This is a genomic window from uncultured Planococcus sp. (genome assembly GCF_947501725.1).
GTDB classification, from domain to species: Bacteria; Bacillota; Bacilli; order Bacillales_A; family Planococcaceae; genus Planococcus; species Planococcus donghaensis_C.
The window spans coordinates 115343-173013 of sequence record NZ_CANMXD010000002.1; the positions used below are offsets into that span (position 1 = coordinate 115343).

At 47.2% G+C, this 57671-nt stretch carries 53 protein-coding genes (1 of these 53 cut by a window edge); 42 read left to right on the top strand and 11 right to left on the bottom strand.

Going from position 1 to position 57671, the window contains the following annotated elements; translation table 11 throughout:
- The 7 genes from Q0785_RS02900 to Q0785_RS02930 form a co-directional block, all read left to right on the top strand.
- Positions 1-942, top strand: the 3' portion of a protein-coding gene (locus Q0785_RS02900; RefSeq protein ID WP_223635161.1) for an alpha-glucosidase. Its footprint begins 699 nt before the window's first position; 942 of the gene's 1641 nt are visible here — the last part of the coding sequence; the start codon falls outside the window, past its left edge; it ends in the stop codon at positions 940-942.
- Between the two features lie 800 nt (positions 943-1742).
- Positions 1743-2189 carry a DUF4385 domain-containing protein gene (locus Q0785_RS02905; RefSeq protein WP_298825186.1) on the top strand — a complete coding sequence of 149 codons (447 nt, stop codon included), beginning with the start codon at positions 1743-1745 and terminating at the stop codon, positions 2187-2189.
- A gap of 67 nt (positions 2190-2256) precedes the next feature.
- A complete protein-coding gene (locus Q0785_RS02910) occupies positions 2257-3144 on the top strand; it encodes a TIGR01777 family oxidoreductase (RefSeq protein WP_298825189.1) in 888 nt (295 codons plus the stop codon).
- Positions 3145-3292: 148 nt separating this feature from the next.
- Positions 3293-3562: a hypothetical protein gene (locus tag Q0785_RS02915; protein WP_298825192.1), complete on the top strand. Its 270-nt coding sequence runs from the start codon at positions 3293-3295 to the stop codon at positions 3560-3562.
- A gap of 164 nt (positions 3563-3726) precedes the next feature.
- Positions 3727-4200, top strand: a complete 474-nt coding sequence (locus Q0785_RS02920) for a MarR family transcriptional regulator (RefSeq protein ID WP_298825195.1) — start codon at positions 3727-3729, stop codon at positions 4198-4200.
- Entirely contained in the window at positions 4197-5921 is a 1725-nt protein-coding gene (locus tag Q0785_RS02925) for an ABC transporter ATP-binding protein (RefSeq protein ID WP_298825197.1), read from the top strand. Before Q0785_RS02920 ends, Q0785_RS02925 begins: the two co-directional genes overlap by 4 nt.
- Positions 5918-7744 (top strand): ABC transporter ATP-binding protein, encoded by a 1827-nt coding sequence (locus Q0785_RS02930; RefSeq protein ID WP_298825200.1) that lies wholly within the window; start codon positions 5918-5920, stop codon positions 7742-7744. The genes Q0785_RS02925 and Q0785_RS02930 overlap by 4 nt, the downstream gene beginning before the upstream one ends.
- Before the next feature lie 45 nt (positions 7745-7789).
- Here the strand turns inward: Q0785_RS02930 and Q0785_RS02935 are convergent, their stop codons facing one another.
- A complete protein-coding gene (locus Q0785_RS02935) occupies positions 7790-8614 on the bottom strand; it encodes a type II CAAX endopeptidase family protein (protein WP_298825203.1) in 825 nt (274 codons plus the stop codon).
- A gap of 189 nt (positions 8615-8803) precedes the next feature.
- On the opposite strand from Q0785_RS02935, the gene Q0785_RS02940 reads away from it, so the two are divergent.
- Complete coding sequence (locus Q0785_RS02940; protein ID WP_298825206.1) at positions 8804-8977, top strand: hypothetical protein; 174 nt, start codon at positions 8804-8806, stop codon at positions 8975-8977.
- A 669-nt stretch (positions 8978-9646) separates the two neighbouring features.
- Positions 9647-11644 (top strand): penicillin-binding transpeptidase domain-containing protein, encoded by a 1998-nt coding sequence (locus Q0785_RS02945; protein ID WP_298825209.1) that lies wholly within the window; start codon positions 9647-9649, stop codon positions 11642-11644.
- 233 nt (positions 11645-11877) lie between these two features.
- Here the strand turns inward: Q0785_RS02945 and Q0785_RS02950 are convergent, their stop codons facing one another.
- Complete coding sequence (locus tag Q0785_RS02950) at positions 11878-12219, bottom strand: hypothetical protein (RefSeq protein ID WP_298825212.1); 342 nt, start codon at positions 12217-12219, stop codon at positions 11878-11880.
- A 539-nt stretch (positions 12220-12758) separates the two neighbouring features.
- On the opposite strand from Q0785_RS02950, the gene Q0785_RS02955 reads away from it, so the two are divergent.
- From Q0785_RS02955 to Q0785_RS02970, 4 genes are all read left to right on the top strand, one after another.
- Positions 12759-13145, top strand: coding sequence for a MerR family transcriptional regulator (locus tag Q0785_RS02955; protein ID WP_298825215.1), 387 nt, complete (start codon positions 12759-12761; stop codon positions 13143-13145).
- 38 nt (positions 13146-13183) lie between these two features.
- Positions 13184-14491: a hemolysin family protein gene (locus Q0785_RS02960; protein WP_298825217.1), complete on the top strand. Its 1308-nt coding sequence runs from the start codon at positions 13184-13186 to the stop codon at positions 14489-14491.
- A gap of 78 nt (positions 14492-14569) precedes the next feature.
- Positions 14570-15625, top strand: coding sequence for a hemolysin family protein (locus Q0785_RS02965; RefSeq protein ID WP_298825219.1), 1056 nt, complete (start codon positions 14570-14572; stop codon positions 15623-15625).
- Between the two features lie 108 nt (positions 15626-15733).
- Positions 15734-16222, top strand: coding sequence for a DUF4306 domain-containing protein (locus tag Q0785_RS02970; RefSeq protein ID WP_298825221.1), 489 nt, complete (start codon positions 15734-15736; stop codon positions 16220-16222).
- Positions 16223-16437: 215 nt separating this feature from the next.
- Here Q0785_RS02970 and Q0785_RS02975 read toward each other — a convergent pair whose 3' ends face one another.
- The 3 genes from Q0785_RS02975 to Q0785_RS02985 form a co-directional block, all read right to left on the bottom strand.
- Complete coding sequence (locus Q0785_RS02975; protein WP_298825223.1) at positions 16438-16608, bottom strand: hypothetical protein; 171 nt, start codon at positions 16606-16608, stop codon at positions 16438-16440.
- Between the two features lie 77 nt (positions 16609-16685).
- The gene (locus Q0785_RS02980) at positions 16686-16952 is read right to left on the bottom strand and encodes a hypothetical protein (RefSeq protein ID WP_298825226.1); all 267 of its coding nucleotides are present in this window, start codon (positions 16950-16952) and stop codon (positions 16686-16688) included.
- A 22-nt stretch (positions 16953-16974) separates the two neighbouring features.
- Positions 16975-17136, bottom strand: coding sequence for a hypothetical protein (locus Q0785_RS02985; protein WP_298825228.1), 162 nt, complete (start codon positions 17134-17136; stop codon positions 16975-16977).
- Between the two features lie 188 nt (positions 17137-17324).
- Here Q0785_RS02985 and Q0785_RS02990 point away from each other — a divergent pair, with 188 nt between their 5' ends.
- From Q0785_RS02990 to Q0785_RS03070, 17 genes are all read left to right on the top strand, one after another.
- A complete protein-coding gene (locus Q0785_RS02990) occupies positions 17325-17726 on the top strand; it encodes a hypothetical protein (RefSeq protein WP_298825231.1) in 402 nt (133 codons plus the stop codon).
- A gap of 115 nt (positions 17727-17841) precedes the next feature.
- Positions 17842-19347, top strand: coding sequence for a flotillin family protein (locus Q0785_RS02995; RefSeq protein ID WP_298825234.1), 1506 nt, complete (start codon positions 17842-17844; stop codon positions 19345-19347).
- Positions 19348-19656: 309 nt separating this feature from the next.
- Positions 19657-21219, top strand: a complete 1563-nt coding sequence (locus Q0785_RS03000; RefSeq protein ID WP_298825237.1) for a response regulator transcription factor — start codon at positions 19657-19659, stop codon at positions 21217-21219.
- Positions 21179-22987, top strand: coding sequence for a sensor histidine kinase (locus tag Q0785_RS03005; RefSeq protein WP_298825240.1), 1809 nt, complete (start codon positions 21179-21181; stop codon positions 22985-22987). Before Q0785_RS03000 ends, Q0785_RS03005 begins: the two co-directional genes overlap by 41 nt.
- 149 nt (positions 22988-23136) lie before the next feature.
- Positions 23137-24435, top strand: a complete 1299-nt coding sequence (locus Q0785_RS03010) for an extracellular solute-binding protein (protein WP_298825243.1) — start codon at positions 23137-23139, stop codon at positions 24433-24435.
- 111 nt (positions 24436-24546) lie between these two features.
- Positions 24547-25494 carry a sugar ABC transporter permease gene (locus Q0785_RS03015; RefSeq protein WP_298825247.1) on the top strand — a complete coding sequence of 316 codons (948 nt, stop codon included), beginning with the start codon at positions 24547-24549 and terminating at the stop codon, positions 25492-25494.
- A complete protein-coding gene (locus tag Q0785_RS03020; protein ID WP_298825250.1) occupies positions 25491-26318 on the top strand; it encodes a carbohydrate ABC transporter permease in 828 nt (275 codons plus the stop codon). Before Q0785_RS03015 ends, Q0785_RS03020 begins: the two co-directional genes overlap by 4 nt.
- Before the next feature lie 367 nt (positions 26319-26685).
- Positions 26686-28896 (top strand): alpha-galactosidase, encoded by a 2211-nt coding sequence (locus Q0785_RS03025; RefSeq protein WP_298825251.1) that lies wholly within the window; start codon positions 26686-26688, stop codon positions 28894-28896.
- Between the two features lie 415 nt (positions 28897-29311).
- A complete protein-coding gene (locus tag Q0785_RS03030) occupies positions 29312-31036 on the top strand; it encodes a glycoside hydrolase family 35 protein (protein WP_298825254.1) in 1725 nt (574 codons plus the stop codon).
- 31 nt (positions 31037-31067) lie between these two features.
- Positions 31068-33101, top strand: a complete 2034-nt coding sequence (locus Q0785_RS03035; RefSeq protein WP_298825257.1) for a beta-galactosidase — start codon at positions 31068-31070, stop codon at positions 33099-33101.
- A 385-nt stretch (positions 33102-33486) separates the two neighbouring features.
- Positions 33487-34029, top strand: a complete 543-nt coding sequence (locus Q0785_RS03040) for an XRE family transcriptional regulator (protein ID WP_290185457.1) — start codon at positions 33487-33489, stop codon at positions 34027-34029.
- 26 nt (positions 34030-34055) lie between these two features.
- Entirely contained in the window at positions 34056-36101 is a 2046-nt protein-coding gene (locus Q0785_RS03045; protein WP_298825264.1) for a hydantoinase/oxoprolinase family protein, read from the top strand.
- 1 nt (position 36102) lies between these two features.
- Positions 36103-37839: a hydantoinase B/oxoprolinase family protein gene (locus tag Q0785_RS03050; RefSeq protein ID WP_298825267.1), complete on the top strand. Its 1737-nt coding sequence runs from the start codon at positions 36103-36105 to the stop codon at positions 37837-37839.
- Between the two features lie 2 nt (positions 37840-37841).
- On the top strand, positions 37842-38171 hold the full coding sequence (locus tag Q0785_RS03055; protein ID WP_298825270.1) for a cupin domain-containing protein: 330 nt from the start codon (positions 37842-37844) through the stop codon (positions 38169-38171).
- Positions 38172-38207: 36 nt separating this feature from the next.
- A complete protein-coding gene (locus Q0785_RS03060) occupies positions 38208-39560 on the top strand; it encodes a cytosine permease (RefSeq protein ID WP_298825273.1) in 1353 nt (450 codons plus the stop codon).
- A gap of 186 nt (positions 39561-39746) precedes the next feature.
- Positions 39747-40328, top strand: a complete 582-nt coding sequence (locus Q0785_RS03065; RefSeq protein WP_298825275.1) for a hypothetical protein — start codon at positions 39747-39749, stop codon at positions 40326-40328.
- Between the two features lie 40 nt (positions 40329-40368).
- On the top strand, positions 40369-41229 hold the full coding sequence (locus Q0785_RS03070) for an RCC1 domain-containing protein (RefSeq protein WP_298825278.1): 861 nt from the start codon (positions 40369-40371) through the stop codon (positions 41227-41229).
- A gap of 171 nt (positions 41230-41400) precedes the next feature.
- On the opposite strand, the gene pdxA is transcribed toward Q0785_RS03070, so the two are convergent.
- The 4 genes from pdxA to Q0785_RS03090 form a co-directional block, all read right to left on the bottom strand.
- Entirely contained in the window at positions 41401-42399 is a 999-nt protein-coding gene (gene pdxA / locus Q0785_RS03075; RefSeq protein ID WP_298825281.1) for a 4-hydroxythreonine-4-phosphate dehydrogenase PdxA, read from the bottom strand.
- Positions 42386-43681: a four-carbon acid sugar kinase family protein gene (locus Q0785_RS03080; protein WP_298825284.1), complete on the bottom strand. Its 1296-nt coding sequence runs from the start codon at positions 43679-43681 to the stop codon at positions 42386-42388. Before Q0785_RS03080 ends, pdxA begins: the two co-directional genes overlap by 14 nt.
- Before the next feature lie 14 nt (positions 43682-43695).
- On the bottom strand, positions 43696-44688 hold the full coding sequence (locus Q0785_RS03085; RefSeq protein ID WP_298825287.1) for a 2-keto-3-deoxygluconate permease: 993 nt from the start codon (positions 44686-44688) through the stop codon (positions 43696-43698).
- 173 nt (positions 44689-44861) lie between these two features.
- Entirely contained in the window at positions 44862-46571 is a 1710-nt protein-coding gene (locus Q0785_RS03090; RefSeq protein ID WP_298825290.1) for a sigma-54-dependent transcriptional regulator, read from the bottom strand.
- Between the two features lie 338 nt (positions 46572-46909).
- Between Q0785_RS03090 and Q0785_RS03095 the strand changes: the two genes are divergently transcribed.
- From Q0785_RS03095 to Q0785_RS03125, 7 genes are all read left to right on the top strand, one after another.
- On the top strand, positions 46910-47527 hold the full coding sequence (locus Q0785_RS03095) for a TetR/AcrR family transcriptional regulator (RefSeq protein ID WP_298825293.1): 618 nt from the start codon (positions 46910-46912) through the stop codon (positions 47525-47527).
- Between the two features lie 119 nt (positions 47528-47646).
- Positions 47647-48708 carry a pyruvate dehydrogenase (acetyl-transferring) E1 component subunit alpha gene (gene pdhA / locus Q0785_RS03100; RefSeq protein ID WP_298825296.1) on the top strand — a complete coding sequence of 354 codons (1062 nt, stop codon included), beginning with the start codon at positions 47647-47649 and terminating at the stop codon, positions 48706-48708.
- Complete coding sequence (locus Q0785_RS03105; RefSeq protein ID WP_298825299.1) at positions 48705-49685, top strand: alpha-ketoacid dehydrogenase subunit beta; 981 nt, start codon at positions 48705-48707, stop codon at positions 49683-49685. The genes pdhA and Q0785_RS03105 overlap by 4 nt, the downstream gene beginning before the upstream one ends.
- 22 nt (positions 49686-49707) lie before the next feature.
- Positions 49708-50979, top strand: coding sequence for a dihydrolipoamide acetyltransferase family protein (locus Q0785_RS03110; protein WP_298825302.1), 1272 nt, complete (start codon positions 49708-49710; stop codon positions 50977-50979).
- 26 nt (positions 50980-51005) lie between these two features.
- Positions 51006-52046 (top strand): TRAP transporter substrate-binding protein, encoded by a 1041-nt coding sequence (locus tag Q0785_RS03115; RefSeq protein ID WP_298825305.1) that lies wholly within the window; start codon positions 51006-51008, stop codon positions 52044-52046.
- 32 nt (positions 52047-52078) lie between these two features.
- Positions 52079-52567 (top strand): TRAP transporter small permease, encoded by a 489-nt coding sequence (locus Q0785_RS03120; RefSeq protein WP_298825308.1) that lies wholly within the window; start codon positions 52079-52081, stop codon positions 52565-52567.
- The gene (locus Q0785_RS03125) at positions 52564-53862 is read left to right on the top strand and encodes a TRAP transporter large permease (RefSeq protein WP_298825311.1); all 1299 of its coding nucleotides are present in this window, start codon (positions 52564-52566) and stop codon (positions 53860-53862) included. The genes Q0785_RS03120 and Q0785_RS03125 overlap by 4 nt, the downstream gene beginning before the upstream one ends.
- Positions 53863-54214: 352 nt before the next feature.
- Here the strand turns inward: Q0785_RS03125 and Q0785_RS03130 are convergent, their stop codons facing one another.
- Complete coding sequence (locus tag Q0785_RS03130; RefSeq protein ID WP_298825316.1) at positions 54215-54457, bottom strand: hypothetical protein; 243 nt, start codon at positions 54455-54457, stop codon at positions 54215-54217.
- Between the two features lie 216 nt (positions 54458-54673).
- Entirely contained in the window at positions 54674-55039 is a 366-nt protein-coding gene (locus tag Q0785_RS03135; RefSeq protein ID WP_298825319.1) for a PH domain-containing protein, read from the bottom strand.
- Between the two features lie 278 nt (positions 55040-55317).
- Here Q0785_RS03135 and Q0785_RS03140 point away from each other — a divergent pair, with 278 nt between their 5' ends.
- From Q0785_RS03140 to Q0785_RS03160, 5 genes are all read left to right on the top strand, one after another.
- Complete coding sequence (locus Q0785_RS03140; protein WP_298825322.1) at positions 55318-55848, top strand: Ltp family lipoprotein; 531 nt, start codon at positions 55318-55320, stop codon at positions 55846-55848.
- 221 nt (positions 55849-56069) lie between these two features.
- The gene (locus Q0785_RS03145) at positions 56070-56735 is read left to right on the top strand and encodes a hypothetical protein (protein ID WP_298825325.1); all 666 of its coding nucleotides are present in this window, start codon (positions 56070-56072) and stop codon (positions 56733-56735) included.
- Between the two features lie 141 nt (positions 56736-56876).
- On the top strand, positions 56877-57077 hold the full coding sequence (locus tag Q0785_RS03150) for a hypothetical protein (RefSeq protein ID WP_298825326.1): 201 nt from the start codon (positions 56877-56879) through the stop codon (positions 57075-57077).
- A complete protein-coding gene (locus tag Q0785_RS03155) occupies positions 57070-57312 on the top strand; it encodes a hypothetical protein (protein WP_298825327.1) in 243 nt (80 codons plus the stop codon). The genes Q0785_RS03150 and Q0785_RS03155 overlap by 8 nt, the downstream gene beginning before the upstream one ends.
- A gap of 12 nt (positions 57313-57324) precedes the next feature.
- Positions 57325-57618: a hypothetical protein gene (locus tag Q0785_RS03160; protein WP_298825330.1), complete on the top strand. Its 294-nt coding sequence runs from the start codon at positions 57325-57327 to the stop codon at positions 57616-57618.
- The last annotated feature ends 53 nt before the right edge of the window (positions 57619-57671 follow it).

Here is a 57671-nt window from a genome sequence, read left to right on the forward strand (position 1 = left end):
TTATACGATGAAACCTTCAGCAAACACGACATCATGACAGTCGGTGAAGCGAACGGCGTTTCAGCGGATGAAATCCACGATTGGGTCAGTCCTGAGAATGGCAAGTTCAATATGATTTTCCAGTTTGAAGACATCGGCTTATGGAACACCGAAGTGCGCAATGGCGTCAACGTGCCGGAACTAAAAGCGGTCCTCAGCAAGTGGCAGGAGAAAGTGAACGGCAATGGCTGGAATGCTTTATTCATCGAAAACCATGACCGTCCGCGCATCGTGTCGACTTGGGGAAATGACCAATCGTACTGGCGTGAAAGTGCCACGGCACTCGGATGCATGTACTTCTTCATGCAAGGGACGCCGTTCATCTACCAGGGCCAGGAAATCGGCATGACGAATGCACCGTTTGAAGAACTCGATCATTTCGATGACGTCCATACGCATAATCTGTATTTCCATAAGAAGGAAAGCGGAATGGAGCATGATGCCATCATGACCGTTCTGCGCGCAACCAGCCGCGACCATTCCCGGACACCGATGCAATGGAACAGCAGCAACCACGCTGGCTTCTCAGATGTTTTGCCGTGGATGGGCGTCAATCCGAATTACGAATGGCTGAACGTCGAAGCACAGGAAAACGATCCGCATTCGGTACTGTCTTTTTACAAACAGATGATTTGGCTGCGCAAAAATATGGACGTATTCGTCTACGGCGACTACCAGCTGGTGGACATGAACCACGACTCCGTGTTTGCCTATACACGCGAAAATGAAGATGACAAGGTATTGGTCGTAACGAACCTTGCTCAGCATGCGGTCTTATGCGCAGTGGATCCAGAAGATTCCACACTGCTTCTGGCCAATCACCAAAGCATCGACCCCGCGCAATTGCTTCCATATGAAGCGCGTGTCTACAAAATCCCAAAAGATACAAACCTGAATGGATAAGACCAGGGGGCTGGAAAACGCCCCCGATAATAAAGACCAGAGGAAGCCGTGGAGGTTTTCTCTGGTTTTTTGTTTTTGGGGGGAGTTAGCTCTTTATAGGAGGATACGGGTTTTCTACCAAGGTAAATTGCTTTTCTACATGACGAGTCGAGCTTTCTACCGTGATCGTCGCTCTTTACAGGAGGTTGCCAGGTTTCTACCAGCACAACTTGCGGCGCTACATGACGAGTGGAGTGTTCTACATGAACAGTTCGCGTTTCTACAGTGACTGTTACTCTCTACAAGAGATTAGCGTGTTTCTACCAGCACAACTTGCATCCTTACATGACAAGTTGAGCTTTCTACATGAACAATCGGCGTTTCTACCGGGGTCGCCACTCTTTACAGGAGGATACCGGTTTTCTACCAGCACAACTCGCGCCGCTACTTGACGAGTGGAGCTTTCTACATGAACAGCCCGCGTTTCTACAGTGATTGTTACTCTCTACAAGAGATTAGCGTGTTTCTACCAGCACAACTTGCATCCTTACATGACAAGTTGAGCTTTCTACATGAACAATCGGCGTTTCTACCGGGGTCGCCACTCTCTACAGGAGGATACCGGTTTTCTACCCGCACAACTCGCGCCGCTACATGACGAGTCGAGCTTTCTACATGAACAATCCACGTCTCTACGGCAATCACCACTCTCCACACAAAAACGCAACGCTTCCTATCCACTAATCCCTCCCTATGGATTCACCCACCCCATTCAAGGGTATAACTCTAACAAAGCAATCAGTATAAAGGAGTCGATCACCGTGGCGTTTGATTATGATTTGGATTACGAAAACTTGGACTTGCGCAAGCAGCCGGAGCTGTACCGCGTGGGCAAGGGTGAGCAGGGCGTGCTGTTGGTGGAACCGTACAAGAGCGAAATTTTGCCTCATTGGCGCTTTAAGACGCCGGAGATTGCGCAGGAGTCGTGCGATAAGATTTCCGAGATGTTCGAAGAATACCGCAAGCAGGATGATTTTGTCGGGATGGATATGGCGCGCAAGTTCATCCAGATGGGCTATACGCGGGCACGCCGCTACACCAATTACAAAGGCGGCCGCAAATACAATGAAGACGGCAGCATCAAGGAGCGCGACATCGATCCGGTGAAGGCGGAGTCGGCGGCAATCTTCAAAAAGCGCTGGGACGAAATCCGGGAAGACGAGGATTACTTGAAGCGCAAAAAGAAACACCAAAAAGAATTTGGCTGAGCTGCATCTTTTATTCCACTAAAGCGTCAAGTAGCTTGAGAACAACTTACAGAAAATGGGTGATGGGATGAAGAAGATCGTATTGGCTGGAGGCACAGGATTTGTCGGACAGTATTTGGAACAGAAATTCACAGACCAGGGGTATCAGGTTGTCATTATTTCACGGCAGCCCGGCCATTTGAATTGGAGCAACCATACCGGAATCGTCAACGCGTTGGAAGGCGCTGAGATGGTGGTCAATTTGGCGGGGAAATCGGTAAACTGCCGGTATACTGAAGCGAATAAACGCGAAATTTTCGATTCGCGGATGGAGACGACGGAAGCATTGGGAACCGCGATTCTGGCTTGTGACAATCCGCCTCCGCTTTGGATTAATTCCAGTACGTCGACGATCTATCGCCATGCGGAAGACCGGCCGATGACCGAAGCGAATGGGGAATTCGGCAGCGGTTTTTCGGTGGAGGTCGGCAAGGCGTGGGAGCAGGCGTTTTTCTCGTTTAAGCTACCGAACACTCGTCAGGCAGCGCTGCGCCTGTCGATTGTCCTCGGCAAAGACGGCGGTGTCATGACGCCTTATGAAAATATGGTGCGTTTTGGACTAGGTGGAAAACAAGGGAATGGGCGCCAAATGTTCAGCTGGATCCATCTGGAAGACGTTTACCGCATCATCCTGTTTATCCGCGACCATGAAACCATCAGCGGCGTCCTCAATACGACATCGCCTGAACCGGTCACCAACCGCGAATTGATGAAGCAGCTGCGCCAGACAATGGACCGGAAAATTGGGTTGCCGGCAACAAAATGGATGCTGAATGTGGGTGCGGTGGTTATCGGAACAGAGCCGGAACTGATATTGAAAAGCCGTTGGATTTTGCCGGAGCGGCTGCAGCAAGCTGGATTCAAGTTCACTTATCCTACACTCGACAAAGCACTTCAAAACATCCTTCACGATTAAATCGAATAGATCGATAGCACCAGAAAATTCTGCGGAAGCCGAATTTTGCTGGTGTTTTTTCTTTTATTTCGTTAAATTGTCTTTATTTCGAGATAGTTAGGTTTAGGACGATTGCCTTAAGGAAATGCCAAAGGAAGGGGGTGGCAAATTGACCATAGACGAGAAATTGATGACTGGCATACTGAACCGGGACCAACAAGCCCTGGCGGATTTATACGACCGATATCACCGCATCATCTGGAATATAGCGCGCCAAACCGGTTCAGATCCATCCGTCTGTGAGCAGCTTGTCGCCCACGTGTTCCGCACGGTCTGGACCGAGCCGCAGAACTTCATGCAGAACCGCCAATTAGTGGCGCTGCTGATTGACTGCTGCCGTTCGCACCACACGGATGCCCAGATAAAAATATGCTTGTGAAAATGCTCCACATCTCAGCCGGCACGCTGGCAGGAGGTGTTTTTTATTGAAGAAAAAATTGCAGTGCATCAAAGTTGACGGACCCCGCCAATCGGAGTAGCTTAAAGGCAGTGCAAAAGATTGTTCCATTTGGAACGGTTCGAAAATGAAAGATGGTGGAACAGATGGATGAACAAAAAGAAATGGATGCCTCGATGCAATTGATGCTGTCCTTTGCCCATGTGCAGAAAAACATGGTGCGTTTCATTCAAAAGTCGGCTGCGGAAAAAGGACTGTCCATTCCGCAATATTCGATTTTGATGACGATCATCAACTGCAAGGAAATGACGCAGAAAAATATCGGGGAGAAGACTTTCCTGCCGAAAAGCACTTTGAGCCAGGCGGTGGATGGGCTGGTCAAAGAAGGCTTTCTCGATCGCCGGCAAGTCGAGGACAACCGCCGCGAAACCCTGCTGGCGCTGAATGAAAAAGGGCAGGCTTTGGTGGACGAACTGCATCTCCAGGAAGATGGCCTGCATCAGGTCTTCAAAGCGGCTAGTGAACAGTTTACGGATGTCCAGGTAGAAGAGCTGCTCGATGCCCACCGGAAAATTTCGGCTTATTTAGCGGATGTAGAATTAGAGGTGACTGCAAAATGATCAAAATCCTGAAAAACCTGAATCCTTATAAATGGGTCGTGGTGGCGGTTGTCTTATTGGTATTCGGCCAGTCGATGGCGGAGCTGTTCCTGCCGACCTTGATGGCGGACATCATCGATAACGGTGTTGTCAAAGGGAACATCCCCTATATCTGGGAAATCGGCGGCTGGATGCTGCTGGTTTCCGCGATCGGCGCCGTTGCAGCGGTTTTTGCCAGTTTTTATTCGGCTAAAGCAGCAATGGGCATGGGCCGTGACCTGCGGCACAAGGTCTTTAAGCATGTCGGCCAGTTTTCGCTTCAGGAATTCGATGAAGTGGGAACCGCCTCGCTGATCACCCGTACCACGAATGACATCACCCAGGTGCAGCAAGTCGTCATCATGATGCTGCGCATGGTCATCAGCGCACCGATCATGCTGGTCGGCGGCGTCATTATGGCGGTCTCAAAAGACGCCCAATTGTCTCTTGTCATCATCGGCGCTATGCCGGTATTGGCTATCGCAATTTTGCTGATTCTGAAATACGGCATGCCCTTATTCCAGGAAGTCCAAAAGCGGCTCGATGGCCTGAACTTGGTGGTGCGGGAAAACCTGACGGGCATCCGTGTCATCCGCGCTTTCAACCGCGAGCCGGAAGAAAAAGCGCGCCTTCAAAAAGCCAACCGTGAACTCGCAGATGTCTCCATCAAGGTCAATAAAGTCATGGCCTTCATGATGCCGGTGATGATGCTGGTCATGAATATGACCGTCGTCGCCGTCATCTGGTTCGGCGGCATCCGCATCAACAACGGTGCCATGCAGATCGGGGATTTGATGGCTTTCATCCAATACGTCATGATGATCATGTTCGCTTTGGTGATGGCATCCTTCATGTTCGTCATGGTTCCGCGCGCTGCGGTATCGGCGAAACGCATCAACGAAGTATTGGAAATGAAACCGGCCTTCACGGACGACGGCACCGCTAAAGCGGACCGCACGCGCGGCACGCTGGAGTTCGAGGACGTTACCTTCTATTATCCGGGAGCGGAAGAACCGGCGCTGTCGAATATCAGCTTTACGGCCAAACCGGGTGAAATCACCGCTTTGATCGGCGGGACGGGCTCCGGCAAGTCGACGCTGGTCAACTTGGTGCCGCGCTTTTACGACGTCAAGAGCGGGACGATCCGTGTCAACGGCGTCGATATCCGCGAAGCTTCACAACAGGAAATCCGTTCGAAAATCGGTTTTGTGCCACAGAAATCGATCTTGTTCACCGGAACGATCGCGGACAATATCCGCTTCGGCAAACAGGATGCGACGCAAGCGGAAATGGACCACGCGGCTAGTATTGCGCAAGCCACAGAGTTTATCGATCAAATCGAAGGCGGCTACGCGGCTGAAATCGAGCAGGGTGGCTCCAATCTTTCGGGCGGCCAGAAGCAGCGCCTGTCGATTGCGCGTGCTTTGATCCGCAAGCCGGATTTGTATATATTCGACGACAGCTTCTCGGCGCTCGATTTCAAGACAGATGCCAAGCTGCGCAAAGCTTTGAAAGATGAAACAAGAAACGCCACGGTGCTGCTGGTCGCTCAGCGCGTCAGCACCGTTGTGGACGCAGACCGCATCATCGTGTTGGAAAAAGGGAAAATGGTGGGTATAGGCACACACGAAGAACTCTTGAAATCCAATGAAGTCTACCGTGAAATCGCCTTATCCCAATTGTCAGAGGAGGAAATCGCATGAGCAAGATGGGACCTCCTCATGGCGGAGCGAATATGCCGGCAGAAAAAGCCAAGGATTTCAAAGGTACATTCCGCCGCCTTGTTTCTTATTTAAAACCGCGCCGTAAAAAATTGGCGGCGGTCTTCCTAGTCGCGATACTGAGTACCGTATTCGCCATCGTCGGACCGAAAATCATGGGGATGGCGATCACCGAATTGTTCGAAGGAGCTTACGGACAATTGCAGGGAGTTCCTGGCGGCGGCATCGATTTTGGTGTCATCGGCCAGATTCTCGCCATTCTCGCCGGGCTGTATCTGTTCAGCAGTTTGTTCAGCTACATCCAGCAATACATGATGTCGACAGTAGCGCAGGATACGGTCTATGACCTGCGCCAGGACGTCAATAAAAAACTTGAGAAACTGCCGCTGAGATATTTTGATGGCCGGCCAAACGGTGAAACCTTGAGCCGTATGACCAATGACATCGATACCATCGGCAGCACGCTGCAGCAAAGCTTGACGCAGTTCATCACCTCCATCGTCACCATTGTCGGGATTCTCGTGATGATGCTGACGATCAGTCCCTTGTTGACCTTAATCGCGGTTGTATCGTTGCCGCTGTCCCTGTTCGTCATCGGACCGATTTTGAAGAGATCCCAGAAATACTTCAGCAGCCAACAAAAAAATCTGGGCCGCCTGAATGGCCATGTCGAGGAAATGTACACGGGCCATCAGGTCGTCAAAGCGTTCGGCCATGAAGCCAAATCCAACGAACAATTCGATGCGGTCAATGAAGAGCTGTACGATGCTGGGCGCAAAGCCCAGTTCATCTCGGGGATCATCATGCCGATGATGACGTTGATCGGCAACTTAAGCTACGTGCTGATCAGTGTTGTAGGCGGCATCCTGGTGACGCAGCGTGCCATCTCCATCGGGGATATCCAGGCGTTCATCACCTATTCCAAGCAATTCACGCAGCCGATCACCCAAACAGCGAACATCGCCAACATCATCCAGTCGACAGTTGCCGCCGCTGAGCGGGTCTTCGAATTGCTGGACGAAGAAGAGGAAGTCAAGGAAGTGACCACTTCTGTCCTGGCACGTGCGAAAGGCGCGGTCGCTTTTGAAAATGTCGACTTCGGCTATGGGGACAATCTGTTGATCGAGAAAATGAACATCGACGTTCAGCCGGGGCAGACGGTTGCGATTGTCGGGCCGACCGGTGCCGGCAAAACGACTTTGATCAATCTGTTGATGCGCTTCTATGAATTGAACGGAGGTCGCATCACCGTTGACGGCTTTGATTCGCGTGAGATGTCCAGAAATGAACTGCGCCAGAACTTCGGTATGGTGCTGCAGGATACGTGGCTTTTCAATGGCACGATCCGCGACAATATCGCCTACGGAAAAACCGGTGCGAGTGAAGAGGAAATCCTCGCTGCGGCAGAAGCGGCGCACGCCGATCACTTCATCCGCACGTTGCCGGACGGCTACGATACCATCCTGAACCAGGAAGTCTCGAATATTTCACAAGGACAAAAGCAACTGTTGACCATCGCCCGAGCGATTCTTGCCGATCCGCCGATCATGATTTTGGATGAAGCGACTTCGAGCGTCGATACACGGACGGAAATCTTCATCCAACAGGCCATGAACCAGTTGATGGAAGGGCGCACAAGCTTTGTCATCGCGCATCGCCTGTCGACTATCAAAGACGCCGACCTGATCCTGGTCATGGATCAAGGGAAAGTCATCGAGCAGGGCACGCACCAACAACTTCTCGACAAAGACGGCTTCTATGCCGATCTGTACCACAGCCAGTTTTCAGTGGAAGTGGCTGTATAAAATGAAAAAGGTCCACCGGGCAGTGTTTGCGCGGTGGACCTTTTGCTATTCGTGGATGAATTTTTCTTCCGGCTTTTTGCGTGATTCCAAAGCGCGTGCCAGCCAGAAAATGGCACCGAGCATCAAAACGGCGCTGATGCCGAGGATGACCGCGTTCGGTGTTGCTTTCGTGTAGATATCCGCTAAATCGAAAATGGCGATCGATTCCGGCCAGGTCGGCGCCAGGAACATCGCAGCCGCCGCCAAGGAATTATTGATGATGTGCAACAGGATCGGAAGCAGCAGGTTGTTGGTCAGCAGATACAAAAGAGATGCGACGACGCCGAACAAGAACGCGCCGATGACATCGAGATGCAAGATGCCGAACAGCAGGCTCGAGATCAACACCCCGCCCCACACCGAGGTTTTGCCGATGAGCCGCTTCAGCAGCACGCCGCGGAACATGAACTCTTCGACGACCGGCGCCAAAATAGCGATGCTGAAAATCGTGAAGACGATATACCACGGTGTATCCGGGATCGGCAGCGTCTCCAGCATGAAATTGACCAGCCACGGCGCAATCGGCGCCAGCATAAATAGTTGGAACCAGAACATGGTAATCGAAAAGGCGATCGATACCACTACTAAGGAAATCAAAGCCGGCAGCCATTTCTTGACGCCGTTTAGAGACAGCACGCTCCAGACCGAGGTATTGTGCTTCCGGAAATAATAACCGAAATAAATTCCCGGCACCAAAACGTACAGCACCAATTGGCTGATGACATCAAAGGTAGTGTCGCTGACATCGAGGGCAATCAGGATAATCATGGTGGCAATCATCCCCAACACGGAAAACAAGATCAAATAGCGCGCCTTCATCTGCTCGAACATGGAGCACCGCCTTTCTTTTATTTTCATAAGAGGATCAGTTCAAATTATGTATATAGAGTATACGCCAATTCCTTCAGCAAGTTTCATTTTATTTGCGCCTATCTTTAGACAAAAGGGGGCGGCGCAAGGTATGCTTAAAGTAGTTTACCCGACCATTTAAGGGACGGGCAGAACGGAAGGATGATCTGAATGGCATTTCTAGACAAACTGAACCAATTGAAAGACAAGTCGATCGAAAAAGGCAAAGCGCATTGGGAAGAAAACAAAGACGACTACAAAGAAAAAGCCACCACCTACAAAGAAAAAGCCATGGTCATGAAAGACGACGTTGCGAATAAAATCAAAGAGAAAACAAAGAAATAATCGATGAGTTAGTTAGGCGAACGTCGCCTGGCTATTTTTTTGTGGAATTTTAAGTGTGTGCTACGGGGGAAATGTGAGGCTACATGAAGAATCGATGTTTCTACAAGCATTAGGTGGATCTCTACATGAAGTTTTGAGGTTTCTACATGAAGTTTTCGCGGTGCTACCGGAATAGTGCGAGGCTACATGAAGAATTGCTGTTTCTACAAGCATTAGGTGGATCTCTACATGAAGTTTTGAGGTTTCTACATGAAGATCTCACGCTGCTACCTGAACAGTGTGAGGCTACATGAAGAATTGCTGCTTCTACAAGCATTAGGTGGATCTCTACATGAAGTTTTGAGGTTGCTACATGAAGTTTTAGCGATTCAACCGGAATAGTGTGAGGCTACATGAAGAATTGCTGTTTCTACAAGCATTAGGTGGATCTCTACATGAAGTTTTGAGGTTTCTACATGAAGCTTCCGCGGTGCTACCTGAATAGTGCGAGGCTACATAAACAATCGATGTTTCTACAAGCACATAGCATATTTCTACCTGAACGCTTCGACTTTCTACATGACATTTCGCACTCCCTACGCGACATCCTTTCAAAACAGAAAATTCAGTCTTTATATTCTCCACTATTCAAGCCATAATAGAAGAAAGGAAAAGAGCGGAGGTCATGTGATGAGAAAGACCATCTTACCAGCCATCTTCTTTCTATTGATCCTACTATTGACGGCGTGCCAGGAGGAAGAGGCGCAACCGGCACCCGAACCGTCGCCGGAAGAAGAGCCAGCCGAAACGGTTGAATCGCCGGAAGCGCGGGTTGCGGAATTTATTGAGCTATGGAAAAGCGGAGACTTTCCAAGCATGCATACAAATTATTTGAATCAAGGTACGCAAAGGGTTTACGGTGAGGCGAATTTTGTGACTTGGCAACAAGAGCTTCACGAGCAGCTGGGAATCGACAATCTGGAGATTTCCTATACGCCGGTGGAAGGTGCGGAATGGACGAAAGAACAACCGGCGGATTTCCCGATTCAAATCGCGTTCGATACGGTCATCGGGCCGGTGGAATTCGAAAAGACGCTGACGCTGTTGTATGAGGCGCATGGGGAAGTGGAAGACTGGTTCGTTGAATGGGATCCTTCCTTCATTTTGCCGAACCTGGAAGCTGGTGATCAGGTGTCGACTCAAATTACCGAAGGGCCGCGCGGGGAAATCGTCGACCGGAATGGCCAAGCGATCGCTTCCAATAGCAGCGGCTATGAAGTCAGTGTCATCCCGGAAAACTTCGATACTTCCAAAAAGCAGCAGCTGGCGCAGTTGTTGGGGATGAGCGAGCAGGCCGTCGACGACAAGCTCAATCAACCATGGGTGCGGCCGCATTACGTCGTGCCGATTGCGCAGATCAAGGCGGATCAATCCACGCTGGATGAGCTGTTTACGATTCCTGGCACGACCCGCGTCGAAGTGGCGATGCGCAATTATCCGTATGGCCGGGCGCTGTCGCATATCAGCGGTTATATGGGGCCGATCACTGCTGAGCAGCTGGACGACTGGAGCGGCCAGGGCTATTCGACCGAAGCGCTGGTCGGCCGACAGGGCTTGGAGGAAATTCTGCAGGAACGGCTGCGCGGGGAAGCGGGCGGCCGCATCATCCTGGAGAAACAGCGGGAAAATGCCGTCATCACATCAGTTGAAAATGAACCGGTGCCAGGTGAAACCATTACGCTGACCATCGACGCTGAGCTGCAGCAGGCAATCTATGGTGCAATGAGGGAACAGGCGGGAACCAGTGCCGCCATCGATCCGTATACGGGAGAAACGCTGGCGCTGGTCAGCTCACCGGGTTTTGACCCGAATGAATTTATTCCAAACATCACCAATAGCCGCTTTCAAGAGCTTGCCAATGATCCGCTGCAGCCATTCTTCAATCGCTTTGCGGCCATTTATACACCAGGTCCGGTGATGCAGCCGATCACTGCGGCCATCGGATTGGAAAGCGGTACGTTAGATCCCGATGAAGGCCTCGAAATCACCGGCAAGTCGTGGCAGCGCTACCGTTCGTGGGGCGATTACCGGGTTACGCGGCCGCGCGATGACGTGCCGAACCCGATCGATTTGGACAAGGCGCTTGCCCATTCCGACAATATCTACTTTGCCCAGCAGGCACTCAACATGCAAAACGATGATTTCCGGACAGGCCTCGAAAACTTCGGATTTGGCGAAGAAATCGCCTTTCCGATCGAGGTGACACCGTCCCGCATTTCACAAAATGGCACATTCGGTTCCGAAGGCCAACTTGCCGGAACAGCTTCGGGACAAGGGCAGATGCAGGTCAACATTCTGCACATGGCGACTTTGTACAGCCCCATTTTGACCAGCGGCAAGCTCTACAAGCCGACCCTGTTCCTCGATGATGAGGACGAGCAATTATGGAATGAAAACTTGTTGGGTGCTCCGAATGCGGAGTTGCTGCAGGCGGGGTTAGGTAATGCCGGCAAAGAGCTCGGAGTAGAAATCGCCGGCAAAAGCGGCAGCGCGCGTGAAAGAAGCGAGCAGAACGGCTGGTTCGTCGGCTACAGCCTCGTGAACCCCGACATGATTGTCGCGATGATGGTCGAAGGGGAAGACGAGGTGGGTGAGTTGGTGGAGCAGGTGATCAAGGCGCGTGAATAGACAAGCAGCCAGGCGGATTGGAGCGCCTGGCTTTTTTGTGTTGTGGTGTGTGTCTCTACCCGGGTGTTCAGCGTTTTAACCCGGGTGTTCGGGGAGTCTACCCGGGTGTTTGCTGTCTTAACCCGGATGTTCAGCGGCGCAACCCGGGTGTTCGCAATCTATACCCGAGTATTCCAGCAATCCCCCATAAAAAAGCAAGCTGCCTCAAGGACAACTCGCTTCCATAACACCCATTATTCAAACCGCTGATTCTCCGGCGGTCCCAACTTATCGGTCAGAACCTCCAAAATATCATCAAAATATTTTCCTTCGTACCACATCTCCTTATACGAAGCGGAACGGATAATCGCTTTCGGCTCCACTTTCGTCACGTCAATCTGTGCCGTGTGGCTGGACCCCGTCTCCTCGATTTCCTTTTTCTTCTCCTGGATGAACGTCTCCATATCATCCGGCTCATAATGCTGGAACGTATCCACTACCTCATCAAAGAGCGGCATCGTGTCCTCCGGGCTTTCGAACAGCCAGGCATACCCCTCATTTTCATTAGCTAAGCGCAAAGTCAGTTGATATTCCAAAAACGCCATCTCCTTTTCCAAGCTATTTGCCGAACATGAAAATCGATTTTGCAAATAAACCCCGTGGCTAAAAGCAGTCATCCAGCAAGAAATTGCTGTATTAAGCTTATACCCGATTGTCCGGCCGACAGTCCTGGAAAATCAAAAAAACAGCTTGAATTTTGATCAGGAAATAGCGGATCGAGCCAATCAAAACGGAGGGACAGGAGGTTTGTTTTCGGAATAACCGGGTTTGTTTGCAGGAAGGCGCTATCCAAAACCCTGATTGGAAAAAGAAGAAAGAGTGCCCGAAGCACTCTTTCGCTAAAATCATTTCCAAACAATAAATGTCTAAATATTGTCAATTAGGTTGGGCGACTCATTATTTTTACCGGAAAGCGGCACGTGATACTGTATGCTTTTTGATGACTTATGCTATTATTTTTTATTACATAGAGAAACTGTTTTACCGCAGTGGATCAAAACGGATTTCAGCCACCAAGATGTTGATGGGGCTGGAAGGATTAAAAAGAGGAGGCGTCTGCATTGGGAAGGACTTAATGAAAATCGGAGAAGTTGCAAAAATGAGTGGAGTATCAACAAGAACCATCGATTACTATACAGTCTCAGGATTGCTTCAGAGTGAGCGTTCTGAAACCAACTACCGGCTTTATCCGGCTTCTGCTTTGCAGACGCTGGAACGGATCCAGCTGCTGAAGAAACAGCGTTTGTCGATTTTGGAAATCAAAGAAATCCTCGACGCGCCGGAAAGTCCGGAAACAAGTGAGCTGGTGGATGAAGTTTATGAAGAATTCGAATACCTGCAACAAAAAATCACGCGCTTGGAAGAGCAATTGAAAGATGCGCCAAGTTCCGTGAAGCTGCACATCAGCAAAGCGCTTGAGCATCAAGTGGCAGCCATTGCCGCCTTGGTCGCTTTGCTGTAACCAACTTTGGAGGTGAATCCCTTTTACAGGGAGAACACGTGGATATAGTTACCTTATTGAATTTAGCGTTATTAGTGATATTGATTGCCTTGACTGCCTTTTTTGTCGGATCGGAATTTGCGGTCGTTAAAATCCGCATGTCGCGGCTCGACCAATTGATTGCAGAAGGCAATAAAAAAGCAGTGATGGCAAAAAAAGTGGCCAGCGATTTGGACTATTACCTGTCCGCCTGTCAGCTTGGCATCACCGTAACGGCACTTGGGCTCGGGGCACTCGGGAAACCGACTGTCGAGCGGTTGATGTACCCGATCTTTGAATTTTTTGCAGTTTCCGATGCTATAGCATCTGCTGCTTCCTACGCGATTGCGTTCCTGCTAGTGACCTACCTTCACGTAGTGATCGGTGAAATGGCGCCCAAAACCTTAGCGATTCAATTCGCTGAAAAGATGTCCTTGCTTTTAGCGCCATCGCTTTACTGGTTCGGGCAAATCATGAAGCCATTCATCTGGGCATTGAATGGGGCAGCCCGCGTTCTGTTGAGGCTTTTCGGCGTTCAGCCGGCAGGACATGAACAGGCTTATTCAGAAGAAGAACTGAAAATCGTCATGGCCCAAAGCTATCAAGGCGGAGCTATCAATGAAACCGAGCTTTCCTACATGGAAAACGTCTTTTCATTCGATGAACGAGTGGCCAAAGACATCATGGTGCCGCGTACCGAATTGGTGACGCTGGATAAAGACATGCCGTTGAAAGAAATCATCGAGATTTTGGATGAGAACAATTATACACGCTATCCGGTAACGGAAGACGGCGACAAAGACCGCGTTCTCGGTTTTGTCAGTGCCAAGAAAATGCTGCCACATATCGTTGCAGGGCGGGACTGGCAACTGGAAGAATTCATCATCGAACTGCCGACCGTCTTTGAAGCGACCGGGCTGCAGAATGCACTGCTTCATATGCAGAATGCCCGCGTCCACATCGCTTTGGTGGCGGACGAATACGGCGGTACCGCCGGGATGATTACGATGGAAGATATTTTGGAAGAAATCGTCGGCGAAATCCGAGACGAATTTGACGCCGATGAAGTCCCGGAAATCAGCAAAATCAATGAAGACCAATACATGATCAATGGCCGTGTCCTGCTGAAGGATCTCGAGGATCGCTTTGGCTTGTCATTTGATGACAGTGAAGAAATCGATACCATCGGCGGTTGGATTCATTTCAAGAGCGTGGGGGAAGTTAAGCCAGGCGAAACAGTCATGGAAGGCCAGACTTTGTGGACCGTTATGGAAATGGATAATCAGCAGGTCAAGCAAGTCATGTTCCATAAACAGCCGAAAAATTAATGCAATAAGCTGGATTGGAAAATATCCAGTGCACCCTAAAAATATATGGAGGTGAATCCCTCAGTTGAGGGATACAACTTGGATGGACAAATAGTGATTAACTTAATACTTGTAGCGTTGCTGATCATCGCAACCGCATTTTTCGTCGGTGCCGAATTCGCCATTTTGAAAGTGCGGATGTCGCGGATCGACCAATTGATAGCAGAAGGCAATAAGAAAGCTGCACGGGCAAAAGAAGTAGCCAATCATTTGGACTACTACTTGTCCGCCTGCCAGCTGGGGATTACGGTGACCGCCTTGGCGCTTGGTGCGTTAGGGGAGCCGACAGTTGAACGTATGCTGCATCCGCTGTTCGAAGCCTTTGAAGTTCCGGCAGCATTATCAACTGTCCTTTCTTACGCCATTGCACTGAGTGTCGTAACATTCCTGCACGTGGTCATCGGAGAATTGGCGCCTAAAACTTTGGCGATCCAGTATGCCGAAAAAATGACCTTGCTGCTGGCACCGCCGCTGTACTGGTTCGGAAAAATCATGAACCCCTTCATTTGGCTGATGAATGGATCGGCACGCCAGTTCCTTCGTTTATTCAAAGTGGAGCCGGCCGGCCACGAAGAAGCCCATTCAGAAGAAGAACTGAAACTGATCATGGCGGAAAGCTACCAGAGCGGTGAGATTAATCAAACCGAATTGACCTATCTGAAAAACATTTTCGCTTTCGATGACCGCATCGTCCGTAATATCATGATTCCGCGGGAGAAAATAGTCACCGTCGATAACAACCTGAACCGTGATGAACTGTTCAAAGTCATCGACGCGCACGAATACACTCGCTACCCGGTCACCGAGGCTGGCAATAAAGACAAATTAATCGGCTTCATCAACACCAAAGAATTGTTGACGAGCATGGCGGCGGGACGTGTACAAGAGCCGGAATCGTTTATCCATGAAATGACAAGCTTCACTGAAACAACACCGATACAAAAGGTTCTAACAAAAATGCAGCAAAGCCGGACACATATGGCGGTTGTCACAACAAAAGACGGCACCATCTCCGGGCTTGTGACAATGGAAGACATCCTGGAGGAAATCGTCGGGGAAATCAGCGACGATTCATATGAAGTGGAACCAACCTGATTGGAATAAGGGAGGAGAGGGGCCTTAGGGTTTCTCTTCTTTTTTTGCGTTATATGGAAAATTATTGATATAGTAGATAGAAAAGAATCCATAGTAAGGAGCGATCAGATGCATAGTGAAACAGCAAGAAAATCAAAGCAACCCATCCTCTTCTTCGGCGCCTTGACCTTTTTCGCCGTCGCCACATTCTTCAGCCTGTACGAAGGTAGCCAGCTCGACGACATCTCCTGGGAATGGCCCCATTCCGCAGTCTTCACCAATTGGTTGAGCGGAGAAGTGACATCAGCAAATGATATCCTGACCATCGACTATCTCGTTTACGCAGCAAAATTCGAGCCCTTATTCCCGCTCATCATGTTCATATCCGGCATGATCCTGTTCCTGCAGCTGTCTTTCTGGATATTCAGAAGGAAAAAAATCGCCTTAAGCGTGGTTCTCCTACTATGCGCCATCGCGCTGCTCGTCCTCGCTACGGCATCAATGGCCTCGCCGACCGCCGGGCTCGCGCTATTTTCAATGATTTTCTTCGGAACCGGCATCCTTCTGGCGATTTTCAGCATCTTTTGGTTAATAAAAGCGAGGAAACTGCCGGCATAATTGGGTTGTTTGCGGAATAGGCTACGTTGTTTGCGGAATAAACGCGTTTGTTTGCGGAATAACCAGCGTTGTTTGCGGAATACGCGAGGTTGTTTGCGCTATACGCTGATTTGTTTGCAGCAAGCCCGAAAGCCCGGATGAATGGATGAAAAAAAGCTTCAGGCAAACACCATGCCCGAAGATTTTTTGTCGGTCCTTTCACTGAAGGGTAGTTGCTACAGGCTTTTTCCGCGCAGCTCCAATTGTTTTTGTTCCAACGCAATTTTGTCGCGTTGCAGTTGAATTTCAGCCAATTTGATCTGTGATTTTCGGTACATTTCAAAAGCGATGAGCAGGAGGAAGCCGGTGCCGAGAATGGCCATCAACAAGAATACTCCAATCTCCAAAGATATCCCTCCTTTAAAATTAAAATAGAATATATTTCCAACGGATGCAAAAAAGGGAGATCTCTCCCCCAACCCGTCTATCCATGAAGTGCCTGCTGCGCGCGGTGCGCATCTTTTTTCGCCACATAAAAATCATATTGGGCCGTGTTCGCCATCGCGTTGCGCATTTGTGGAGCGCCGGTATGCCCCTCGGTGCCGTATACATTGGCGTTCATTTTCAGCACCGCATCATAGGCGACGCCGTGCGCGCTGAACTTGCCGGCCGCTTTGTAATACATATCGACGCCAAAAGCCGTGTAAGCCAAATGCTTCTTTTCAAAAAACAGCCAACGGATCAGTCCCATACCACCGAACCCCTTTCAGAACTTACGGTCTGCGGCGCAGCTCCTCCGCAATCGCCTTGAGCTGTGCATTGCGTTCCTTCGCCAGCTTCAAGCCGGTGACCACTGCATAAACTGCAAAGCCAAGCACCACCAAGTAAAATAGAATCGTTAGTAATGGAATAAAGAAGAAAAAGTCACCCATCATACGAACACCTCCTCGTAATTATAATACGGCACAAGCTGAGAAATGTTTCAAAAAGATTCAGCAGGCAGCAACCCGGCAGCCCTCCTCGAAAGCTAAGCACACTAAACCCTTCATCCGAATTGGAACTTATTACCTCACGAAACGTATGGATAGGAAAGAACTTGCTTACCAAATAAAGGAGGGATTTCATGGACACCTTCAGCTGGTTTTTCATCGTCGTGGGAATCATCATAATCATCGTCATGACTAGTCCCTATTTCAACTGGTGGGGGAAAAGCCTGGTCGTCATCTATTACGGGATCATGTCGTTTGTATTTATCGGCATAACTCGCCGCATCAATGAAAAATACAGCGGCATCATTCCGGTTCCGGATGCTTACTGGGATGAAAATTCGCAATGGGCATCGACTGCATCGAACCTGATGCTCCTGCCGTTCATCGGCATTCTGGTTTATATCTACATCAATTGGCTTCTGAATGCCCACACCATAACCGCAAGAATCCTGATCACGTTGAGCATGCTGCCGGCAGCGCTGCTGGTGTTTTTCTTTTATTTCATCTTCAACTTCGGCTATGGCTACCGGCCGTGAAAAGGATGCCAATTTTTATTTATCTGTAAATAAATTTCCTTTATTTGAAACATTTTGATTAATCGTCCGTATTATTACTATAGGCCATCACCTAAACAGAAGGAGTGGAAGCACAATGGAATCATTAGGCATCATTACAGTCATTATTGCGTTGCTGATCATCGCCGCAATCGCAGGGGTCGCGTATTTTTTCTGGATGAAAATCCGTTACCGCACCGCCAAATCCAATGAGGCGCTGATCATCACCGGACCGAAACTCGGGGATCCGACAAAAGATACGAATATCTTCACGGACGACGAAGGGCGCTCGATGAAAATCATCCGGGGCGGCGGTTATTTGCTGAGACGCTTTCAGACCTCGACGCCTGTCAGCCTGACGTCTTTCCAGTTGAAACTGGCGACGCCGCGCGTCTACACGAACGCCGGTGTGCCGATTGTCGCGGATGCTGTAGCCATGGTCAAAGTGGCCGATACGCTGAACGGCATCGCGAATTACGCCGAGCAGTTTCTTGGCAAGGAACAGGAAGAAATCGAAACGGAAATCATCGAGGTGCTGGGCAGTAACCTGCGCGCCATTTTGTCGAAAATGACGGTCGAAGACATCAACAGCGACCGCGAAAAATTCAACACGGACGTCCAGGAAGTGGCCCAGAAGCAGCTCGATTTGATGGGCTTCAAGATCACGTCACTTGGCTTGACCGATTTGCGCGACGCCGACGAAGACAATGGCTACCTGGAAAACCTCGGGCGGCCGCGGATTGCGGAAGTTCGCAAGCTGGCTGAAATCGCAGAAGCCAACACCGAGCGCGAAACACGCATTCACCGCGCACAGACTGACCAGGAAGCGAAAGAAGAAGAATACCTGCGCCAGATCTCGACAGCGGAATCGAAAAAACAAAAAGACTTGAAAGACGCCGCCTTCAAAGAAGAAACAGAACGTGCGCGTGCCAAGTCCGAGCAATCCTATGAACTGGAAAAAGCCAAGCTGGCCATGGAAATCCAGGAAGAAGAGCTAAGCATGCAGTTTGCAGCACGGGAACGCGCCGTTAAGCTCGAAGAAGAGGAAAGCAAAGTGCGTAAGACCAAAGCTGATGCGACCTATTACGAAACCACCCGTTCAGCGGAAGCCGATGCCCGCCGTGCTGTCATCGACGGGGAAGCGAAAGCCAAGATCAAACGGGACGAAGGGGCTGCAGAAGCGGAAGTCATCCGCGAGCGAGGAAAAGCGGAAGCCGAATCCCGCAAACTGTTGGCGGAAGCGATGGAAGAACATGGCGACGTCATCATCACCGAAAAACTGATCGAGATGCTGCCGGTCTTCGCAGAGAAAGTCGCCATGCCGCTCAGCAATATCGAATCCGTGAAAATCATTGATTCCGGCAACGGCCAAGGCATTCCATCCTTCGGCAAAAGCGTCACCAAAACGATGGTCGATATGCAGGAGCCGCTCAAGGAAATGACTGGCATCGACATCGGCGAACTGCTGAAATCCTATGTGGGCCGAAACAACCGGCCCGCCGAGCACGCAGCCGTCGCGACCTTGCCAGCAGTTCTAAAAGAGCAGGATTCTCCAACAGAAGAAGAATTCACTGATGCAACTGAAACCGAAGAAGACCGCTAAAGCGAAATAAAACCCGTCACCTCCTTGCTGCAACCAGCGAGTGGGTGATGGGTTTTCCTTTTGTCTGCACCCTTTCCAATCAGCAATTGATCGCCGCAATTCCTGGATTAATCAAGAAAGCTGAAAGTCCAATTGTTCCGATTAATCGACATGGTCCAATAAAAAGATGGTACTATATCTGTAGAATGGCACGATAGAGACTTTAGAGAGCTGCCAACTCTACAGACGGAACAAAAGGTTCCGATGGAAATCCTGTTTCTGAAAGTAATGGAATTTTTCTTATGAGTTGCATTTTAAGGGGGTAAGTTCATGGGAGAAGTGTGCAGAGTCCTTATTGTCGATGATGAAATGTTGATTCGGCAAGGGATCATCAATTATATCGATTGGGAACAGCAAGGATTTCAAATCGTTGGAGAAGCAGCGAACGGCAAAGAAGCGATGGGGATGATTGCGGAATTTTCTCCGCATATCGTCATTACCGATATCGTCATGCCGATCATGGACGGCATCGATCTGGTCAGGGAAGGGAAGAACGCATTTCCCGACATTGAATTCATCGTACTCAGCAGTTTTGAAAACTTCGATTATGTGCGGTCGACGTTCCAGAACGGCGTGGCCGATTATATACTGAAGCCCAAATTGAATGGGCCTGAATTGTTGAAGATCTTAAACCGGGTGGTCAGCCGAATCCCGGATCTGCAACATTGTGCGTCGGCCGTCAAACCGGAACGCTCCACGGAAGAACTGCTGGAAAATATGATTTCGGGTTTTGACCTTTCCATGGATCAAGCGGTCTCATCTGATACGTTTCCCAACAGCCATTTTGCGTTGGTGGATGTAAGCGGAAAACAGCTGGACCCGGTTCAACTGAAAGCAAGACTGAAACAGTCCATTCTTGAAGAGCTGCCGGTTTTCTCCCTGGGTTCTGGGGAAGCAGAAGCCATGCTTCTGCTCAATTTCAATCCGTCTCAGCTGGAAGCGATCAAAAAGACCGTCGAACACCTGTCGAGCGACACTCCGGATACCAGCTGGATGCTGTCTAAACCGTTCGATACCATCGATGACTTGAAAAAGGTTCACGATGAAGGCCGTCTCCAGATGAAAAAATACATGTTTTATTTGCCGGAAACGAGCTCGTTCATCTACGACAAGCTGCCGGAGGAAAATGAAAAACAAGACAGTTTCGATTTGAACCGGTTTATCGAGTTATTCAAAGACCGCCTGTTCAAGAAGGCGTTTGAATATCTGGAAAACCACATCGACTATTTGGCGGGGCGATACAATAACGACAGCTTCGAATTCAAATCGTTTTTAGGCAATGTCGTCTTCAATATCATCGTGTTGGTGGATGCCATGAAGTATGAAACCGAAGAACTTGAGCAAAAGAAATACAGCTATTTCTCGAGTATCAATGAGGCTGTCCATATCAACGAAGCACGGAATTTATTCAACGGATTCCTCGCAGAAGTGGAGGGAATCATCCTCTCAGGAGATAAGGCAAGCGATCCGTACAACAATCTCGATAAGATTCTTGCGTATATCGAGCAGCATTACACGGAACCGCTGCGCTTGTCTGAAATCGCCGACCATTTCCATTTCAATGCTTCCTACCTGTCTTCTTATTTCAGTACGCACCACAAAGAAGGGTTCAGCGAATACTTGAACCGTGTGCGGATCAAGAAGTCGATGGAACTGCTGGAAAGCAGCGATGTCTCCATTTCGAACATCAGCGGAATGGTCGGCTATTCAGAGCACAGCTATTTCTGCAAAGTGTTTAAACGCATAACCGGGATGTCTCCAGGCAGTTACCGAAAGGAGCTCCAAGCCCACCATGAAAATGAAGAAAAAGGCGTTTCTCATCTTAAGAAATAACAGTTTGTTCATCAAAATGTTCCTGATCATGGTGATCAGCATCGTGGCCGTATCTTTATTGATCACCTTCAGCTCGATCCGGATGTCCTCGAACTTGTTTATGGATACCTTCAGCATTTCGAACACGAAAGCTTTGGAGCAGATCGAAACCCAATTCGAAGACTATAGCTATGCCATCGTCGGTGCAACACATGAGGTGCAAAACAACGGAACCGTTAAACGGGTGTTGACCCAAACCAATGCCAGCACCCTGGAAACGTATAAATCCTATCACGACATCAGCCAGCAGATTGAACGCATCTACCGGACAGTCGAGTCGTATGATGCCAATATGATTGTGCTCGGGAACAACGAACGGCTGTACAATGTGAATTATTCGAATTGGCCCGTCTCGTGGGAAGTGCTGCGGAACCACCCGATTACCGAATACACAGTCAATCGCCCGAACACGCTGCTCTATCAATATTTGCCATCCACTTCGTTTACAGATGAACCGATGATTGTCGCAACGAAAGCGCTTATGGAAAGGTCGACCGGCGAAATCTACGGTGTCCTGTATTTCCCGATCCGGGAAGCGCAGCTGAAACAATTTTACGAAGGCTACACGAGCGTGGAAAACGAAGTGCTGCTGGTCGATGCAACAGGGAAGATCGTTTCCAGCAATAAACAGGAACTGATCGGCGAGGAAGCGACTGATATCCTGGAAATGGCAAAAGAAGTGGACGAAGAGCAATTGAAATTCAAAGATGCGCACGTCTTTGATACCGATTATTTGCTGATGTCCCAATACCTTCCGACCTATAATATGTATTTGGTGAATCTGGTGGATAAAGACGCCGTGCTGAATAATTTGATCAATACGAAAGAAATTCTTCTGATCAGTCTGGGCATCGTCTTGCTCGCCGTCATCGTGGTGTTTCTCATTTCGCGCCGCATGACCAATTCCATCAGCCGCTTGGTCAAGCAGATCTCAACAATGGCTAAACACGATTTCAACGTGCCCGTGGCCGAAACCGGAGGCTACGAAGCCAAGAAAATCGCCAACGCCTTCAATTCCATGCTCAGCGAATTGCAGGAATACGTCGATCTTGTCGTGCTGGCCCAGCAAAAGCAGCGCAGTGCGGAACTGATGGCGCTGCAGCATCAAATCAATCCGCATTTCATCTATAATACACTGGCTTCAATCAAGTTCATGATCCAGCAAGGCAAAAAAGAAAAAGCGACCGATATGATCCACGCGTTGATTTCACTGTTGCAAAATGCCCTCAGCAATGTTGAGCAAACCATCACCGTGGAACAGGAAATCACGGATTTGAAAAACTATGTCCTCATCAACCAATCACGGTATGGCGATGGAATCAAAGTGAATTTCTTCATTTCACCGGACTGTCTGGACTGCCAGCTGCCGAAGCTGATTCTTCAGCCGTTTATCGAAAATGCCTTTTTCCATGCATTCAATGAGAAAAAAGAAGGCTTCGTCCAAATCCTGGTGTCCCAAAAAGGCGATAACCTCCTGTGTGAAATCGTCGATACGGGCGACGGCATGGAGATGAAAGGCGACCATACGAAAGAAGATATCAAAGAGAAACGCCATCTGTTCAGCGGAATCGGCATCCGCAATGTCCATGAACGCATCCAATTGCTGTACGGGGAAGATTACGGCGTGGAAATCACAAGCGAAAAAGGCAAAGGCACCAAAGTAAAAGTGGAATTGCCTTTCCAAAAGACAGATATTCCGATGAATTCCAATAAAATTACCAGCATCTAAGAATAGTCCAATTAAATGACGGAGAAATTTGAAATATCTAATAATTTTCAAATAAAACACCTAAAGATTGTGCTAACAATCTTTTTTTTTGTGTCGCTATACTGTATGTAAGGCGAAAAGTTAAGCGCTTACAAAAAGGGGGATTTTTGATGAAGAAGTTTTATCTTATGTTATTGCTGGTAGTCGGCATGGTCGTTTTAGCAGCTTGTTCTTCTGGGGATGAAGAAGCAAGTGGAGGCAGTGGTTCAGAAGGTTCATCAGACGTGGACGCGATTACGGCTTGGGCTTGGGATCCAGCATTCAACATTGCAGCTCTTGAGAAAGCAAAAGAAGCTTACGACGGTGACGGCGAGTACGAAGTGAACGTCATTGAAAATGCACAGGATGATATCATCCAAAAACTGAACACAGGACTTAGCTCTGGTACGACGAACGGAATGCCGAATATTGTGCTGATTGAGGATTACCGTGCACAAAGCTTCCTGCAAGCTTACCCGGATGCATTCCATCCACTGACGGATGTCATCAGTTCAGATGACTTTGCAGATTACAAAATTGCAACGACAAGCTATGACGGTGAGCAATACGGATTGCCGTTCGATTCAGGTGTAGCGGCATTGTATGTGCGCACAGATTATCTTGAAGAAGCGGGCTATACAGTAGAAGACGTAACGGACATCACATGGCAGGAATATATTGAAATCGGTAAAGACGTGAAAGAAGCAACAGGCAAGAACATGCTGACATTGGATCCGAACGATTTGGCACAAGTCCGCATGATGATCCAGACAAACGGTTCATGGTATGTCGAAGAAGATGGTTCGACACCGAACCTTGCAGGCAACGAAACACTTGAAAAAGCATTTGAAACGTACAAAGAAATGATGGACGCGGACATCGCAAAAATCGTTTCTGACTGGAGCCAGTTTGTAGGCGCATTCAACAGCGGAGACGTTGCCAGTGTTCCAACAGGAAACTGGATCACACCAAGCGTCAAGCAAGCAGCAGATCAATCCGGCAACTGGGCAGTAGTTCCAATGCCACGATTGGATATGGACGGAGCAGTCAACGCTTCCAACTTGGGCGGCAGCTCATGGTACGTCTTGAACGTGGACGGCAAAGAACAAGCAGCAGACTTCTTGCTTAACACATTCGGATCAAATCCTGACTTGTACCAAACACTTGTAAAAGACATCGGCGCTCTTGGGACATACTCACCAGCAGCTGAAGGGGATGCATATGCAGTAGAAGATGAATTCTTCGGCGGACAGCAGCTCATCACTGACCTTTCTACATGGACAGACGAAATTCCAGGCGTCAACTATGGCCTGCATACCTATGCAATTGAAGATATCCTGGTTACGGGAATGCAAGATTATTTGAACGGCGCAGAGCTTACGACAGTACTTGAAAATGTCCAGGGACAAGCTGAAGCACAACTCAAATAATTGAGTGGAAATTAATGAAGCCTTGAGTTGCCGCCGAATAACTGGTAGAAGTGCTTTATCGCTCACCAGGCCGGCACAACTCAAGGTTTTTTTATAGGAGGAATGAGAAACATGAGGGAGCAATCAACGAAAAAAAGTGAATTAGATCTTCCAGTGAGCTTGCGCTATAAAGAGACCAAACGCCAGAAAACCGGTGTCTTTTTCAGAAGGAAAGTTGGTTGGCTGTTTGTCATTATCTCGATCATCGCCATCAGCATCTTTAACTTCTATCCGATGGTTCAAGCTTTTCTCCTATCTTTTCAATCAGGGATGGGCGCGAACCTGGAATACGTAGGCTTTGATAACTGGCAGCGATTGTTCGGCGATCCGACATTTATCGCAGCACTGACTAATACATCGATTTACCTGCTTATCCAAGTGCCATTGATGATTGTATTGGCGTTGTTTTTTTCCGTATTGCTGAATGATCCGAAATTGAAATTCAAAGGGTTTTTCAGAATCGCGATTTTCTTGCCTTGTGTCACTTCATTGGTCGCCTATTCGGTCGTCTTTAAGTACTTGTTCGGCATCGATGGCATCATCAACCAATTTCTGCTCAATTTCGGTTTCATCTCGCAGACGATTAACTTTTTAGCCGATCCCTTTTGGGCAAAAGTCGTCATCATCCTTGCGATTACGTGGAGATGGACGGGGTATAACATGATTTTCTATCTGGCGGCTTTGCAGAACGTCGATAAGTCGATTTACGAAGCGGCAAGAATCGATGGAGCAAACTCCATCCAGCAATTTTTCCAAATCACCGTTCCGATGCTGAAGCCGATTATTTTGTTCACATCGATCACATCCACGATCGGTACCTTGCAGATCTTTGATGAAATCGTCAATATCACCAACGGCGGACCCGGAAATGCGACGATTTCGATTTCGCAATACATCTACAACCTTTCTTTCGAATACACGCCTGACTTCGGTTATGCGTCAACCGTTTCCTACGTCATCGTAATTTTAGTGGTAATTCTTTCGATTATTCAATTCAGAGTGGCGGGTGAGAAAAAATGAAAAAACTACAAAGAATCTTCATTTATACGTTTCTAAGCCTCGCAGCCATCGTTTCCATTTTTCCTTTCCTATGGATGCTTGTCAGCATCACCAATAAATCGGTCGACGTGACGCAAGGGCGCTTGCTGCCGGGGACGCACCTGATCGAAAACATGAAGACTTTATTTGCGACAGTGGATATTGTCCCAGCTTTAATCAACTCAGCCATTATTGCGGTCATCACCACCATTTTGACGCTGTTGTTGGCATCGCTTGCCGGCTACGGTTTTGAGATTCACCGCAGCCGAGGAAAAGACATCGTCTTCACCATCTTGCTGTTGTCGATGATGATTCCGTTTGCGGCAATCATGGTTCCTTTGTACCGCATGTTCGGCAGCATCAGCGATACGGCGCCGCTTATCGGTATCGATTCGCTCGGAGCAGTTATTTTGCCGACCGCGACCACCGCGTTCTTCATTTTCTTCTTCCGCCAGAACACGAAGATGTTCCCGAAAGATTTAGTGGAAGCGGGCCGGATTGACGGCTTGAGTGAGATCGGCGTTTTCTTCCGCATTTATATGCCGACGATGAAAACGACATATGCAGCAGCGGCGATCATTTCGTTCATGAACAGCTGGAACAACTATTTGTGGCCGTTGGTCATTCTGCAATCACCTGAAAAAAGAACGATTCCGTTGCTGATTTCAAATTTAGGGTCGAGCTATTCACCAGATTACGGCGTGATCATGTCAGCGATCGTCATCGCAACATTGCCGACTGCTCTCGTATTCTTCCTCATGCAGAAGCATTTTGTTGCGGGAATGATGGGGTCGGTTAAGGGTTAAATAGTAGTCAGTTGTCTCCAATTAGTAGCTGGGTATTGCTTTTATACGCCGCTTCGGTCGCTTTGGGCACAGCTCCCGCAAGAAGCCAGGAAGAGCACCTGTCTTCTTGCTTCGCTCAGCCCTGGGACGCGCCGGCGCTAATTAGTTTATGTAATAAAAGCAACAATACTTTTCTACTACTAAATATTTAGATATGGAGCAAAACAGCGGAGACGCCTGCGGGGTAGCGAGACAGCCGAGACCCCGCAAGGAGCGAAGCGCCTGAGGAGGCTTGGCGCTCGCCCGCGGCAAGCGCAGCTGTTTTGCGGAATATCGTCATGCAAAATTGCAAACATCAACTTCTATAACTTTAAGTAGGAGGTAAATTGTGCCGATTTTATACAACGAGTCCACACGTGAGTTTCATCTGCAAACTGAGAAAACGAGTTATATCTTCAGCGTTTTGGAAAACAGGCAACTGGGCCAGCTTTATTATGGCAAGAAGCTGCGCCACCGGGAGTCGTTCCAGCGCTTGTTTCATATCGAGGCTACCCCGAATACAGCTTGCGTCAATGAAGGCGATCTGGTTTTTTCGCTGGATGTGATCAAACAGGAATACCCGGCGTATGGTACGACGGATTTCCGGGAGCCGGCGTATCAGGTGCTGCAGCAAGGCGGCAGCCGCATCACTAATTTTGTGTACCAGGACCACCAGATCTTTAAAGGGAAAAAGAAGCTGAAAGGGTTGCCGGCCACTTATGTGGAGGATGAAAATGAGGCAACCACTTTGGAGATTTTTTTATACGATCGAGAAATTGATGTGGAAGTCCGGCTTTCATATACGATTTTTGAAGAATTGAATGCGATTGCCCGATCGGCTCAGTTTATCAATCACGGGCAGGCGGATGTGAATTTGACGCGCGCGCTGAGTGCCAGCATCGATTTGCCGGATTCGGACTTTGAGATGGTGCAGCTGTCAGGATCGTGGGCAAGGGAGCGGCATGTTAAAAACCGCAAACTGGTTCCCGGCATCCAAAGCATCGCCAGCACAAGAGGAACGAGCAGTGCCCAGCACAATCCATTTCTTGCGCTGAAACGTCCAGCGACGACAGAGCATCAAGGTGAAGTATACGGCGTAAGTTTGGTCTACAGCGGCAATTTCCTGGCGCAGGTGGAAGTGGATCATTTTGACGCAACGCGCATGATGATCGGCATCAACCCGTTTGATTTTAATTGGCTATTGGAAAGCGGCGAGGCGTTCCAAACGCCGGAAGTGGTCATGGTGTATTCGCCGGATGGCCTGAACGACATGAGCCAGACTTTCCACAAATTGTACCGGACCCGATTGGCTCGCGGAAAATGGCGCGACCGCGAACGTCCGGTGCTGATCAACAACTGGGAAGCGACGTATTTCGATTTTAATGAGACGAAAATTTTTGAGCTCGCCAAATCATCCAAAGAGCTCGGTGTAGAGCTTTTTGTTCTGGACGATGGCTGGTTCGGCAAACGTGATGATGACACCACATCCTTAGGCGATTGGTTTGAAGACAAGCGCAAACTGCCGAACGGCATCACCCAATTGGCAAAAGATATCACCGGTTTGGGGATGGAGTTCGGTTTATGGTTTGAACCGGAGATGGTTTCAAAAGCAAGTGAGCTGTACAAAACCCATCCTGATTGGGTGATCCACGTTCCAAACCGCAGGATGTCGCACGGCCGAAATCAGTTTGTCCTCGATTTCTCGAGACAGGAAGTTGTGGATTTTATTCACGACCTAATGGCAGATGTACTGAGGGATGCACCGATTTCCTATGTGAAATGGGACATGAACCGCTATATGACGGAAATCGGTTCTTTGGAATTGCCGGCGAATCGCCAGCGGGAAGTGGCGCACCGCTACATCCTGGGCGTTTATTCCTTATATGAACGGCTGACGACGGAATTTCCACATGTCTTGTTCGAGTCCTGTGCGGGAGGCGGCAGCCGGTTCGATCCGGGCTTGCTGCATTACGCGCCGCAAGGGTGGACGAGTGACGATACCGATGCGGTTGAACGCCTGAAGATCCAATACGGCACTTCGCTGGTTTATCCTATCAGCTCGATGGGCGCGCACGTATCCGCCGTACCAAACCACCAAGTGGGACGGATCACGAGCCTCGAGACACGGGCAAATGTCGCGTACTTTGGCGCTTTCGGCTACGAGCTCGATGTGACGATGATGACGAATGAAGAAAAAGAAGACGTGAAAAAGCAAATCGCTTTTTACAAAGAAAACCGCTCACTGATTCAGCAAGGGCAATTTTACCGGATCGAAAGCCCGTTTGCAGAAGATGGCAATCAAACCAGTTGGATGGTGGTCTCAGAAGACCAGAACGAGGCGATACTTGGTCATTACCAAGTGCTGGCGAAGCCAAATCCAGGTTTTACCCGGATATTCTTTAAAGGCTTGAATCCGGAATTCGAATACGCAATCGATGGAATCGACGCTACCTTCTACGGCGACGAGCTGATGGGCGCAGGCCTGCAGCTGAACCGTTACCGCAGGAATGAACATCCGGCAGACTTTTCTTCTGTTGTTTATAAATTAAAGAGAGTATAAGTGGTGTTGAGTTCTAATGACGCACCGGACGCTTTGGGCATGGCAAAAGCGACTGCGCTGGATAACTGTAAAAAATAAGTATATAAGTTGAACTAATAATTTTAATATCCGATATTCCGCAAAACAGCTTGTTTGCCTGGGGCTCGCGCTGAGCTAACTCGGGCTCGTCGCCCGAGTGGATATCTTGTATGTCGCTGCGCTGCTCCCCTGGGCGTCTGCGCTGTTTTGCTCCATTATCTCAAGAGCATTCTCTCAGCAAAGGCGGTTCCGGTCGGCATACACGGACGGCGCACCTGTGCGCTGTCCATAGCGCCGAAGGGGGATAGGAATGATAATTCTTTAGTTCAACAAGCGTACCTGTTTTGCGTAATGCCGATAATTAAAAAATACTCCAACTTACATAGGAGGCGTCGATGTGCTGACTGCTAAAAACGATTCGTTTTATTTTGAAGGCGAGCCTTTCCAGATCTTGTCGGGTGGGATGCATTACTTCCGTACAGTGCCGGAGCATTGGGAAGACCGCTTGCTGAAATTGAAGGCTTTGGGGCTGAATACGGTCGAAACCTACATCCCATGGAATTTCCATGAGCCGAAAAAAGGCCAGTTCAACTTTTCAGGAATGGCGGACATCGAACGCTTTATCGAGCTGGCGCATGCTGTAGGACTGTATGTGATCCTGCGCCCCTCACCGTATATATGTGCGGAATGGGAAATGGGCGGCTTGCCGTCCTGGCTGTTGAAACACAAAAGCCTGGTCATGCGAAGCAGCCACCGGTCTTTCCTGAAGCACGTGGAAGATTATTTCGCGGAGTTGCTGCCGAAGTTCAAAAAGCATCTGTACCAAAACGGTGGACCGGTCATCGCCATGCAGATTGAAAATGAATACGGTGCGTACGGCAATGATTTGGCTTACCTCGATTTCTATCGAGAACAATACAAAATGCACGAACTCGATACTTTCCTGTTCACTTCAGACGGACCGGACTTCATTAAGCAAGGCTCGTTGCCGGATGTCATGACGACGCTGAACTTTGGTTCGCGTGTGGACGAGTCGTTTGATGCGCTGGAAGCCTTCAAGCCGGACTCACCGAAAATGGTGGCTGAGTTTTGGATCGGCTGGTTTGATTATTGGACCGGTGAACATACGGTGCGGAGCGGGGACGATGTGGCTGCGGTCTTTAAGGAAGTCATGGACAAGAACATTTCCGTGAATTTCTATATGTTCCACGGCGGCACGAACTTCGGCTTCATGAACGGCGCCAACCATTACGACATCTACTACCCGACGATCACCAGCTACGATTACGACAGCCTGCTGACGGAGGGCGGCGCAATCACCGGGAAATACAAGGCGGTCAAGAAAGTCTTGAGCGAGTTTAGGGAAGTGCCTGCGGATTTCGATGAGAGCCCATCGGCGAAAACTTACGGAAACGTCGAACTTTCAGAGATTGTCAGTTTGTTCGATGTCCTGGAAGATATCAGCGGAAAAGTCGAGCACATTGTGCCGCTGGCGATGGAAGACATCGACCAGGCATATGGCTACACCCTTTATCGCACGACCGTCAATCGCCTGGGCGAATTGAAGTTCGATTCAAGCAATATCCGGGACCGTGGGTTTATTTACGTCAACGGCCGGTACATCACGACGACGTATATCAATGACACCGAGAAAATGGTGACACTGGACTTCCCAGACAAAGTGAACACATTGGAAATCCTGGTTGAAAATATGGGGCGGGCCAATTACGGGGAACATTTGACCGATCCGAAAGGTTTGATCAAAAACCTGTGGCTCGGCGAACAGTATTTCTTCCACTGGGAAATGTTCAAAATCGAGATGGACCGCTTGCCGGAAGCCTACGAACTGAGCGGGGAAGAGCGATTTCCGAAATTCTTCCGCGGTTTCTTCGATGCGGCGGAAGGGTTGGATACTTATGTCGACACACAAGGCTTTACGAAAGGCAACGTCTTCATCAATGGCTTCAATCTGGGACGCTACTGGAACACAGCCGGGCCGCAGCAACGGCTTTACTTGCCAGGTCCCTTGCTGAAAAAGGAAAACAATGAAATCGTCGTACTGGAACTGGAGAACACTACGACCGACCAAATCCAATTAGTGGATCAGCCGAAACTGAGCTGACCGAGCTTAAATATAGAAGGGATGGAATGGAATGATTAACGATAAATTGCCGAAGATTTGGCACGGTGGGGACTATAACCCTGAACAATGGGATTCGAAAGAAATCTGGGACGAAGATGTCCGCATGTTCAAACTGGCAGGGATTGATGTGGCCACGTTAAACGTCTTTTCATGGGCATTGAACCAACCGAATGAAGACACGTATAATTTTGATTGGCTGGATGATAAAATCAACCGCCTTTACGAAAACGGCATCTACACATGCCTCGCAACAAGCACGGCAGCGCATCCGGCATGGATGGCCAAGAAATATCCGGACGTTTTGCGTGTGGATTTCTATGGCAGAAAACGCAAATTCGGCAGCCGGCATAACTCATGCCCGAACAGCCCGACCTACCGCGAATATTCAGAGCGGATCGCCGAGAAACTGGCGGAGCGCTACAAAGACCATCCGGCCGTTTTGATTTGGCACGTATCCAACGAATACGGCGGCTACTGCTATTGCGACAACTGCCAGGATGCTTTCCGCGGCTGGCTGAGCGACAAATACGGCACAATCGAGAAGCTCAACAAAGCCTGGAACACCGGATTTTGGGGACACACGTTCTACGAATGGGACGAAATCGTCGCACCGAATATGCTGAGCGAAGAACGCGAAGACAATGTCTCCGATTTCCAAGGCATCTCACTCGATTACCGCCGGTTCCAGTCTGACAGTCTGTTGGATTGCTACAAGCTGGAATACAAGGCCATCCGCAAGCACGTGCCGACCAATATTCCGATCACCACCAACTTAATGGGCACTTACCCAATGCTGGATTACTTCAAATGGGCGAAAGAAATGGATGTCGTGTCGTGGGACAACTACCCGGCGATCGATACGCCATACAGCTACACGGCCATGACACATGATTTAATGCGCGGCTTAAAAGGCGGTCAACCGTTCATGCTGATGGAGCAGACGCCAAGCCAGCAAAACTGGCAGCCGTATAACTCTTTGAAGCGTCCAGGCGTCATGCGCTTATGGAGCTACCAGGCAATCGGCCGCGGGGCGGACACTATTCTTTATTTCCAACTGCGCCGATCTGTCGGTGCCTGCGAGAAATACCACGGAGCGGTCATTGAACACGTTGGACATGAAAATACGCGCGTCTTCAACGAAGTTGCGCAACTCGGGAGAGAACTGAATCAACTATCCGATACCTTGCTCGATGCACGGGTAAATGCTAAAGTGGCGATCGTCTTCGACTGGGAAAATCGCTGGGCGACGGAACTTTCCAGCGGACCTTCCGTGTCGCTCGATTATGTCAACGAAGTCCATAAATATTACGACGCGCTCTATAAATTGAATGTCCAAGTCGACATGATCGGCGTCGAAGAAGACTTGAACAAATACGATGTCGTCATTGCACCAGTTCTTTATATGGTCAAAGAAGGCTATGCAGCGAAAGTCGAGAAGTTCGTCGAAAACGGCGGAACCTTCCTGACGACTTTTTTCAGCGGCATCGTCAATGAAACCGATATCGTCACGCTTGGCGGATACCCAGGTGAACTGCGCAACGTCCTTGGCATTTGGGCGGAAGAAATCGATGCGCTTCATCCGGACGAAACGAATCAAATCGTCATGAATGAAGTCCGCGGCAAGATGAGCGGCAAGTATTCATGCAACTTGCTGTTTGATTTGATTCACACAGAAGGCGCAGAAGCGGTTGCGGAATACGGTTCCGATTTCTATAAAGGCATGCCGGTGCTGACCGTCAACGAATTCGGGCAAGGGAAAGCGTGGTACATCGCGTCAAGTCCGGACGCGGAATTCCTGGTCGATTTCCTCAAGACCGTCTGCGATGAAGCGGGCGTCAAGCCATTGCTTGCCGTACCGGATGGCGTCGAAACAACCGAGCGCGTGAAAGACGGCCAGAACTACCTATTCGTGTTGAACCACAACAACGAAGAAGTCACGATCGAGCTGCAGGACAGCGCATATAAAGAAGTGCTGACGGATGAACAAGTGAGCGGAAATCTGGTCCTGAAAGAAAAAGGCGTGTTGATTTTGGCGAAAGTGTAAGTAAGATAAGTGAATAGATGAAGAGCCCATGTGGACTGCACTGAAATCGTTGGAGATTAATCTGACGGTGGAGGAGCGATCCATATGGGTTTTTCTATTGTATGCCGAAGTGCTTTATGGGAAGTAAGGCAGTACATCGCATGGAACTTTCCAGAATGTATAAGAGGAAAATCATGAGTTCTGCAGCCTGTGACTTAAGCTGACGGTTTGAATAAATAAGAAACTAAGTCTAAACACTATCACGTTCAAGCTTTTTAAAATAAAAATTCAAAATTAATAAAATTTTCTACAAATTAATAAAGGATTATGCTATCATAAGAAAAAGTTTACTTAAACTATATTTTTTACTGTCACACTGTATTAATGAAAAGGAGATTTTTAAATTATGGACGGAATCTATCAAAAAATTAAGACCTTACGGATCGATCAAGGATTAACGTTAAAAGATTTAAGTGAAAAGACGGAGCTGTCGGTCAGTTTTTTATCTCAGATTGAGAGAGGGTCTTCTTCTCTCGCCATTACCTCATTGAAAAAAATTGCGGATGCTTTCAACGTCCCTATCACATTTTTCTTTGACACAGATACTAATCATAATTACATGTTGCAGGGAAAGGATCGTAAACCATTTCAACTTGAAGGTTCACCTACCACGTATACACGTTTAAATGGAGAGTTCAATGGGCGCTCACTGGAGCCTTTATTGGTCAGGCTGGCGCCTAAACAAGAACAAAGTCAGTCATCCAGCCATCCGGGTGAAGAATTTTACTACGTGTTAAAAGGTGCAGCATTGTTCAAAGTGGACGGAAAAGAGTATTTCGTAAGAGAAGGTGATTCAATCCATTATCCATCTGAAGTACCTCATTCATGGGAAAATCCATTGAACGAGGAAACCCTTATTCTTTGTGTACTGACGCCGGTGTTATTTTAAATCAAAGGAAAGAAGGCTGATCGTTGATGAGAATTGCTACTGATATTGGAGGAACTTTTACTGATTTGGTATACGTAGATAAAAACGGCAAAGTAGGGGTGGCCAAAAGCCATACGACACCGCCGAATTTCGAGCAGGGCGTGGTTGATGTTATCGAGAAAAGTGGAATCGATCAAAAAGACATTGAAACATTTATCCACGGAACGACGGTAATCATCAATGCGCTAACAGAAAGAAAAGGTGTGAAAACAGGGTTGATCACCACGCAAGGATTCCGTGATGTCCTTGAAATCGCCAGGGGTAATCGGCCGGATCTATTTAATGTCCGGTACAAAAAACCAGTACCTTTCGTTGAGCGTTATCTGCGGCAGGAAGTGGAAGAACGCTTGAACCAAAAAGGTGAAATCGTGACTCCTCTAAACAAAGAAAAAATTAAAGAGCTCATTACTTATTTCAAAAAAGAACAGGTTGAGGCGATTGCTGTTTCCTATCTGCATGCTTATAAGAATCCGGTACACGAACTGGAGACCATCCAACTGATACAGGAATTGTGGCCGGAAATCGCCGTTACGGCTTCACACGAAGTGACCAAGGAATGGCGTGAATATGAACGGACGAATACAACGGTCCTTAACTCGTATGTCCAGCCAATCGCCTCTACTTATATTGATAAACTCAGCACAAAGCTTTCGGAAAACGAAGCTGATAGCTTCAATTACATTATGCAGTCCAATGGCGGAACAACTACCTTTGAGCAGGCCAAAAAAACTCCGATCAATATGGTGGAATCGGGGCCGGTTGCTGGAATCTATGGAGCAGCTTATCTTGGGGAAATCATTGGGGAGAAAAACGTTATCGCTTTTGATATTGGAGGAACGACAGCTAAATGTTCATTGATCAGCAATGGAGAAGTGAAAGTTTCGACTGATTATTATATCGAAAAAGACGATCTCAATGCAGGATATCCAATCAAAGCGCCGGTTGTTGATATCGTTGAAATCGGCAATGGTGGAGGCTCAATTGCCTGGATTGATGAGGGCGGTTCATTGAAAGTTGGCCCGCATTCAGCTGGAGCTGTACCGGGTCCGGTCGCATACGGACAAGGCGGCACAGAACCAACAACGACAGATGCGAATCTTTTGACAGGACGCCTATCGCCTGAGAACTTCGATTACAAAGTCGATTTAGCCTCGGTGAAGTCCGCCATTGAAGAAAAAGTATCGAAAGTCTATGGGTTGGATGCAGAAGAAGGGGCTCTTGGCATCATCCGAATCGCTAATGCCAATATGCTGAATGCGCTAAAACTGATATCGGTTCGAAAAGGCTACGATCCGCGTGATTTCTCACTTGTAGCATTCGGTGGAGGCGGCTCGATGCACGCCCCCGCTTTGGCGCGTGATCTGGGTGTTAAAAAAGTCATCGTTCCGGTCGCTTCATCCGTTTTCTCTGCATGGGGCATGTTGATGACCGACTTGCGGCATGACTACATCCAAACCTATATTAATCGCCTTCAAGACGTGGATTTGACAGAACTGAATAATGAATGGAATAAACTCGAAAATCAGGCGAGAAATCAATACGCTGAAGAAAATGTCAAAGAGGAAGAAATCATCTTTAACCGCTTTGTCGATATGCGTTACGCAGGCCAGGAGCATACCGTGAAAGTGCCGCTTGCAGGTGGAGAAATCACTAAGCAATCTGTTGAAGAGTTGATTGCTCTCTTCCATGACATGCACGAGCAGAGCTTCACCTTCAAGTTAGTTGAAGCGCAAACAGAAATCGTCAACCTGCATTTGACCGCCTTCGGGAATGTTCAAAAGCCTGAGCTGCAAAAATTGGAGTCGACCGGCAGAGAATTAGAGTCAGCTTTAAAAGAAACACGACAGGTTTTTTATGAAGATGGCGGCTGGATTCAAACACCAGTCTACCACCGCAATTTGCTCGAAGCGGGAATGTCCGTTGAAGGCCCTGCCATCATCGAAGAGCCGACCGCGACGACCGTTTTCTATGAAGGACAGACATTGACAGTGGACACTTATGGAAACTTACTTATCGAGACGGAGGTGCAGTAAGATGACTTCAATCAAAAATGTGAAAGTTGATCCGTTTACTATCGAAATCGTCAAAGACTCATTAATCGCTATAGGGGATGAAATGTTCCATGCCTTGGCGCGGACCTCGATGAGTCCGATCATCTATGAGGTGCTTGATTATGCGAGCGGCCTGACAGATGCTAAGGGCCAATTGCTGACACAAGGAAATGGTGTGACAGGTTTTATCGGTATGCTGACGTTTATGGTTAAAGAAACGATCAATAAATTCGGCGAAGAGGGATTAAAAGAAGGAGATATTATTATCATCAATGACTCTTATGTTGGTGGTGGATCTCATTTATCTGATGTTGGACTGGTCCTGCCGATTTTTCATGAAGGAGAGATCGTTGCATTCTCGGCCAACAAAGCGCATTGGACGGATGTCGGAGGCAAAGATCCTGGCTCTTTCAGTAACGATGCGACAGAAATCTATCAGGAAGGCCTGCAATTCCCATGTGTGAAATTATTCAATGAAGGGCAGCTCAATGAAGCAGTACTCGATATCATCAAATCGAATATCCGTTTCCCTGATTTATCGATCGGTGATTTATGGGCACAGGTTGCAGCACTTCGGACAGGCGAAAAACGCGTTAAAGAGCTCTGCTTGAAAAATGGTGTAGAAGTCGTACAGACCTCTATTGACCACCATTTGGATCATGGCGAACAATTGGCCCGAAAAGAATTGGCGAAATTGCCGAAAGGTGAATTCTATGCAGAAGATTATGTTGATGATGATGGATTCGGCAACGGCCCTTTTCCGATCAAAGTAAAAGTAACGATTACCGATGACAAGTTCATCTGTGATTTCCGAGGCAGCCATCCTCAGGTGCCAGGTCCGGTGAACTGTACTTATACCGGACTCGTATCAGCAGTGCGCACAATTTTTCTGGCGGCAACCAATCCATCGCAGGATGTCAATGACGGAGTCTTCCGTCCTTTGGAAATCATAACCGACCGAAAATCCATACTGGCTGCGGAACGTCCTGCTCCAGTCTCCATCTATTGGGAAAGCATGCAGGGAGGAGCCGATCTTGTGTGGCAGGCTCTGGCACCATCTCTTCCGGAGCGCCTATCTGCAGGGCAGCTCTTGTCTGTCTGTGCTGTAACATTATCCGGTAATCATCATGAAACGGAAGAACCATTCTTGATTGTAGAACCATCGGCAGGCGGATGGGGAGCAGCGAAAGGACAGGATGGCGCGCGTGGGCAATTTTGTATCGGTGATGGAGAAACATATAACGTGCCGGTCGAAGTGGCTGAAACCCGCTATGGTGTCATGATCGACGAATACAGCTTGCGCACAGATGGAGCAGGATCTGGTGAATTCATCGGCGGAGCAGGAGTGACCCGTACGTATCGTGCAATGACAGACAAGCAATTTGTATCAGCTACCTTCGGACGCAATAAATTCTTCCCATGGGGATTGAATGGTGGAGATGAAGGATCACCGAATGAATTTGTCATTGAAAAATCCACTGGAGAAACAGACGGACCTTTTGGCATCTATCCTCGTTATCCACTCAATAAAGGTGACGTAGTCAGATTGATGACAGCTACTGGCGGCGGCTATGGAGATCCTTTAAAGCGTCCTCAAGAGCAGGTGGCGAAAGATGTAAGAAACGGTTATATCAGCACCGAACAGGCGAAAGAAATTTATGGAGTGTTGGTTAACAAAGAAACCTTCAAAGTTGAGGGATTAATGGGAAGAGGAGTGTAGACATGGATATTTTGAACATCAAAGATTTGGCACAAGAAGGAAATGAAGCATATTCGATGCATACAATCTTTAAAGAACAGCCAAAAGATGGAGCAGTGCAGGTGGGGCATGTCATCATCTATCCTGGTGAAACGGTTCCTTTATCTGGTTTTTCTAAGCATGCTGAAAATGAATACTCGGTTATTGTAAAAGGTTCTTTGTTGACGGAAATCGATGGTCAGCAATACCGCGTTTCAGCAGGGCAGGCGACATTCATTCCAAAAGGTGAAGAACATATTGCGGTGAATGACGGCGAGGAAGAGTGTGAATTGGTTTTTGTAATGGTGGGCTGACAGAGAAAGCTTCATATCTAAAAGGGGGAATGAGTAATGGAGGATAAAGGGATTAAGAATGCAGTAGGGCAGGATGAGGCTTTAGCGGCGATTCCAGCAAATAAACGGCAGCACTGGCTGACACCAGCCATGATTTTCGGAGGACTTGAATTCACGATTCCTGTTTTAATGGTTGGTGCAACACTTGCGGGAGCTTTCGGCATGTCGGAAATTTTCTGGATTCTTTTGGTTTCCTTGTTTATCGTTCAGTGGATCGGCAATGCCATCGCCGGTTATATCGGTGCCAAAACAGGCCGGTCATCTTCCGTAATTGCCCGCTCGAGCTTTGGAGCGGCACAAGCCCGCTTTATCGTCGGTTTAACGATTTTCATCGTGTCACTCGGTTGGTGGGCTTTGCAGACAGCCGTTGCAGGAAATGCGATATCAGCGATGCTTGGCATCGATTACGAGAATGAATTTGTTCCATGGGCTCTCGTTACTATCGTTGTTGGTTTACTGTTCGCTATCCCGTCGATCATTGGGTATGGTTCAATGAAATGGACTGACTATATTGCTGTGCCTGCAGGATTACTTCTGATTATAGGCGGTATTTTCTACGCACTTCAAAATACAGGTTGGAGCACGATTATGGCATGGAGACCTGAACCTTCCATGACGTTTCTGGCTGCCTTAAGCTTGGTTATCGGTATCAATGTCTCCCAGTGGGTGATTGCATCTGATTACACTCGCTATGCAAAACCGAAAGTAAAAGACAATGTTCTTATTCCGCTGGGCATCATTGCTGTCGGATTCCCCTTGTTTTATGTAGGGGCAATCATGTCAGTCGGCGTCGGCGATGCAGACATCGTAAATGTTATGATGAACCTTGGATTTCCGGTATGGGGATTCCTGATTCTCTGGTTTGCAACTTGGACTAGCCAGCTCGTCAATAACTACAGTATGGGATTGGCTATGGCCAATATCTTCAACGTCAATTCGAATAAAGGTCGTGCCATCTTGACCTTGATCGGAACATTAATCGCCATCGTCATTGCGCTTGCTGGAATTCTGGATTACTTCATGGACTTCCTGTACATGACCGCCTTAATCTATCCAGCAATTGCAGGTGTCATGATGGCTGACTTCTTCTTTATCCGCAAGCAGCAATGGGCTGACAACAAAGGATGGAACTGGATGGCTACCATCGCTCTTGTCGTCGGTGTGTTGGTCGGCTATTTCACTCAATACGTCAACACCTTTGGAATCCCAGCAGTACAATCTTTGATTGTGTCCGGAATCGTTTACTTCGCAGTCATGAAAGCCAAGGCTGTCATCAAACCGGATCATTTTACAGCACCGGTTGAAGAACACACAGAAGCTAGACTGCAAGAAGATACGAAGACAGTGTGAAAATATGGATCCCTATCCGGCAGCTATTCAACTGTCGGATAGGGATTTTTATGTGGAAACAGATAGTCTAATCGATTGTTTATTTATTTGATGATCCACAGATTTTCAGGCAGGAAAACCAACCCCAATTATCGAATAGAGTGCTAACTTATCTATTCGGACTAAAAGAAAGGAGAGGTGGGACAGATGAAGAAAGTAGGGAAGCTCTTTTATGTGAGTTCTGCTTTATTGCTGCTGGCTGGCTGTGGTGAAGAAGATGCGCCGATCATGGATGCTTCAAAAGCGCGGGGCGAACCGGAGGAGATGCCATTAGAAGAGGGAGGGGAAGAAGGCGCAGAAGATGAAGCGATTACAGATGAAGCTGCTTCCGGATCAGGCGAAGATGCCTTATCGGCTTATTCCAGCGAGCAGATCGAGTACGCCAGAGTATGGCGGCAGCTCGGGCCAAACCAGGAGATAGATGGCTTGTACGTCGAGCAAATCCCTGAAGGTACGCCGCTCAATCCGGACGATGACACAAGCGCCGCTTATACGGAACCTGTCATCCAATTGGCCGGATCGCGCGTAGTGGACGGATCCGTGACCTACAGCAGCAACGGCGACGGCACGATCAATTTGTACAATGTACCGCTGCGCTGGGACGGGGAGTATCCGGCAGGCGAGGATTTTTATAATGAGATTATTGAAGGCACGGAGTTGGTGGAGATTGAGGTTGGGGAAGATGAAGAAGTTAAAAGATTGATTAAGCTGATTGAGAGTCAGCCGTAAAAATTCCTTTCCTAAGCAAGCTTTTTTAAGGAGGTCCAATATGGCTTTAGAGATAAAACGTTGGCCGAAAAAAAACCTGGCAGCCGGGTATCACCATTCTGTGGGTCTCCAATCAAATGGCAAGGTTCTAGCAGTAGGAGAGAACAAATATGGCCAATGCAATGTCAGCGAGTGGAGAGGTATCACATCGATAGCAGCAGGAAGCGCTCATACAGGAAATTCTCATACGGTCGGACTTCAAAGAGATGGAAAGGCAGTCGCGATTGGTTGGAATAAGTACAATCAATGCGAGGTAAACGACTGGCGAGATATTATGGCGATAGCTGCGGGATGGCGCCGGACGGTCGGACTCCACTCAGACGGAACGGTAGTGGCGGTGGGCAGGAATAATGAAGGGCAGTGCAATGTTGGCGATTGGCGTGATATCACCTCGGTTTCAGCAGGCGACTGGCATACCCTGGGTCTCCAAAGAGATGGTAAGGTGATGGCTACTGGAAACAACCGTTATGGGCAATGCAAAGTGAACGACTGGCGTGACATCGTAGAAACAGGAGCGGGGTATCTTCACAGTGTTGGACTTCAATCCAACGGAACTGTAGTGGCTACTGGGTTAAATGAAAATGGCCAATGCGATATAGAAAATTGGCGTGACATTGTCGCGATAGCAGCTGGCAGCAACCATACCATCGGGCTTAAAAGGGATGGAAGTGTAGTGGCCACTGGTCGTAATACGGAAGGGCAATGCGAAGTGAGCGGCTGGTCCAATATACTAGCTATAGCGGCAGGCTGTGCTCATACAATTGGATTGAAAGCAGATGGAACCATGTCAGCAACAGGTCGAAACGAGGAAGGGCAGTGTAATGTGAATAGGTGGAAGTGTATTAAGCCCTCTAACAAATGAAAAAAATGCAGATTGTTGAGATACGGCGAATAAGATGAACCTGTTAGCCTCATAATAAAAACCAAAACCAAAAGAGTCAGGACCGTATAAACCGGTCCTGACTCTTTTGGTAGAAATCTTCTTGAAATTACTTGGATGGGAATTAGCTCTTTAATCGAAAACTCATCACACTTATCTTTTAGGTGCCAGTTCCACCGCTTGCCGCAAGGCTTCGATTAAACTGTTTTCATCCGCAATACCTGTGCCGGCAATGTCGAAAGCCGTTCCGTGGTCTACGCTCGTGCGGATGATCGGCAAACCGACGGTAATGTTGACGCCTGCTTCAAGACCGAGCACTTTGACAGGCGCGTGGCCCTGGTCATGGTACATCGCAACAACAATATCAAAATCTCCTCGTACAGTTCTGAAGAACAAGGTATCGGCAGGGAGTGGCCCTTGCACATTGATTCCTTCTGCCACGGCTTTTTCAATAGCAGGTATCACTTTCTCCTCTTCTTCGCCATATCCGAACAAGCCGTTTTCGCCGGCATGCGGATTGATTCCGCAAACAGCAATCTTTGGATTTTGAATGCCTGCTTTTGTCAGCGTATTGTGGGCCAGCTGGATGACGTGCAAAACACGTTCCGGCGTAATCATGTTGATGGCATCGATGATCCCTACATGCGTCGTTACATGAATGACTTTCAGGTTCGGCGCTGACAGCATCATGGAATAATCCTTGGTGCCTGTCAGTTCTGCCAGGATTTCTGTGTGGCCCGGGTACATGTGGCCGCCTTTTTGCAGGGCTTCTTTGTTCAAAGGAGCGGTGCAGATGGCATCGATTTCGCCTTCGTTCGCTAATTCGATGGCTTTCGCTAAATATTGAAAGGCTGCGTTTCCGGCTTCCGGCGACACTTCGCCGATCGGCAGGTCCGCCGTCAGCAAGCCCAAATCCAGACAATCAATCGTGTCTTTCTCAAACTTTGCCTGGGAAGGGTTTTCAATGCGGTGGATCGTTTTTGTGCTGTTTGTAAATTTCTTGGCGCGTTCTAAAATCGAAGCATCTCCAATGACAAACGAGCGGCTGGTTTCATGAACCACGTCATGTTCAAAGCTTTTTAAGATGATTTCCGGTCCAACTCCAGCTGCGTCACCCATAGTGATTCCGATAATTGGTCTAGTCGTTTGCATGTAATCCTGCTCCCTTCAAATAATCTACTGAATGGCTGATGGATTCGGGTGTTCCAAATCCGCCAGCTTTTGTTATGACGACAATATCTTTTTTATTCCATTTGGCGATACCGAGCGGGAGGCCAGCCTCGACTTCAAATAACAGTTCCATGTCGTGGATGCCGAGCACAGCGCAAATATCTTTAGCTGTATCTCCGCCGGTCATGATAATGGCATCGAAGTCTGAGACTGCGAGAGCCTTCTCTACAAGATGCCCCAATCCTTCCGATATGCCTTTGCTGGTCTGATGAGCCGTCAACTCATTGGCAGCGGCCCATTCACTCACTTTATCACGATTTTCCTGTGAACCGCCCACATAAAGGGCTACGCTGTCCCAGTCTGCGGGCTGTTCGAGTTCTTCGACTTTGCTCAAGACGCGTGCCGGGGCAGTCAATAACTCCAGTGGATCGATTTCAATCATGCGGGTTGCGGAGCGCTTCTCCAAAGCAGCTAATTGATCCTGTGTTTTTCCAGACAAACTGCCGGAGACAATCAGGACTTTCCCAATGGGGCCATCAAAAGATCTTTTCGGGTCTGTGTTTTGCTTCGGCGCGTACAAATGATTGATCATGCCAGCAGATCCAGCCCAGCCGATGCTGAAGTCCAATTTTGCTTCAAGAGCGGCAAGCAATGGAAAATCGGCTTCTTCCGTGACATCACAGACGATCCAGTTGACGCCGGCCTGGATTTGTTCCGCAACCCATTTTTCGGGAGTCTCGCCGTATAGAATAGTGCGGTCCAGAACCGTAATCTTAACGCCTTCCATTGCCAATAAATCCGGGAGGAAATCGTGCAAAACCGGTGTCTTGGGATCACGTGAAAATTCCGTTTCCGTAACAGGCAGCCCGTTGATGTAAAGTTTTCCGCCTTCAACGGTTCGGCCCATGCTTGGAAAGGCAGGTGCCACAAGAATAGCGTCCAAAGCCGTTGCATCCTGCATCGCTTTCAATTCGGCGGCAACACTGCCGCGCAAAGTGGAGTCGATTTTTTTATAGAAGGCATCGACGCCTCTTTTTTTCAGGGCTTCAATTTCCTTGAAAACGGCCCGGTAAGCATCTTCGCCATTCATGGAACGGCTGTTGGTATCGACGATCCAAACATCAATAGCTGTGTCGTCCTGGTCGGTCTGTTTATATGAATCAGTTAAAATCACTCGGGATTTCAAGCCTTTTTGAGCCAGCCTGACTCCGGAATCATTTGCTCCTGTAAAATCATCGGCAATGATGCCAATTCGAGTTCCCACTATCTGTCACTCCTCTAAGCTTGTTTTTTCAGCATTTCTCCATTTTCGAATATAAATCCTTTACGTTCAAGACGCTTCACTAGGAAGCCGATATACAATGGCAACAAAATCGCCGTTGTCACAGTGGAAGCAGCCACCTGCACCGTGGCAATATCAACTACGGAAGCAAAGCTGGCACTGGCAGCTGCGATGGCAGCTGGTGTAGCGACGGCATTACCGGCCGTTGAACCTTCGGCAGCTCCGACAATCGGGTTCCATTTCAATGCTTTAAAGACGAAGTATCCAGCAGTACCTGTGATAAATACGGTCATGAGGCCAAGTATGATCCCGCCAAGTCCACCTTGGATGATGGCATTGAAGTCAATCCCCATCCCAAGTGCAAAGGCGAAGAATGGAATCAGCATCGAACTGCCGTTATCCAGGAATGAACGCATATCTTCATCCAAATTCCCGAGAATCATCCCGATGACAATCGGCAACAAGACAGCGATAAACGAAATAGGAGAGAAGAGGCCATCAACGAAGCCCATGGCTCCGAAAATTGCCAGTGCCACCATCGTTAAAAAGGGTCCGTCATTCAATGCCAATAATGAATAGGCAGCGCGGTCTTCTTTATTGCCGTACTGTCCAACAAGTGCGACAAAAAGTCCGCCGTTGCTGTTCGTCATTGCAGCGATAATGGCAATCGGTGCAAGCCCCAGCCACAATCCGTTTTCACCAGCAAACATATAAGCAATCAAGCCGAACAAAGCACCGACAATCCATTTGGTCGTCAGTAAAGTAGCACCTTTGGCAATAGACACACCGACATTTCGAACGTTAATCTGAGCTCCGGTACAGAGGAGGAACAAAGCGATCAATGCACTGGCACTGTCTACGAAAAGTGCTTCTGTAAATCCGCCAATCCGCAATAAGTCTGGTGCCACCGTGTTGATGACAGCTGCCAATAACAACGGAACAACCATCATGCCTCCAGGAATACGATCTAATGTAGCTTTAATTTTCATTTTGAACCCTCTTTTCTATTTTTTATAGTTGCAAGAATCTGACATCGGTAAACGCTTTCATTACCCACTATAAAACTTATCGAATAAAATGCAACACTTATACGATCATTTTTATCTGAAAAATGAAAAGTAGTTTAAAAATGCAACGATTTTAGCTAAATAAAAACGCAAACTCAGTTTTTGAGTTTGCGCCAAAGAGTAGCTCTATTGATACCTAATCGGTTTGCTGCTTTTGTTTGATTGAAATCTTCTTCCCTCAGCACCTGTTCGATAATCTTTTTCTCAATTTCTTTTAATGTATCATTTTTGTCCAGAGACAACGGATTTCCTTGTTGGAATTCAGCTGTAAACGGCACTTGATCCAAGGTCTCTTTTTCAATCACGTAGTCTTTTTCCAAAATCGCAAGTTTCTTAACATACGCTTTCAATTCGTTAAGATTTCCGGGCCAATTATAACTCTTCAACTCCTGCATCGCATCATCCCGGACTTTGATCGGACGTGTACCAAGCGTCTGGTGAAACTCAGTCAGGAATTGGCGCACCAGGTATTCGATATCTTCCTGCCGGTTAACCAAAGGAGGCAGCTGAATTTTAAGTGCCTCCTGCAACTCCAGTTCTTCCTCAAAGGAACTCGGCAAAGCCGGCAGCGAATAAATAAGCTGCACTGCATTTTTTCCAAGACGCTCCATCAAGTCCTGGATTTTATGGGTATGAGTTAAGTTCGGTGATTTGCTGAACTCCAGCAGCAAAGTGGAGTTCGGTAAAAATTCAATGTCTTCCAAAGACAGAGGGGAAGCATCCATTTTCACGTGGACAAACAACCCGTTCTTTTGGTGGAAGGTATGCAGATAGCGCGCCACCGAAGTTTTGCCTGTCCCAGGTTGCCCGATTAACACAAGCGTGTCACCGGCAACGGCGGGTTTTTCGATCAAATTCTTAATCCCTGTCATTTCCGCGCTTGCTGCCACAAGAGAAGGCAGCTGAATGAGGTGTTCAATCCTCACAACAGTTGATTTGGCCGATGCCTTTGAAAGGCGCTTGAAATTGAATGAAACAATCTTGCCATCTCTGTCCTCTATGATTTTTGCGTTGATCCGGAACGGAATTTTCGCGTCTTCGATGATCTTAATGGTCTGTTCGTTTGTTTCGAGTACCTGCTGTTTTAGGGTTGTCAGTTCTTCTTCCGCAACAGGCAGCTTCTTAAAGGCAGTCCAATTCTCAAATAGGATCTGTCCATCGTCAGTTAACAGAAGCAAATCCTGTTTTGAGTCATTCAGCAATTCCCGCAGAACCCGGAGAACTTGCTGGCTCTTTTGCTGGGATTTGAACGATTGGTGTGCCTCCTCTAAAGACTCCAATATGGACTCCTGTCCGGACTGGATCAGCAGGCCGTTCATCCCGAGCTGTGCTGCAGAGTTGCTTGTGACAACGTCCCCCAGGACTGTGGAATATCCCTCGTTCTTCAATTCGAGTAAAATCGATTCCACTTCAGATGCACCAGGAATCGTTACGACTTTCATGTCAATTTCCAGCAGACTGATAATGGAAGCGGCACCCAAAGTGATATTCGGAAAACCGACCAATGCTTTCTTCTCGTCCGAATGACCAGTCGCCAACATGATTGAGCGCAGCAGGTCATAACCGGATATATGGATATCGACAACCGGCAACGATACGGCTTCTCTGATCATCTTGGAAGTTCCGCCGCGGCTGATCAGAATATCGGCTCCATTCTGTTCCATCCTGCGCGCCAGCTCTACGCCTCGTTCCAAATCGCCAACTTCCGCAACAATCAGTAAATCAGACTGCTCTTCTTTTAATTCATCGATAAGCGGCAACATCGCCTCATATGGTGAAATCACCCCGATGTGAATCTTCCTCATTCCGGCAGCCTCCTCATTTCAAACTCTCTTTTGCCATTATATCAATTTTACGGGAGGGGACAATGAAATTAGGAATGCTGGAAGAGACAGAGGAGCAGGAAGTCCTGTCTTCTGTCTCTCGATCTTTGTAAACTATTGAATTAAAAAGATTGGACGCGTTTCCTAGTCGAATCTTTTTTGCGGAACATAGAAAAGTCTAAAGCTCCTAAGAAAATTGGTGAGTTGTATCTGCAATTGAACCCGCTTGCCTATTTGAATAAGCTATGGACTCTATCCTTTTATATGATAAACTGTTTTAAAATCCTGGATGAATCTGTTCAAGAAAGTGGGGGCTGAAGATGGCTGTCGAGAAGAAAAATGGATATGAAATACGCGCAGAACGAACACGTAAAAAGATTCTGGGTGCCTCAAGAGAAGTGTTTTTAGAAAAAAGTTATAGAGACACCACTATTACATTAATTGCTGAAAAAGCAGGAGTGGGCTACGGCACTGTCTATTCGCATTTTAAGAATGGAAAAGATGAAGTGCTAATGAATATTATGGAAGACATCATGGAAGATTTTTATCAAGTAGCTTCCGGGGAATATACACCAAATACTAAAGAAGAAGCTCTCCAATTCACCACAAAGAACATTACCGATTTTCTTGAATTAGCCATTACCCATAAAGAGTGGTTAGCTCTTTTCTATGAAGCTTTCGGACACTCCGAAATAATATTAAACAGATGGGAAGAAATCACTGAGCGTTTTATCGAGCGGATATCCAAGAATGTCGAACTGGTTAAAGCAAGAGGCGACAGCCGGAATCCGAACTACGATTCCCGTATCGTAGCAGGTTCACTTTATTATCCAGGTGAAAAATTCCTATGGAAAATTGCATTGGGGAAAACAACTCAGGATCATAAAGAAATCGCCCGCAATATTGCAGAAATCTATAATTATGGGTTATATAAATAAATCAAGAGTCCTCTTCAATCAGTGGATTTTTTCTTTCGGAAGAAGTTGACATCGTGTCAATATCTTTATATAATAAATTAACAGAAAATATAGTAATTTCAGAAAAAGGGGGTTAGTGTATGTGGATTGAACAGGAGCAGCTGGAAATAGAAATGATCAAATACATCGATGAAGATGGAAAAGCTCTACATACAGATAGTTCGATAGAAAAAGAAAAGCTGATTGAGATGTATACCGGGATGGTGAAGGCTAGAGTTTTTGACGTTCGGGCCATGAAACTACAGCGGCAAGGAAGGATCGGAACTTATGCTCCTTTACAAGGGCAAGAAGCGGCGCAAATTGGAAGCGCTTTCGCGACGGGGGAGAAAGACTGGATTTATCCAAGCTACAGGGAAATCGGGGTTTCTTTGATGAAAGGAATGCCCATGGAGAAATTGTTTTTGTATACCATGGGCCATTTAGAAGGCTTAGCACAAAAAGAGGCGAATGTTTTTCCGGTTCAAATTATTATTGGCGCCCAATACCTGCATGCAGTGGGGGGAGCGTGGGCGAGTCAATATAAAGGTGAAGACAGTGTAAGTGTTGCCTACATTGGAGATGGCGGTACTTCGGAAGGAGATTTTCATGAAGCGCTCAATTTTGCCGGAGTCTATAAATTGCCGATTGTATTCATTGTCCAAAACAATCAATGGGCTATCAGTGTACCGTTTGAAAAGCAGACTGCCAGTAAAACTATTGCCCAAAAAGCTTTAGCATATGGGATTTCTGGTGTGAAAGTAGATGGAAACGATGTGGTTGCCATGTACACGACGATGAAGAAAGCAATCGAAAAAGCAAAAGCAGGCAAACCGGTATTGATCGAAGCCGTTACGTTCAGACAAGGCCCGCATACGACTGCAGATGATCCGACAAAATATCGATTAACGGACGAAGAAACCCAATGGAGTAAAAAAGATCCGTTGGTAAGAATGAAAAAGCATTTAATCCAATCCGGCATCTGGAATGAGGAAAAAGACAAAAAGCTGTTTGACGAGATGGACAGCTCGGTAACTCAAGCATTTGAAAAAGCACAATCCACCGAACCAAGCCAGCTGAAAGACGTATTTGAAAATATCTACCAAGAAAAAACAAGACAACTGGAAGAACAACAACTGCAGGCGGAAGGAGGAAACCGTCCATGACGATGATGAATATTGTCCAAGCAATCAACCAAGCGCTTAAAAGCGAAATGGAAAAAGATGATCGCGTCATTCTGCTGGGAGAAGACATCGGTAAAAATGGCGGTGTTTTTCGTGCTACAGACCAATTGTTTGAACAATTTGGCGAGAAGCGGGTAGTGGATACACCTATTGCGGAATCGGCTATCATTGGAGCCGCCGTTGGGATGGCTGCACGAGGGTTAAGGCCAGTGGCCGAAATCCAGTTCATGGGCTTTATTTATGAAGCGATGGATCAGATGGCGGCACAAGCTGCACGGCTCCGCTTCCGGTCAGGCGGAACCCAAACAGCCCCTATGGTTGTTCGTGCACCGTACGGAGGAGGAATTCGGGCACCCGAGTTGCATTCCGATTCCCTTGAAAGCGCATTTGCCCATTCCCCTGGCTTGAAAGTCGTCATGCCGAGCAGTCCTTATGACGCAAAAGGTTTGTTGATAGCAGCGATGCGGGACCCGGATCCAGTCCTGTTTCTTGAGCCTATGAAGTTATACCGGGCTTTTCAAGAAGAAGTACCAGAGGAAGATTATGAAATTGAAATTGGAAAAGCCAATCGGCTGCGCGAAGGTGAAGATCTTACCATCATTACTTGGGGGCCACCCGTTCATACAGTGAAAGCGGTAGCTGAAGCATGGTGGAAAGAAAAAGGAGTTTCGATAGAAGTCATCGATCTTCGGACGGTAGCACCTTTGGATATGGAGACGATCATAGCTTCAGTAGAAAAGACAGAGCATGTCATCATTGTCCACGAAGCTGTGAAAACAGGTGGAGTGGGAGCGGAGATAGCTGCTCTTATAAGCGAAAAAGCATTATACAGCTTGTCTGCCCCGATTTTGAGGGTCACCGGATTTGATACGCCCTATCCGACTGCGATGGTGGAAGAAGAGTGGCTGCCAAACGAAAAGCGCATCAATGAAGCGATTACAGCTGTATTGGACGAATAATATCTAAGAAAGGAGGACTTGCATGTCTACATACGACTTTAAACTTCCTGATATCGGAGAAGGATTGCATGAAGCAGAGATTGTGAAGTGGTTGGTCAAAGAAGGCGATCGTGTAAAAGAAAATGACAGCATTGTAGAGGTTCAGACCGATAAGGCTGTAGTTGAAATATCGGCGCCGGTTTCTGGAGAAATTGAAAAGCTGGGCGGTGAAGAAGGCACCGCCATAAAAGTTGGCGAGGTGCTCGTTAGATTCGCTGGGATTTCAGATGAAAGAGCCCAAGGAGCTAGTGCTGAGGAAGTAGAACTGCCTACTCCCCCGGAAGAAATTGAAGTATCCGCAGCAGCTGGAGAAGGGCCTCTCAAAAAGAACAAGACTGAACGGATACTGGCGGCCCCTTCCGTAAGAAAGGCTGCCAGAGATGCTGGAGTTGATTTAAGGGAGGTTTCTCCTACAGGCAAAGGTGGCAAGATCCTGGCAAAAGATCTACAGCAATATCTCGATAGCGGAAAGGAGCAGGAAAAACAGGAAAGAAAAGATGAACAGGAAGCAGCCGCAAAAGCAGCGGACCAAAAAGAAATTTTTTCTTCAGGTGAAGACCAAGTAGAAAAAATAACCGGCACACGGAAAATGATTTTTGAAAAAATGACGAAAGCCCAGCAAAACGCTGTGATGTGTACAGGAATGGATGAAATCGATGTCAGTTCTCTTGTGCAGATGCGTAAAACCCTGATTCCAAATGCTGAACAGTACCAAACAAAATTGACGTATTTGCCTTTTATTATTAAGGCGGTAACCCATACATTAAAGCGCTACCCAATTTTTAACGCTTCTGTCGACGAAGAGAACATGGCGATTTGTTATCATCAGGATATCCATATCGGAGTGGCAACCGCTACTGAAAATGGACTTCTTGTGCCCGTGATCAAGCATGCCGATAAAAAATCCATATTGGAAATAGCGAGGGAAATCGAAGGGTTGACCCAAAAAGCGCGGGATCGAAAACTTAAGGCGACAGAACTGGCTGGCAGCACGTTTACAATTTCGAATACAGGCAGCCAGGGAGGGTGGTATGCAACACCGATCATTAATTATCCTGAAGTCGCTATTATGGGAATTCATAAGATCAAGAAGCAGGCGATAGTTGTCGATGATGAAATTCAAATCGGCCATATGATGGGTATGTCATTAACTTTCGATCATCGCATCATTGACGGTGAGCCTTCTGGAAGGTTCATGCACAGTGTCAAAGAATTACTGGAAAAACCGGAACTACTGATTTTGGAAGCGAAATAGATTCTAAAGAAAAGGGAGTGAATGGGATGAAAAGAATTCTTTTATTGATGCTGATGTTTGGGGTGGTCTTGCTAACCGCATGCGGCAGTGAAGAGACTGGTGGTGCTACAGGAGATTCAGAAGGGTCAGGAGATACGATCGATCCGCTTGAGCTAAGAGTGGGCGTTGTTGTTGGAGATTGGAGCCCTCATTATCAGGGAGCACAGGCATGGGCGGACGCGCTTGATGAACAGACAGACGGCCAAATTCAAATGACTGTATTTCCGGATGGTCAATTGGGTGGAGAGCGTGAAATGCTCGAAGCGGTCCAAAATGGCTCTCTTGATGTCGGATTGATCAGTTCTTCTGTCTTCTCCGTTTTTGAACCTAAAATGGCTGTAATTGATATTCCATTTTTAGTTTCTTCATTTGATGAAGCGGAAGCATTAATGGACAGCGAGGCAGGGGAAGAGTTATCTGCTTTAATGCTTGAAAAAGGCATTCGTAATTTAGCGTGGGGACATAATGACTTCCGAATCATTACGAATAATAAACAGGCCGTGGAAAAGCCGGAAGATATAGCGGCGCTTAAGATGCGTGTGCCTGAAAGTAAAGTGCTTGCTGATTGGTACTCCGAATTAGGCGCAATGGCAACGCCGATGCCTTTCCCGGATATCTACTCAGCCTTGCAGCAAGGAGTGGTTGATGGACAGGACAACGGGCCGATTCTATCGTATGCTGCCAAATTTTTTGAACATCAGGATTATTTAACTGTCTCCAACCATCAATATTCTCCACTTGGTTTCTTTATCAGTGAAAGCGTGTGGTCAGGATTATCCGATGCTCAAAAAGAGGTATTGGAAGAAACGGCGAAAGAAGCAAGCGAAGTTGAACGTCAAGCGATCAGAGAATTCAACGAAACTTCAATCACTGCCATGGAAGAAGCAGGGGTGGAAACATTTTATCCAACGGAAGAAGAGCGGGCAGCTTTTAAAGAAACATCAGTAAAATTTGTTGATCAGATTCGGGCAGAAGCAGGAGAAGATTTGACGAATCTGGTCTTGCAGGAAGCTGGATACGAAGAATAAGCTATCTTAATTTTCATTAAGGGGGAGAGGGCATGCTAAAGAAATACCTGCAATTCAGTGCACAATTGCAGAATATCATTGTAACCGGCTTACTCATTCTTTTGTCATCCGTAGTTTTTATACAAGTGGTGGCAAGAAAACTGATGCCGGTTCCGATCCCCTGGACTGAAGAAGTAGCGAAAATTTCTTTGTTATGGATTACTTATCTGGGGCTAGCCGCTACTTTTCAACAAAACTACCATATACGCATCGACTTGCTCGATGCGTTTTTGAACACTCCTAGAAAGAAAAAAGCCGTAGATCTATTTATACAGGTTCTAGGAACCCTCTTTGCTGCTGCACTTGTCTATCTATCTTTCAGTTACTTCCAGGAACAGTTGGAATTTGGGCAACGCACAAATATTCTAAGGCTTCCCATGTGGTTGGTTCTTCTGCCATTAATAGTTGGCGGGGTTTTGACGCTGGTACATTTTCTCATTAAGATTATTGAAAGCATAAGAGAAATGAGGGAACTTAAATGATTTTGATGTTGCTGACCTTTATCATTGTTCTCTTGAGTGGAGCTCCAATAGTTTTCTCATTTGCTTTTGCTTCTTTAGTCTATATCTTGTTCGGATCGAATCTGGCACCGGATATGTTTTCAGCAGTGCTTTACTCGGGTCTCGATTCTTTTCCGCTGATGGCTATCCCTCTATTTTTATACGCTGGGGAATTGATGAGTAAAGGTGGCATCTCGCGAAGAATAGTTTCTTTTTCAGCTTCGCTGGTCGGAAAAGTAAAAGGGTTTCTTGGAGTTATCACCATTCTAGCCAGTGGTTTCTTCAGTGCCGTTTCGGGTTCGGGGGTTGCGACTGTTGCAGCAGTCGGTGGAATGATGATTCCTGAAATGAAACGAGCCAAATATCCTGCTGGATATGCCGCTACTTTAACCGCTTCAGGAGCCTTTCTAGGCGCCATAATTCCGCCGAGCATCCCGATGGTCATGTATGGATTCATTTCGAATACATCTATTGGTGATCTATTTGTCGCCGGTGTTATTCCGGGTCTTCTTTTTATCATAGGGTTCATCATTGTCAATCAGCTGTATGTGCGGAAATTTGAGTTGAGGGAAAATGAAGAATCGCAGCTTATGGCAGGGAATGAAAAGCGGCTCCGCAAAATTATCGTTACTGGAAAGTCAGCTTTTTGGGCATTGCTTATGCCGGTCATTATCATTGGCGGGATTTATGGCGGATTCTTTACGCCAACAGAATCAGCAGTCGTAGCAGTGGTTTATGCGATTTTAGTAAGTTCATTGATATACAGGGAACTCAATTTGAGTGAGATTTTTGAAGCTACTAAAGTATCCGCATTGAATACCGCTATGCTGATGGTGACACTTGTTTTTGCCACTATCTTCTCCAGGTTGCTGACAATCGAGCAGATTCCACAGAGCCTCGCGGCATTCCTGTTAGAGCTGACGGATCAAACCTGGATTATCCTGCTGATCATCCTATTCTTTTTGATTTTAATCGGTATGCTGATGGATTCTGTAACTGGAGTTATTTTGGTTACACCTATTGTCTATCCTATTTTGGTGCCAATTGTAGGGCTCGATCCAGTTCACGCAGGAATTGTTGTAGTCGTCACATTAGCGGTTGGCCTCATTACTCCGCCAATGGCCATCAATTTGTTTTTAGCCGGTAAAATAGCAGATGCTACTATGGGTTCCATTTTAAGATATTTACCGGGATTTTTAATCGTATCGTTTATGGTTATTGCACTGGTGACCTATATACCGGAACTCGTGATGTTCTTACCGGATTTGATGGAGTGAAATTATGCATAGCATTAGAGAAGGTGACCGGCCAGACGTTTTAAAACGTTTGGCCGGTCACCTTTTTGTTTTGGATTTATTGATAAGAGAGACGAATCTTCTCAATTGGAGAAAAGCCCTGGCTCTTTCTGAATTTCATATTGTGCTGGAAATAGTGATCCACATACCCGGAACCACTTTAAAGATTTTCTGCATCTGATAGTCATGGAATCCACTCATTTACTCAAATTGTAAATAGGATAGCCAGATAAAGGATGGGTGAATTAAGTCAGAAAAATACCTTCCAACTTGAAAGGATTTTTAAATAGAGAGAAAAGGTGACTGACTCTTATAGGACCGTATCACCTTTTTTCTAATTAACCCTATTTCTTCGTTTTTCAAGCAAAGTTAAAACTAAATAAATTCCAATACAAGATACAACGATAATTAAGAAAGAATTATGCAGAAGATCAATATCAAGGTCGTTGATTTTTTGGTAAGCGATCCCATCTCTACCGTGTCTTATAATTTGCCAACCGTTGTATTCAAGTGTAAAGAAGGAAATAACTATTCCTAAAACGAATCCTCCGATGATTGAAATCCATCCTTTTTTCATTGCCTCCACTCCTTAACTTGTATTAACTTCCTATTAAATTTGCTCCTTAATATACCTTACCATATGGTAAAAGTATGGGAGTTCCTATTCTTATATTTCAATAAAAATAGACCTCTAATTGTATTGCTAATTAGGGGTCTATTTATTGTTTTGGCTGTGGTTTTATAAATCAAACCTGAATGGCTTATTCGTAGTAATAGTGCTGTTAACTGATGCTTATAGAATCGCTTCCGCAATAACCTTGTCAAGTTTACGGATATCAACTTTCTTCGCCAAATTCAATTTAAACTTGCCGATACTCGTCCATAGCTCCAGCTCCGTATTAAAATCAAACGTGCCAGCGTTTTCCGATGAGTACATGATGATCGATTTGAAAGGAATGCTGTAGACCTCGACTTTCTTGCCCGTCAATCCCTGCTTGTCGGAAATGATGAAGCGCTTGTTCGTCACGACTGCTGTATCGCGGACCGTCTTATAGGCGATTTGCGCCACTTCACCTGGAACTAACAACTCATTAACCGACGTCGGCACCTCGATTTCTTGTGTAAACGTCCATGCCAACATTGCATTTAACTCTGCCATAAAAAATTCCTCCTTATTGTTTCTGGCTTCAGTATGGCATAACTTGGAATTTGAGGAAAGGGAACCTTAACTTTAGAAAAAATTTCTGCAATGAAATCAATCTGCAGAACAAAGAGGATTTGCACCTTCAGCAATCTTAGAAGGAATTGAAGAGCTGAATGATCGATGGAATTGTTCAAGAACATCTAAAAAGGCTTCTAGACATGAAATGCTACAACTGTTATCGTTGTATAGTAGATCACAACAAAAAAGTAATAAAGATACAATGGAGGAAAAAAATGAAAAAAGTATTTAAGATTGGATGTCTTGGTATCCTTGGCATATTAGTGTTGATTATTGCATTAGCAGTTTTGACGGGAGGCGGAGAAGAATCCACTGAAACGGGAGAAGCAACCGAGACAGAAACCACACCCGCAACAGAAGAAACACCAGCAGAGGAAGAAGTAGCTGAAGAACCAGCTGAAACTGAGGAACCAGTTGAAGAAGAGCCGGCTGAGCCCGAAGTTTCTAAGGAGTTTCAGTCTGCATTGAAACAAGCTCAATCATATTCGGACACGATGAACATGTCGAAAGCTGGTGTGTTCGATCAGTTGACATCTGAATACGGCGGTCAGTTCCCAGAAGATGCTGCACAGTATGCTATCGACAATGTCGAAGCCGATTGGAATGCAAACGCCTTGGAATCTGCTAAAACCTATCAGGAGTCCATGAGTATGTCTACTGAAGCTATCCGTGACCAATTGACATCGGAGTACGGCGGACAGTTTACACAAGAAGAAGCCAACTATGCAGTCGAAAACTTAGAGTAATAAACAGAAAAACAGTTTATTAGACTAAAATAGCAATCTGGATCAGTTATATAAATAAAGGCTGCCGTGCTCCCAAAATCTTTTGGGAGTTAGGCAGCCTAATTTTTTTAATTCATTATTCAACGTAATAATGCATATGTCAATGGAAAACGCGACCGAATAAATGACACATACCAAAAATGTAGTGGAGACCCCCACTTACAGAACAGAAAGGGATTTTTATGAAAAAATTTGCAATGATACTGGCTGCAAGTGGACTGGCACTCGCCGCTTGTTCGAGCGACAACCCCCCGGAAACAGAACCGATTGAAGACACTGGAAGCGCAGAAGAAATGCTGCCGGATTCACAGGAGTCAGAAGAAACCGATTCTGCTGAAGAAGGCGAAGGCGTTAACGTCGATAAAGGTCTCTTCAATGTTGAAGTGACCATTCCGCCGTCTTTCTTTGAAGCGGAAGAAGATCTGGAACAAGTAGGTGCGGAAGCGGAAGCCGAAAACGTAGAAGAAGCGACCGTCAATGACGACGGCTCCATTACGTATAAAATGTCGAAAGCCCAGCATAAGGAAATGTTGAATGAATTCGCTGGTAACATCGAGAGTGCGAAAAACGAGATCCCGGAATCCGGCGACTATCCATCAATCCAGGCAGTAGAGGCATCCAGCAACTACGACAACTTTACTGTTCAAGTTGACTATGAAGCCTTTGAAAACAGCTTTGACGGCATCGCTACTTTGACACTGGGCATCGCTGGTTCTTATTATCAACTATTGGACGGTGCGGATTCTGACAACTACGAAGTCACCATCGATATCGAAGATGCTGAAACCGGGGAGGTAGTGGATACAATCATCTATCCGGAAGCTTTGGAAGAAATGGGCGAAGAATAGAATAAAAACAAATTTAAAAGCCCACAGTGATGTGGGCTTTTAATAATTTGGAAATTATTTTGCAATCGGTTTCCAGCAATTACAGAAGGGTATCAGTAAAAAGAGAGGCTTATACAAACAGATACCTGAAAGTGGGATTAGATGAATAAACGCGTGAAAAACACGATTTTAGGAACTGTAGTTTTTGGTGTGATCGGGTTTGTGGTGACATACATACTAAATGGGACACCTGTGTGGACCCACGTCATCGGCCAAGCCATTGCGGGATTCCTGCTGTATGCATTTATTTTGCCCGCCATGGAAAAACGAAATAAGCGCAAAAAAGGGGATGTCTATGAATAAAAGAAAAATAGTAGACTGGTTGAAAGAACCGATAATTACAAAGAAAGTCGATCCCTTTTTAAACTTTTTCCTAGCCTTTATGGGAGCGATGATTGGTACTCTGTTTTATCAAAGCACGGATATGTCTTATTGGGAGTATATCCTCTGGCTCGTTCCGGTCGCTTTTCTGACAGTCCTGATCATCAAAGTCATAAGCTCTGTATGGAAGAACAGCAGAAAGCAGCGTGAGGAATGAAGGGTAATTTCTGTGGAAGTAGTGAAGCTTCGTTTTATTGATAAACCATTACCTAGGAAGGAAACTGAAAAGAGAGGACTGACTCGGATGAGCAAACCAAAAAAACTGTTGGTGACTGGACTGTTACTGATTGTTCTTCCGCCGTTGTTTATCGTTATGGGTGGAATTCCAAAGCTTGGTGAGCTCACTGGGCAAGGAGAAGGGTTTGCCTATGCCTTGGCAGCTTTTCTTTTATTGCTCATCTTCATCGGAGTACTTTTCCTATTAATCGGTGTTGGCATGAATGTGTTTAGGAGGAGAACCTGAATAATTGCATGCTACTTTTTGGACTACATTTTGTCTAGATAGAGTAGAGAAAG

Coding starts and splice junctions, on each gene's coding strand:
- Q0785_RS02930 (WP_298825200.1), top strand. CDS start 5,918: ATGAGCAAGATGGGACCTCCTCATGGCGGAGCGAATATGCCGGCAGAA.
- Q0785_RS03085 (WP_298825287.1), bottom strand. CDS start 44,688: ATGAAAATTAAAGCTACATTAGATCGTATTCCTGGAGGCATGATGGTT.
- Q0785_RS02995 (WP_298825234.1), top strand. CDS start 17,842: ATGGAATCATTAGGCATCATTACAGTCATTATTGCGTTGCTGATCATC.
- Q0785_RS03040 (WP_290185457.1), top strand. CDS start 33,487: ATGGACGGAATCTATCAAAAAATTAAGACCTTACGGATCGATCAAGGA.
- Q0785_RS03145 (WP_298825325.1), top strand. CDS start 56,070: ATGAAAAAATTTGCAATGATACTGGCTGCAAGTGGACTGGCACTCGCC.
- Q0785_RS03070 (WP_298825278.1), top strand. CDS start 40,369: ATGGCTTTAGAGATAAAACGTTGGCCGAAAAAAAACCTGGCAGCCGGG.
- Q0785_RS03140 (WP_298825322.1), top strand. CDS start 55,318: ATGAAAAAAGTATTTAAGATTGGATGTCTTGGTATCCTTGGCATATTA.
- Q0785_RS03150 (WP_298825326.1), top strand. CDS start 56,877: ATGAATAAACGCGTGAAAAACACGATTTTAGGAACTGTAGTTTTTGGT.
- Q0785_RS03090 (WP_298825290.1), bottom strand. CDS start 46,571: ATGAGGAAGATTCACATCGGGGTGATTTCACCATATGAGGCGATGTTG.
- Q0785_RS02985 (WP_298825228.1), bottom strand. CDS start 17,136: ATGATGGGTGACTTTTTCTTCTTTATTCCATTACTAACGATTCTATTT.
- Q0785_RS03125 (WP_298825311.1), top strand. CDS start 52,564: ATGATTTTGATGTTGCTGACCTTTATCATTGTTCTCTTGAGTGGAGCT.
- Q0785_RS03130 (WP_298825316.1), bottom strand. CDS start 54,457: ATGAAAAAAGGATGGATTTCAATCATCGGAGGATTCGTTTTAGGAATA.
- Q0785_RS02945 (WP_298825209.1), top strand. CDS start 9,647: ATGAGAAAGACCATCTTACCAGCCATCTTCTTTCTATTGATCCTACTA.
- Q0785_RS03120 (WP_298825308.1), top strand. CDS start 52,079: ATGCTAAAGAAATACCTGCAATTCAGTGCACAATTGCAGAATATCATT.
- Q0785_RS03065 (WP_298825275.1), top strand. CDS start 39,747: ATGAAGAAAGTAGGGAAGCTCTTTTATGTGAGTTCTGCTTTATTGCTG.
- Q0785_RS03010 (WP_298825243.1), top strand. CDS start 23,137: ATGAAGAAGTTTTATCTTATGTTATTGCTGGTAGTCGGCATGGTCGTT.
- Q0785_RS03035 (WP_298825257.1), top strand. CDS start 31,068: ATGATTAACGATAAATTGCCGAAGATTTGGCACGGTGGGGACTATAAC.
- Q0785_RS02920 (WP_298825195.1), top strand. CDS start 3,727: ATGGATGAACAAAAAGAAATGGATGCCTCGATGCAATTGATGCTGTCC.
- Q0785_RS03115 (WP_298825305.1), top strand. CDS start 51,006: ATGAAAAGAATTCTTTTATTGATGCTGATGTTTGGGGTGGTCTTGCTA.
- Q0785_RS02910 (WP_298825189.1), top strand. CDS start 2,257: ATGAAGAAGATCGTATTGGCTGGAGGCACAGGATTTGTCGGACAGTAT.
- Q0785_RS02955 (WP_298825215.1), top strand. CDS start 12,759: ATGAAAATCGGAGAAGTTGCAAAAATGAGTGGAGTATCAACAAGAACC.
- Q0785_RS03050 (WP_298825267.1), top strand. CDS start 36,103: ATGACTTCAATCAAAAATGTGAAAGTTGATCCGTTTACTATCGAAATC.
- Q0785_RS02990 (WP_298825231.1), top strand. CDS start 17,325: ATGGACACCTTCAGCTGGTTTTTCATCGTCGTGGGAATCATCATAATC.
- Q0785_RS03020 (WP_298825250.1), top strand. CDS start 25,491: ATGAAAAAACTACAAAGAATCTTCATTTATACGTTTCTAAGCCTCGCA.
- Q0785_RS02970 (WP_298825221.1), top strand. CDS start 15,734: ATGCATAGTGAAACAGCAAGAAAATCAAAGCAACCCATCCTCTTCTTC.
- Q0785_RS03060 (WP_298825273.1), top strand. CDS start 38,208: ATGGAGGATAAAGGGATTAAGAATGCAGTAGGGCAGGATGAGGCTTTA.
- Q0785_RS03155 (WP_298825327.1), top strand. CDS start 57,070: ATGAATAAAAGAAAAATAGTAGACTGGTTGAAAGAACCGATAATTACA.
- Q0785_RS03015 (WP_298825247.1), top strand. CDS start 24,547: ATGAGGGAGCAATCAACGAAAAAAAGTGAATTAGATCTTCCAGTGAGC.
- Q0785_RS03055 (WP_298825270.1), top strand. CDS start 37,842: ATGGATATTTTGAACATCAAAGATTTGGCACAAGAAGGAAATGAAGCA.
- Q0785_RS03045 (WP_298825264.1), top strand. CDS start 34,056: ATGAGAATTGCTACTGATATTGGAGGAACTTTTACTGATTTGGTATAC.
- Q0785_RS03135 (WP_298825319.1), bottom strand. CDS start 55,039: ATGGCAGAGTTAAATGCAATGTTGGCATGGACGTTTACACAAGAAATC.
- Q0785_RS03095 (WP_298825293.1), top strand. CDS start 46,910: ATGGCTGTCGAGAAGAAAAATGGATATGAAATACGCGCAGAACGAACA.
- Q0785_RS02925 (WP_298825197.1), top strand. CDS start 4,197: ATGATCAAAATCCTGAAAAACCTGAATCCTTATAAATGGGTCGTGGTG.
- Q0785_RS02935 (WP_298825203.1), bottom strand. CDS start 8,614: ATGTTCGAGCAGATGAAGGCGCGCTATTTGATCTTGTTTTCCGTGTTG.
- Q0785_RS02980 (WP_298825226.1), bottom strand. CDS start 16,952: ATGGGACTGATCCGTTGGCTGTTTTTTGAAAAGAAGCATTTGGCTTAC.
- Q0785_RS03005 (WP_298825240.1), top strand. CDS start 21,179: ATGAAAATGAAGAAAAAGGCGTTTCTCATCTTAAGAAATAACAGTTTG.
- Q0785_RS03110 (WP_298825302.1), top strand. CDS start 49,708: ATGTCTACATACGACTTTAAACTTCCTGATATCGGAGAAGGATTGCAT.
- Q0785_RS03105 (WP_298825299.1), top strand. CDS start 48,705: ATGACGATGATGAATATTGTCCAAGCAATCAACCAAGCGCTTAAAAGC.
- pdxA (WP_298825281.1), bottom strand. CDS start 42,399: ATGCAAACGACTAGACCAATTATCGGAATCACTATGGGTGACGCAGCT.
- pdhA (WP_298825296.1), top strand. CDS start 47,647: ATGTGGATTGAACAGGAGCAGCTGGAAATAGAAATGATCAAATACATC.
- Q0785_RS02940 (WP_298825206.1), top strand. CDS start 8,804: ATGGCATTTCTAGACAAACTGAACCAATTGAAAGACAAGTCGATCGAA.
- Q0785_RS03000 (WP_298825237.1), top strand. CDS start 19,657: ATGGGAGAAGTGTGCAGAGTCCTTATTGTCGATGATGAAATGTTGATT.